The 57,671-nt window shown below is 63.7% G+C and carries 48 protein-coding genes (1 of these 48 only partly in view); 28 read left to right on the top strand and 20 right to left on the bottom strand.

Translation table 11 applies throughout. From position 1 onward, the window contains the following. Positions 1-7: 7 nt before the first annotated feature. Positions 8-1,015, bottom strand: a complete 1,008-nt coding sequence (locus FVW59_RS13850) for an N-acetylmuramidase domain-containing protein (protein WP_148064948.1) — start codon at positions 1,013-1,015, stop codon at positions 8-10. A 284-nt stretch (positions 1,016-1,299) separates the two neighbouring features. Between FVW59_RS13850 and FVW59_RS13845 the strand changes: the two genes are divergently transcribed. From FVW59_RS13845 to FVW59_RS13805, 9 genes are all read left to right on the top strand, one after another. Next, positions 1,300-4,209, top strand: a complete 2,910-nt coding sequence (locus tag FVW59_RS13845; RefSeq protein WP_148064947.1) for a peroxidase family protein — start codon at positions 1,300-1,302, stop codon at positions 4,207-4,209. Then, entirely contained in the window at positions 4,206-5,255 is a 1,050-nt protein-coding gene (locus tag FVW59_RS13840) for a catalase family protein (protein WP_148064946.1), read from the top strand. Before FVW59_RS13845 ends, FVW59_RS13840 begins: the two co-directional genes overlap by 4 nt. Continuing rightward, entirely contained in the window at positions 5,252-5,707 is a 456-nt protein-coding gene (locus tag FVW59_RS13835) for a hypothetical protein (protein WP_148064945.1), read from the top strand. Before FVW59_RS13840 ends, FVW59_RS13835 begins: the two co-directional genes overlap by 4 nt. After that, complete coding sequence (locus tag FVW59_RS13830; RefSeq protein WP_148064944.1) at positions 5,707-7,005, top strand: hypothetical protein; 1,299 nt, start codon at positions 5,707-5,709, stop codon at positions 7,003-7,005. The genes FVW59_RS13835 and FVW59_RS13830 overlap by 1 nt, the downstream gene beginning before the upstream one ends. A 10-nt stretch (positions 7,006-7,015) precedes the next feature. Continuing rightward, on the top strand, positions 7,016-8,503 hold the full coding sequence (locus tag FVW59_RS13825) for a Dyp-type peroxidase (protein ID WP_222711519.1): 1,488 nt from the start codon (positions 7,016-7,018) through the stop codon (positions 8,501-8,503). After that, positions 8,503-9,681 (top strand): catalase family protein, encoded by a 1,179-nt coding sequence (locus tag FVW59_RS13820; protein ID WP_148064943.1) that lies wholly within the window; start codon positions 8,503-8,505, stop codon positions 9,679-9,681. The genes FVW59_RS13825 and FVW59_RS13820 overlap by 1 nt, the downstream gene beginning before the upstream one ends. 235 nt (positions 9,682-9,916) lie before the next feature. Further along, positions 9,917-10,192 carry a DUF4212 domain-containing protein gene (locus tag FVW59_RS13815; RefSeq protein WP_148064942.1) on the top strand — a complete coding sequence of 92 codons (276 nt, stop codon included), beginning with the start codon at positions 9,917-9,919 and terminating at the stop codon, positions 10,190-10,192. Position 10,193: 1 nt separating this feature from the next. Then, complete coding sequence (locus FVW59_RS13810) at positions 10,194-11,924, top strand: sodium:solute symporter family protein (protein WP_148064941.1); 1,731 nt, start codon at positions 10,194-10,196, stop codon at positions 11,922-11,924. A 25-nt stretch (positions 11,925-11,949) separates the two neighbouring features. Beyond that, entirely contained in the window at positions 11,950-12,432 is a 483-nt protein-coding gene (locus tag FVW59_RS13805; protein WP_148064940.1) for a hypothetical protein, read from the top strand. Positions 12,433-12,515: 83 nt separating this feature from the next. Here the strand turns inward: FVW59_RS13805 and FVW59_RS13800 are convergent, their stop codons facing one another. From FVW59_RS13800 to FVW59_RS13770, 7 genes are all read right to left on the bottom strand, one after another. Next, on the bottom strand, positions 12,516-14,609 hold the full coding sequence (locus tag FVW59_RS13800; RefSeq protein ID WP_148064939.1) for an alpha/beta hydrolase family protein: 2,094 nt from the start codon (positions 14,607-14,609) through the stop codon (positions 12,516-12,518). After that, the gene (locus FVW59_RS13795) at positions 14,606-15,034 is read right to left on the bottom strand and encodes a hypothetical protein (RefSeq protein WP_148064938.1); all 429 of its coding nucleotides are present in this window, start codon (positions 15,032-15,034) and stop codon (positions 14,606-14,608) included. The genes FVW59_RS13800 and FVW59_RS13795 overlap by 4 nt, the downstream gene beginning before the upstream one ends. Positions 15,035-15,439: 405 nt before the next feature. Further along, on the bottom strand, positions 15,440-15,631 hold the full coding sequence (locus tag FVW59_RS13790) for a hypothetical protein (RefSeq protein WP_148064937.1): 192 nt from the start codon (positions 15,629-15,631) through the stop codon (positions 15,440-15,442). Between the two features lie 99 nt (positions 15,632-15,730). Beyond that, positions 15,731-17,011: a ribonucleotide-diphosphate reductase subunit beta gene (locus tag FVW59_RS13785; RefSeq protein WP_148064936.1), complete on the bottom strand. Its 1,281-nt coding sequence runs from the start codon at positions 17,009-17,011 to the stop codon at positions 15,731-15,733. Positions 17,012-17,083: 72 nt separating this feature from the next. Then, entirely contained in the window at positions 17,084-19,966 is a 2,883-nt protein-coding gene (locus FVW59_RS13780; protein ID WP_148064935.1) for a ribonucleoside-diphosphate reductase subunit alpha, read from the bottom strand. Positions 19,967-20,748: 782 nt separating this feature from the next. After that, the gene (argF, locus tag FVW59_RS13775; protein WP_148064934.1) at positions 20,749-21,663 is read right to left on the bottom strand and encodes an ornithine carbamoyltransferase; all 915 of its coding nucleotides are present in this window, start codon (positions 21,661-21,663) and stop codon (positions 20,749-20,751) included. A 49-nt stretch (positions 21,664-21,712) separates the two neighbouring features. Continuing rightward, the gene (locus FVW59_RS13770; RefSeq protein WP_148065171.1) at positions 21,713-22,867 is read right to left on the bottom strand and encodes an aspartate aminotransferase family protein; all 1,155 of its coding nucleotides are present in this window, start codon (positions 22,865-22,867) and stop codon (positions 21,713-21,715) included. A gap of 220 nt (positions 22,868-23,087) precedes the next feature. Between FVW59_RS13770 and FVW59_RS13765 the strand changes: the two genes are divergently transcribed. The 6 genes from FVW59_RS13765 (at position 23,088) to FVW59_RS13740 (ending at position 28,994) form a co-directional block, all read left to right on the top strand. After that, entirely contained in the window at positions 23,088-24,317 is a 1,230-nt protein-coding gene (locus FVW59_RS13765) for an MFS transporter (RefSeq protein ID WP_246139741.1), read from the top strand. Continuing rightward, entirely contained in the window at positions 24,314-25,726 is a 1,413-nt protein-coding gene (locus FVW59_RS13760) for an NAD(P)/FAD-dependent oxidoreductase (protein WP_222711518.1), read from the top strand. Before FVW59_RS13765 ends, FVW59_RS13760 begins: the two co-directional genes overlap by 4 nt. A 114-nt stretch (positions 25,727-25,840) precedes the next feature. Beyond that, the gene (gene ssb / locus FVW59_RS13755; RefSeq protein WP_148064933.1) at positions 25,841-26,356 is read left to right on the top strand and encodes a single-stranded DNA-binding protein; all 516 of its coding nucleotides are present in this window, start codon (positions 25,841-25,843) and stop codon (positions 26,354-26,356) included. A 37-nt stretch (positions 26,357-26,393) separates the two neighbouring features. Further along, positions 26,394-27,266 carry a sugar nucleotide-binding protein gene (locus FVW59_RS13750; protein WP_187275887.1) on the top strand — a complete coding sequence of 291 codons (873 nt, stop codon included), beginning with the start codon at positions 26,394-26,396 and terminating at the stop codon, positions 27,264-27,266. A gap of 1 nt (position 27,267) precedes the next feature. Beyond that, on the top strand, positions 27,268-27,792 hold the full coding sequence (gene moaB, locus FVW59_RS13745; RefSeq protein ID WP_148064931.1) for a molybdenum cofactor biosynthesis protein B: 525 nt from the start codon (positions 27,268-27,270) through the stop codon (positions 27,790-27,792). Further along, positions 27,789-28,994: a molybdopterin molybdotransferase MoeA gene (locus FVW59_RS13740; RefSeq protein WP_148064930.1), complete on the top strand. Its 1,206-nt coding sequence runs from the start codon at positions 27,789-27,791 to the stop codon at positions 28,992-28,994. The genes moaB and FVW59_RS13740 overlap by 4 nt, the downstream gene beginning before the upstream one ends. A gap of 199 nt (positions 28,995-29,193) precedes the next feature. Here FVW59_RS13740 and fabB read toward each other — a convergent pair whose 3' ends face one another. Further along, positions 29,194-30,420: a beta-ketoacyl-ACP synthase I gene (fabB, locus tag FVW59_RS13735; protein WP_148064929.1), complete on the bottom strand. Its 1,227-nt coding sequence runs from the start codon at positions 30,418-30,420 to the stop codon at positions 29,194-29,196. A 4-nt stretch (positions 30,421-30,424) separates the two neighbouring features. Beyond that, positions 30,425-30,940, bottom strand: a complete 516-nt coding sequence (gene fabA, locus FVW59_RS13730; protein ID WP_148064928.1) for a 3-hydroxyacyl-[acyl-carrier-protein] dehydratase FabA — start codon at positions 30,938-30,940, stop codon at positions 30,425-30,427. Between the two features lie 261 nt (positions 30,941-31,201). Between fabA and FVW59_RS13725 the strand changes: the two genes are divergently transcribed. From FVW59_RS13725 to FVW59_RS13715, 3 genes are read left to right on the top strand one after another with little or no spacing between them, the layout of a single operon-like run. After that, entirely contained in the window at positions 31,202-32,644 is a 1,443-nt protein-coding gene (locus FVW59_RS13725) for a mannose-1-phosphate guanylyltransferase/mannose-6-phosphate isomerase (RefSeq protein WP_281290179.1), read from the top strand. Then, positions 32,641-33,471, top strand: coding sequence for a UTP--glucose-1-phosphate uridylyltransferase GalU (gene galU / locus FVW59_RS13720; RefSeq protein ID WP_148064926.1), 831 nt, complete (start codon positions 32,641-32,643; stop codon positions 33,469-33,471). Before FVW59_RS13725 ends, galU begins: the two co-directional genes overlap by 4 nt. A 7-nt stretch (positions 33,472-33,478) precedes the next feature. Continuing rightward, positions 33,479-34,828 carry a phosphohexomutase domain-containing protein gene (locus tag FVW59_RS13715; protein WP_148064925.1) on the top strand — a complete coding sequence of 450 codons (1,350 nt, stop codon included), beginning with the start codon at positions 33,479-33,481 and terminating at the stop codon, positions 34,826-34,828. 68 nt (positions 34,829-34,896) lie between these two features. On the opposite strand, the gene FVW59_RS13710 is transcribed toward FVW59_RS13715, so the two are convergent. Then, positions 34,897-35,829, bottom strand: coding sequence for a hypothetical protein (locus FVW59_RS13710; protein WP_148064924.1), 933 nt, complete (start codon positions 35,827-35,829; stop codon positions 34,897-34,899). A 25-nt stretch (positions 35,830-35,854) separates the two neighbouring features. Further along, positions 35,855-37,429 carry a SulP family inorganic anion transporter gene (locus FVW59_RS13705; RefSeq protein WP_148064923.1) on the bottom strand — a complete coding sequence of 525 codons (1,575 nt, stop codon included), beginning with the start codon at positions 37,427-37,429 and terminating at the stop codon, positions 35,855-35,857. A gap of 157 nt (positions 37,430-37,586) precedes the next feature. Here FVW59_RS13705 and FVW59_RS13700 point away from each other — a divergent pair, with 157 nt between their 5' ends. Continuing rightward, positions 37,587-38,255, top strand: a complete 669-nt coding sequence (locus tag FVW59_RS13700) for a response regulator (RefSeq protein WP_148064922.1) — start codon at positions 37,587-37,589, stop codon at positions 38,253-38,255. After that, the gene (locus FVW59_RS13695; protein ID WP_148064921.1) at positions 38,255-39,634 is read left to right on the top strand and encodes a sensor histidine kinase; all 1,380 of its coding nucleotides are present in this window, start codon (positions 38,255-38,257) and stop codon (positions 39,632-39,634) included. The genes FVW59_RS13700 and FVW59_RS13695 overlap by 1 nt, the downstream gene beginning before the upstream one ends. A 16-nt stretch (positions 39,635-39,650) precedes the next feature. On the opposite strand, the gene pgi is transcribed toward FVW59_RS13695, so the two are convergent. Beyond that, the gene (gene pgi / locus FVW59_RS13690) at positions 39,651-41,288 is read right to left on the bottom strand and encodes a glucose-6-phosphate isomerase (RefSeq protein WP_148064920.1); all 1,638 of its coding nucleotides are present in this window, start codon (positions 41,286-41,288) and stop codon (positions 39,651-39,653) included. Positions 41,289-41,386: 98 nt separating this feature from the next. Beyond that, positions 41,387-42,349 carry a polyprenyl synthetase family protein gene (locus tag FVW59_RS13685; RefSeq protein WP_148064919.1) on the bottom strand — a complete coding sequence of 321 codons (963 nt, stop codon included), beginning with the start codon at positions 42,347-42,349 and terminating at the stop codon, positions 41,387-41,389. Between the two features lie 266 nt (positions 42,350-42,615). Here FVW59_RS13685 and rplU point away from each other — a divergent pair, with 266 nt between their 5' ends. From rplU to proB, 4 genes are all read left to right on the top strand, one after another. Further along, the gene (rplU, locus tag FVW59_RS13680) at positions 42,616-42,924 is read left to right on the top strand and encodes a 50S ribosomal protein L21 (RefSeq protein WP_148064918.1); all 309 of its coding nucleotides are present in this window, start codon (positions 42,616-42,618) and stop codon (positions 42,922-42,924) included. 15 nt (positions 42,925-42,939) lie between these two features. Continuing rightward, on the top strand, positions 42,940-43,197 hold the full coding sequence (rpmA, locus tag FVW59_RS13675; protein ID WP_148064917.1) for a 50S ribosomal protein L27: 258 nt from the start codon (positions 42,940-42,942) through the stop codon (positions 43,195-43,197). Between the two features lie 545 nt (positions 43,198-43,742). After that, positions 43,743-44,927 (top strand): Obg family GTPase CgtA, encoded by a 1,185-nt coding sequence (gene cgtA / locus FVW59_RS13670; protein WP_148064916.1) that lies wholly within the window; start codon positions 43,743-43,745, stop codon positions 44,925-44,927. Positions 44,928-44,994: 67 nt separating this feature from the next. Then, the gene (gene proB, locus FVW59_RS13665; RefSeq protein WP_222711517.1) at positions 44,995-46,116 is read left to right on the top strand and encodes a glutamate 5-kinase; all 1,122 of its coding nucleotides are present in this window, start codon (positions 44,995-44,997) and stop codon (positions 46,114-46,116) included. A gap of 1 nt (position 46,117) precedes the next feature. Here the strand turns inward: proB and FVW59_RS13660 are convergent, their stop codons facing one another. Beyond that, positions 46,118-47,659 (bottom strand): aldehyde dehydrogenase family protein, encoded by a 1,542-nt coding sequence (locus FVW59_RS13660; RefSeq protein WP_148064915.1) that lies wholly within the window; start codon positions 47,657-47,659, stop codon positions 46,118-46,120. A gap of 163 nt (positions 47,660-47,822) precedes the next feature. Here FVW59_RS13660 and FVW59_RS13655 point away from each other — a divergent pair, with 163 nt between their 5' ends. Beyond that, the gene (locus FVW59_RS13655; protein ID WP_148064914.1) at positions 47,823-48,671 is read left to right on the top strand and encodes a ZIP family metal transporter; all 849 of its coding nucleotides are present in this window, start codon (positions 47,823-47,825) and stop codon (positions 48,669-48,671) included. 12 nt (positions 48,672-48,683) lie between these two features. Further along, the gene (locus FVW59_RS13650; RefSeq protein WP_148064913.1) at positions 48,684-49,133 is read left to right on the top strand and encodes a methyltransferase family protein; all 450 of its coding nucleotides are present in this window, start codon (positions 48,684-48,686) and stop codon (positions 49,131-49,133) included. Here FVW59_RS13650 and FVW59_RS13645 read toward each other — a convergent pair. The 5 genes from FVW59_RS13645 to hemH all read right to left on the bottom strand — a co-directional run bounded on the left by FVW59_RS13645 (position 49,130) and on the right by hemH (position 56,117). Further along, a complete protein-coding gene (locus tag FVW59_RS13645) occupies positions 49,130-52,243 on the bottom strand; it encodes an efflux RND transporter permease subunit (RefSeq protein ID WP_148064912.1) in 3,114 nt (1,037 codons plus the stop codon). The two genes, FVW59_RS13650 and FVW59_RS13645, sit on opposite strands and share 4 nt — an antisense overlap. Positions 52,244-52,254: 11 nt before the next feature. Further along, positions 52,255-53,262, bottom strand: coding sequence for an efflux RND transporter periplasmic adaptor subunit (locus FVW59_RS13640; protein WP_148064911.1), 1,008 nt, complete (start codon positions 53,260-53,262; stop codon positions 52,255-52,257). Continuing rightward, a complete protein-coding gene (locus FVW59_RS13635) occupies positions 53,259-54,572 on the bottom strand; it encodes a TolC family protein (protein WP_148064910.1) in 1,314 nt (437 codons plus the stop codon). Before FVW59_RS13635 ends, FVW59_RS13640 begins: the two co-directional genes overlap by 4 nt. Before the next feature lie 62 nt (positions 54,573-54,634). Then, the gene (locus FVW59_RS13630) at positions 54,635-54,964 is read right to left on the bottom strand and encodes a hypothetical protein (protein WP_148064909.1); all 330 of its coding nucleotides are present in this window, start codon (positions 54,962-54,964) and stop codon (positions 54,635-54,637) included. A 106-nt stretch (positions 54,965-55,070) separates the two neighbouring features. Next, a complete protein-coding gene (gene hemH / locus FVW59_RS13625; RefSeq protein WP_148064908.1) occupies positions 55,071-56,117 on the bottom strand; it encodes a ferrochelatase in 1,047 nt (348 codons plus the stop codon). 248 nt (positions 56,118-56,365) lie between these two features. On the opposite strand from hemH, the gene FVW59_RS13620 reads away from it, so the two are divergent. Both FVW59_RS13620 and FVW59_RS13615 read left to right on the top strand, forming a co-directional pair. Continuing rightward, positions 56,366-56,713, top strand: coding sequence for a UrcA family protein (locus FVW59_RS13620; protein WP_148064907.1), 348 nt, complete (start codon positions 56,366-56,368; stop codon positions 56,711-56,713). Positions 56,714-56,943: 230 nt separating this feature from the next. Continuing rightward, on the top strand, positions 56,944-57,671 hold the 5' portion of the coding sequence (locus tag FVW59_RS13615) for an amidohydrolase (RefSeq protein WP_148064906.1). It continues 706 nt past the right edge of the window; only the first 728 of its 1,434 coding nucleotides appear in the window; its start codon is at positions 56,944-56,946; its stop codon lies off the right edge, out of view.

The following is a 57,671-nucleotide window of genomic DNA, read 5'->3' as shown; positions in this document are numbered from 1 at the left end:
GCAGTGGCTATGCCGCGTCCGCTGTTGCCGGGTGCAGGAGCAGGCGGAACTCGCGGAACCAGCGCGCCAGCTGTTCGTGGTAGCGGTGGGCTTCGTAGCCCGGGCCGTTGTAATAGCGGGCAACCCGGCGGAAGTCGGCTTCGCCGGGCACGGCGCAGGTAACGCTGTCGGCCCTGCCACGCAGAAAGCGCGCGACAAAGGCGACCTGTTCCGCCACCGGTGCAGTGAACAGGGCGCTGGCGCTGGCAGCGCCAACCCGCTGGAAGTTCTCCCCCATGATTTGCCCCAGCCCCAGGCTCATGGAACGCATGCGCAGTTCCTGCAGGGATTCTCGCGGGTGCTGCTCATTCAGTCGTGACAGATAGTGCTGTTCGAAACGCGGGCGGATAACGCCCGCGGTTTCCTGGCGGATGATGGACAGCACCCACTCGGGTTGCACGGCAATACCGTCGTCGCGGGCAATGGCGAGACAGGCGTGTCGGGCGAGTTCACCATAGCGTGCGAGAATGCCGCGGCAATCCAGGTAGTTCCGCTTGTGCAGTGCATTCAGGTGGAAAATGGCATCGTCGAAGTTGCCGGTCATGATGTCGCAGCGCTCCGTGCGCTCGATGGCCACCTCGGCCATGCGTTCCAGGGTCGCGACCGACAGCGTGCAATCGGGAATGGCGGTGATCAGGCGGCTGGCGGTATTCCAGCGGCAGGGATAGCACAGGGCTTTGCGGCTGACAGTCCGTGTCAGGCCGTGCTCGACCTGGAACTGAGCGACGCCGCGGTTGGTGCCGCGCCCGAAGTCGCCGTCTATAAGGAAGGCGCCGGATGCGGCGGTGGAGTAGCCTAGGAAGACCATCAGGCGTTGCACGGCACAGATGGCCGCCTCGCCCGCCGAGGCGCGGGTCAGTTGCGGATCGCCGTCGAGGAAGCGCGCCAGATCGGATTGCCAGATCCGGTTGTCGTCTTCGGGGTGGGTAATGATGCGACGAATCCGCGCATCCTGGAGGTGCAGTTCCAGTGCCATGCGCGGCCTCCTTTTTCGCAGGTCATTGCCGTTTCCGGTTGCGGGTTTGCCACGGCGCAGTGTTGAGTGTAGACCCGGTGCTAACGCCTCTCCAGCGCCAGGTGACAAGCGCAGGTGCCTTTTGCAATCCATCGCCCTTGAACTACCTTTAGTGATCAGCAGTCGCGTGGTTTTGCACCCAGGCTTCTCCGGGCTGCGTTGATGTAGTGGCCACAGCACCTGCGATAACACGCCTGGCAACCGCTCACAGCGAGGCGCCGGGGTTTGCGTTGAGGGGGGTGTGTATGAGAGTCATTGTCCCGCGTTGTCTTGTTCCGGTCGTACTGGCCGGTGCGTTGAGCGCCTGTTCCGAGTCACAGGACAGTGACAAAACCGGTGAGCAGGCCAAGTCCGATACCTCCGCCTGTGTCTCACTGCTGCGGGCGGGGTTCCGGGATTTCCCCGACGATCGCTCCCGGCGTTTCCTGGGCAAGGTGGGAGAGGACGCTGCGCGCTGTCGCGGCGGTCAGCGCGCGATGGACTACCGCCATACTCCCTGGGTCGATTGGGCCAACTACTGGGCCGCCGGCGATATGACAAGCCGGGAGGACCCGGATGGCCCGCTGACCCTGATTGGCGAACATATCAAGCCCGATGGCCGCGGCGTTGACGGCGCGCTGATGGATCTTGAGTACCAGCGTATCGAGCTGATCAAGTTCAACCTGTTCGACAATGACACCTACGAAACCTATGTGAAGGGGCGCGGCACCGACGACGACCGGGTCAGCGGGCCCAATGTCAAAGTGTGGCCGGAGATGCGCCTGACGCCGTCGGATCCGGCATTTGCCGCGGTAGGCGGCGAGGGCGAGCAGCGCTGCAGCGGCGAACTGGTGCGCTACCGCACCCTGACCGGTATTTGCAACGATGTATTCAACCCCAGGATCGGCGCGACTGGCACGCCCTTTGCGCGCAACGTTTCCTTTGATGCCACCTTTCCGCGCCTGCAGCTGAACGAGCTGGCGGTGAATCGCCACCGGGACGAAGAGCACGGCCTGCGCATCGGATTGCTGAAGCCCGATCCCCAGCGCATCAGTCGCGAACTGTTTACCCGCCAGCAGAGCAGCCCCGGGGACTGCGACCTCGGCAGGGGCAGCGCCTGCGACTATCTGCCGGCGCCGTTTTTCAATGTGCTGGCCGCCTACTGGATCCAGTTCATGACCCACGACTGGTTTTCCCACACCCGGGAAGGCCGCAACCGACCGGGGCTGGAAGCGGTGGGCTGCGATGATCCCGAGGCCACCGGGTGCCGGCCGGGCGACCGCGCCGAGCGTATTATTACCGCCGCCACAGGGCCGGCGCCGACCTTCGAGCACGGGGGCGCCAGCTACCAGAAGCGGGCGCACACCACCACGCCGAACCTGGTCACTGCCTGGTGGGATGCTTCGCAGATATACGGCTTCGATGACGTCTCTGCCCGGCGTGTCCTGCGCGATCCGGACGACCCGGCAAAGCTGTTGCAACCGGAGGGTTACCTGCCGCTGTTTTCCAGCTGCCTTCCGGACTGTCCGATGCAAAGCCAGTGGTCGGGCCAGGAAGTGGCGGCCTTCCCGGCCAACTGGAGCATTGGCATGAGTTTCTACCACAACCTGTTTGTGCGTGAGCACAATCACTTTGTGGATGCCTTCCGCAACCAGCAGCGGGAGCGGCCGGATCTCGACTCGGGCCTGCGCAATCCCGCGCGGCCCAACGACGTGATCCGCTACGCGCAGGTCAGCGACGAGGAGATTTTCCAGGCGGCGCGCCTGGTGGTGGCGGCCGAGATCGCCAAGATCCACACCATCGAGTGGACCACGCAGTTGCTGTACGACGAGCCCCTGTTCCTGGCGATGAATTCCAACTGGTTCGGCCTGTTCAACGTGGGCGAGGCAAACCCGGTTTCCCGTGTGCTGGACCGGATACTCGATCGCCAGCGCAACCTGCCGAGCAAGGTGTCGGCGAAGGCGGCGGACAAGCTTGGCAGGGAGGGCGGCGGCGACAAGGACAACGCCATCTACTCGGTGTTTGCCTCTGGGGCCGGCATTTTCGGGCTCAACAATCGCATGGGGCGCGACTGGGATATCACTGACCCGGCGGACCTCAACCGCGGGGTCAATCACTTTGGCGCACCCTTCAATTTTCCCGAGGAGTTCACCACCGTCTATCGCCTGCACCCCTTGCTGCCGGACATTATCGAAATGCGCGATACGGAGCAGCCGAATCGCATCGGCGGCTCCGTTCCCGTAGTGGCGACAGTGAGAGGCGCGGCGAGTGGGTTGATGCGCGAGCACGGCCTGGCGGACTGGGCCCTCAGCATGGGGCGGCAGCGGCTGGGACTGCTGCACCTGCAGAACCATCCGCTGTTCCTGCAGAACCTGGAGATGCCCCACCTGGAATCACCCAGCGGCCAACTCGATATCGTTGCGCTGGATGTACTGCGCGACCGCGAACGCGGCGTGCCGCGCTTCAACGAATTCCGCCGCCAGATCGGGCTGAAGTCGCTGTCCGGCTTTGATGATTTTATCGACCAGCGCCTGGCGCCGGATGACCCGGCCCGCAAACAGCAGCAGGCCGTGATCGACAAGCTGCGGGCGCTGTATGGCACCCACACCTGCGATGCCTCGAAGATCATCAGCACCGCCCAGCGCGACGACGAAGGGCAGTTTATAAATGACTGCCTCGGGCATCCGGACGGCAGCGTGGTCGACAACATCGAAGACGTGGATACGGTGGTCGGCTGGCTGGCGGAATACACCCGCCCCCACGGATTCGCCATCTCCGAAACGCAGTTTCACATTTTCATTCTCAACGCGTCGCGGCGGCTGTTCAGCGACCGCTTCTTTACTTCTAGTTTCCGTCCCGAATTCTATTCCCAGCTCGGTTATGACTGGGTGCTGTACAACGGCTCCCTGGAGGGTTGCCCCTATCCGCCCGAGGATCGGGAGGGGCGCGGTAAAAACTGCTACGAACCGGAGCAATCCAACGGCCATCACACGCTGGTATCGCCGCTGAAGCGGCTGCTGCTGCGCAATGTGCCGGAGCTGGCGTCGGAGCTGCGCCATGTGGTCAATGTGTTTGACCCCTGGGCCAGGGATCGCGGGGAGTACTACGACCTCAGCTGGAAGCCGCGACAGGACGCCATCGACGACCCGGCCTTTGGCGGCGCCGGGCAGCCATGAAGCGCTGGCTCCGGTTGCCGGCCGGCGCGCTGCTGGGCCTGTTGACCGTCGCCTGCAGCCCGCGGGTGGAGCCGCTGGCGCCGGGCGCGGAAAAGGTGTCCGGTGAAGAGGCCCGCATCGCCGCGGCGATGATAGAGGCGACCCGCGATATCAGCCTGCAACGCGATCCCGAGGGCCTGCTGCATCGCTTCAACCAGGTCAAGACGCTGGGCTGCGTGCGCGGTGAATTCAGGGTGCTCGACGACCTGCCTGACCCCCTCGCGGCAGGACTGTTCGCTGCGCCGGGTGCGCGCTACCCGGCCACGCTGCGCTATGCCAATGCCACCACCCACGACGACCGGGACAAGGACTTCCGCGGCCTGTCGATCAAGCTGGGCGGCGTTAGCGGCGAGCCGCTGTGGGGCAAAGCGGGTACCCAGGACTTTCTGCTGAACTCCTATCCCCGCCTGTTTGCCGCTACCCCGGAGGATTTTCTGTCCTTCATCGAGGCGACCCGCGACGGCCAGGTGTGGCGTTACTTCCTCAACCCGGCGCACTGGTACTCATTGCCGGTGGTGTTGCGCGGACGCACTGAAACGGATGATCCCTTTGCCCTGCGCTACTACAGCACCACCCCGTTCCGGCTGGGCGGGGAGGGCACGGCAGTGAAGTACAGCGTGCGGGAGTGTCCGGGTACCGGACGGGAGGTGACGGTCGACAAGAGCGGAGACTTTCTCAGTGCGGCGATGGCGGCGCGTCTCGCGGCGCAACCGGTGTGCCTGGAGTTCTTGGTGCAGCGGCAGGGGGATCCACTTGCCATGCCGGTGGAAAACGCGGCGGTTATCTGGGACGAGGAGCTGTCTCCCTTTGTACCGGTGGCCCGCATCACCGTGCCCGACCAGGATTTCCGGGCGCGCTCCCGGGACTGCGAGGCCATGAGCTTCAACCCCTGGCAGTCGCTGGCGGCCCATCGCCCGCTGGGGGGGATCAACCGGGTACGGATTGCTGTTTACGCCGAGCTGGCCGAGTTCCGGCAGGCTGAAAACCGGCGCAGGGGGAAACCATGAGCGCACAGGAACGGGTGGAGAAATGGCTGTCGATGGACCGGGAGTCACTGGACGAGGTCTACCGACAGGCTTCGGCCGGGGCCATTCCCGAGGGCGACACCCGGGGTACTGCCATTGTCGCCGGCGCCTTGCTGGCGCGCTGGTACGCGCGGCTGGCGCGCCTGTTTGCCTGGCAGGGCAAGGTGTTTGACCTTTACGGGCCGGGCAAGGAAGTGGGCATTCTGGTGAACAAGATCCTGCCACTTGGGCTGACCTTTATCGTCGCCAAGGTCTACCGCGATGCCAGCTGGATGGACGGTCGCGAAACCATTGTCATCGACTACGGCACCACCTCCTTCCTGGCCCGCAACATCCGCGACGAAATCCGCGAAGTGGAGCCCGGTGTGTACCTGGGCAAGGTGTGGTGGGGGAAAACCCGGATTCTCGACTTCGCCCTGACCCGGAGCGACTGATGACCCCCCAGTCCACCCTCATGATTGCGGCGCCTGTCTCCAGCGGTCGTGAGAACGCGCTGGGCGCATTGCTGGCGACGCTGAACCGGCGCCCCGGTGAGGCGGACCCCGACAATCCGCTGGTGCCCTTTGGCCAGTTCGGCCAGCTGCACATGGCGCGCTTTACGCTGCTGTATGCCCGTACCAACGACGATATCCGCGCACACGGCGTGCGCCCCCGGCCCTGGCCCCCGACCCTGGTATTTATCGCTGACGTCGATGGCGATACCGACCGGTTCCTGGCGGAACTCTGTCTGCGCGCCGGTGACGGCCTGCGGCAGATTTTTTCCCACTGTCGGGACTTCGACGCCGGGTACGATGACCTGCTGCCGTGGATGCGCCGGCGCAACCGTCGCCCCGCCGCCAGCTATGTGAACTGGCGCGGTCGCAGCGTGCAACAGGTGCGCGAGGAGGAAGCCCTGGCATGCTTTGTACGCCGCCACCTGGCCGCGACGCAGGGTGAATCCGATGACGCGCGCGCAGTCCACGGGCGCCTGCGCGAAGCGGTGCTGGAGGAAGTGGCTGAACTGCGTCTGCGGCTGTCGCCTGCAGCGCCGACGCCAGCCGGCTGGTGGCTGGGCAATCTGGTCCACCTGCTGGCCATCCCGCTGGCGGGCCTGTTGCTGCTGCCCCTGCTGTTGTTGCTTGCACCGCTTTACCTGTGGCGTCTGCGCCAGCTGGAGCGATCGGACCCGGAAAACACCCGGCCGCCGGAACCGCAGCACCTGCAGGCCCTGCTGGCGGTGGAGGACTTTGATGTCACCAATCACTTCAACGTGTTCGGCCAGGTGAAACCGGGCCTGCTGCGGCTGCTGACGATCAAGGCGGGCCTGCTGTTGCTGGATTACACCTCACGCCATATCTACCGGCGCGGCTATCTCACCCGCATCAGGACGATTCACTTCGCCCACTGGGTATTGCTGGACGGCAACGCCAGGGTCTACTTTGCCAGCAATTACGACGGCAGCGCCGAAAGCTACATGGACGACTTCATCAACAAGGTGGCCTGGGGGCTGAACCTGGTGTTCAGCAATGGCATCGGCTATCCGCGCACGCGCTTCCTGCTCAAGGGGGGCGCCGAACACGAGGGCAATTACAAGGCCACGCTGCGCCGCAACCAGCTGCCGTCTGAAAGCTGGTACAAGGCCTACCCGGGGCTGACGGCGGTGGACCTGGCGCGCAATCACCAGATTCGCGCCGTGCTCGAGGAAGCCCGCCCCGGCGAACAGGTGCTCCGTGACTGGGTCGGCCTGCTGTGAGGTGACCGCTGTGACATCGCCAGGCAGTGCAGTGGCCTTCGACGACGTGCAGGGGCTGGTGCGTTTTGGTCACGGGCACCTTTCCCGCAGCGTGTTCCACCTGTTGTGGATCGTTGACGTGGAGGCCGCCCGGGCCTGGCTGCAGCAGGCGCCGGTCACCAGCGCCGCCGCCGGGGGTGAGCGGCCCGCGCAGGTACTGCAGCTGGCCTTCTCCGCAGCGGGCCTGTGTGCGCTGGGTATAGACCGGGAGATCGTCAGCGACTTTTCGGCGGAGTTCAATGCCGGTATGGCCGGGGACAGCAATCGCAGCCGGCGCCTTGGCGACATCGGTGCCAACGACCCCGGCCGGTGGCGCTGGGGGGGCGCCGGCGCCAGTGCGCCCCATGTCCTGTTGCTGCTGTACGCGGACGATTCCCGTATCGAGGATTGGCAGTCGGAACTGTTCGACGCCGCCTTTGAGCAGGCCTTCGAGCGCCGCATTGCATTGCCGGGCGAGTTGGGGGCGGGGCGCGAGCATTTCGGCTTTGTGGACGGCATCAGCCAGCCGGAGATCGACTGGCAGGGTGATCGGTCTGTCGACAGCCACCGGCGCAGTACCTACAGCAATCGCCTGGCGCCGGGTGAAATTCTGCTGGGATACCCCAACGAGTACGGGCTCTACACCCGGCGGCCCCTGCTGGATCCCGCGCGCTGCCCGGCGGCAGCGGTATTGCCCGAGGCCACTGAACAGCCGCAGCTGAAGGACCTGGGCCGCAACGGCAGCTATCTCGTGCTGCGCCAGCTGAGTCAGGATGTCCCCGCATTCTGGCAGTTCCTTGACAGAGTGGCGCAGGGCGATGAAACCCGGCGCGAGCAACTCGCCCAGGCGATGGTCGGGCGCAAGCGCGACGGTGAGCCACTGCTGGAGGCCAGGGGTCTCAACGCGTTTGACTACGACGACGATCCAGCCGGGCAGCGCTGCCCCCTCGGCGCCCACGTGCGCCGGGCGAACCCGCGGACCGGGGATTTTCCGCCCCACAGCAGCGGCATCTTGAAGCGGTTGTTGCGCACACTGGGTTTCGGGTCGCAGTCGGGACGGGATGACCTCGTTGCCGCAACCCGCTTCCACCGGCTGCTGCGTCGGGGGCGTATTTACGGCGGCGCCCTGGGCGTGGCGGAGGCACTCGCGACGGAAGCCGGCGGTGTGGCGTCCGAGGAAGAGCGCGGCCTGCTCTTTGTCTGCCTGGGCGCCAGCATTTCCCGCCAGTTCGAGTTTGTGCAGAACGCCTGGCTGGACAGTGCGAAGTTTGCCGGCTTGCGGGACGAGTCAGACCCTCTGCTGGGGCATCGCCAACCCATGCCGGGCGGACTTGCCACCGACCACTTCAGTATTCCCCGGGCCGGTAGGCCCGCGGACCGGGTGGAGGGTCTGCCGCAGTTCGTCCAGGTGCGCGGCGGCGAGTACTTCTTCCTACCGGGCCTGCGGGCCCTGCGTTTTATCGCCGGGGGCGGGCAGTAATGCTGCGGCCACTGCATCGCCTGCTGGTGAAACTGCTGGAGGTGGAGCGGCGCCTGGAACCGTTTTTCCGCCCCCAGGTGAATCACTTGCTGCGGGAACCGGCAGCGGTAGTGCTGCAGTGGCTGATCAACGCCCGCCGCGAGGACGAGTGCCTGCAAATCGCCGAAGAGCGAATTTATGAATGGGAGGAGCAGGCGCTGGACGACATCATCCAGCTGATGTCACAGCAGATGCGGGGCCGCTTTGCGCCGGGAAAATTCGAGCGTGGCGGTAACACCAAGACCCACGGCCTGGTGCGGGGCACGGTTGTCATCCGCGATGACCTGCCGGCCCGGATGCGGGTGGGTCTGTTTGCCACAGCGCGCAGTTACCCGGCCTGGATCCGCTTTTCCGGCCCCGGCCCGGATGTACCCAGGGACATCCAGGATGTCGGCTTTGGCAGCATGGCCCTGAAAATCATGGATGTGCCGGGGCCAAAGATCATGGACGACGAGCGCTTCACCCAGGACATGATGGGTGTGGTAACGCCGACCTTTGTTACCCGCAACGCGAGGGACAACGCAAAGCTGCAGGACTGGAGCCTGCGCAATATGCCCATCTACTACTTTCTCAACCCCTTCGACTCCCACCTTCTCGATTTCCTGATGCAGGGCCTGTGGAACGAGACCCAGTACAACCCCCTCGGGCAGCGCTACTACAGCTGCGTGCCCTACCTGCTGGGAGAGGGCCAGGCGATGCAGTATTCCTTTGTGCCGCTGACGCCGGTGGTCCGCGACATTCCGGGCGTGCCCTTCGGCCGGGTGCCGGACAACTACCTGCGGGACAACATGGTCAGGACGCTGGACGCCGGAGGGGTTGAGTTCGACCTGATGTTGCAGTTGCAGACCGACGCCCATCGCATGCCGATCGAGAATGCGGGGGTGCGCTGGCCGGAGAAGCTTTCGCCCTTTATCTCTGCCGCCACCATTCGCATTCCGCGGCAGACTTTCAATACCCCGGCCCAGTTCGATTTCACCCGCCAGCTGACCATCAATCCCTGGCACTGCCTGCACGAGCATCGGCCGCTGGGCAACCAGGGGCGCGCGCGACGGCGGATGTACTACGAACTGTCGCGGCTGCGCATTGCCGAAAACCGCACCGAGCACCGCGAGCCGACTGGAGACGAGGTCTTTGAGTAGAGCTTGAGAGATAGCGCAACACACCCGGCGCCGGTTTCGGCGCACCTCACCTGACGCCTGATTTTTTCTACACCTGATCAACGCGGTGGCTGTATTGCCCGCGAGCATTGCCGATGGCTGCTGGCCGTCAAATAGGCCTTTCAGGGTCGGCCCCGGGCAAAGCCGAATCGTGGGAAAGGTCCACGATGTTATAGTGCTGCACTCTCGTCATAACAAAGCTAAAGGAGACGCACTTATGCCCAGGCTGACAGAACAACAGGCCGCGGCCTACTGGAAGCGCAATCTTGCGCTGATGGCCAAACTCCTGGTGATCTGGTTTGTCGTCAGCTTCGGCTGCGGCATCCTGTTTGTGGATGCGCTGAACCAGATACAGATCGGTGGCTACAAGCTGGGCTTCTGGTTCGCCCAGCAGGGATCGATCTACGTATTCGTCGCCCTTATTTTCTATTACACCCGGCGCATGACCGCCCTGGATCGCGAGTTCGGGGTCGACGAAGACCAGGGTGCCTGAGATGGATCTGCGCACACTCAGCTACATTGTGGTCGGTTCGACCTTTGCCCTGTACATCGGCATTGCCATCTGGTCGCGGGCCGGCTCCACCAAAGACTTCTACGTCGCCGGTGGCGGCGTGCACCCGGTGGCCAACGGTATGGCCACCGCTGCAGACTGGATGTCGGCAGCCTCTTTCATCTCCATGGCGGGAATGATCGCCTTCATGGGCTACGGCGGTTCTGTATTCCTGATGGGCTGGACCGGCGGCTTTGTGATTCTCGCCATGTTGCTGGCGCCCTACCTGCGCAAGTACGGCAAGTTTACCGTACCGGAGTTTATCGGCGATCGTTTCTACTCGCGCTCGGCGCGGGCGGTGGCGGTCATCTGCCTGATCATCTGCTCGGTCACCTATGTCATCGGCCAGATGAAGGGCGTGGGGGTGGCCTTTTCCCGCTTCCTGGAGGTGGAGTACGACACCGGTCTCTATGTCGGCATGATCATCGTATTCTTCTACGCAGTGCTCGGCGGCATGAAGGGCATCACCTACACCCAGATTGCCCAGTACTGCGTGCTGATTCTCGCCTACACCATTCCGGCGGTTTTCATCAGTCTGCAGCTGACCGGTAATCCGATCCCGCAGTTGGGCCTGGGCAGCGCCATGGCGGGTACCGACACCTACCTGCTGGACCGGCTCGACCAGGTGGTGACCGAACTCGGCTTCGACCGGTACACAACGCACGAGAGACTATCGACACTGAACATGTTCGCCTACACCGCCTCGCTGATGATCGGCACCGCGGGTCTGCCCCATGTCATCATCCGCTTCTTTACAGTGCCGAAAGTGAAAGATGCGCGCTCGTCCGCGGGCTGGGCTCTGGTGTTCATCGCTATTCTTTACACCACAGCCCCCGCCGTGGCCGGCATGGCACGACTGAACCTGATGCAGACCATTGAGCCGCAGCCGGGCAATTACCTGGCCTACGAAGAGCGGCCACAGTGGTTCAGTAACTGGGAGAAAACCGGCTTGCTGGCCTTTGAGGACAAGAACGCCGACGGCCTGATCCAGTACAGTGCGAATGCCGGGACCAACGAAATGGTCACCGTCGACAACGACATCATCGTACTGGCCAACCCGGAGATTGCCCGCTTGCCGAACTGGGTCATCGCCCTGGTGGCGGCCGGCGGTCTGGCGGCGGCCCTGTCCACTGCGGCGGGTCTGTTACTGGCGATTTCATCGTCCATTTCCCACGACCTGCTCAAGGGCATGATCGCGCCGGATATCAGTGAAAAGGCCGAACTGATGGCCAGCCGGATTGCCATGGCGGTGGCTATCGTCGGTGCCGGCTATCTCGGCCTCCATCCGCCGGGCTTTGCCGCCGGTACTGTGGCGCTGGCCTTCGGGCTGGCCGCGTCCTCCATCTTCCCGGCTCTGATGATGGGTATCTTTTCGAAGGCCGTGACCAGAGAGGGCGCCATCGCCGGCATGGTGGCGGGGATCGGTGTGACCCTGCTCTACGTGTTCCAGCACAAGGGCATCATGTTCATGCCTGGCACCGCTTTCCTCGGCGATTCACCGGAGAACTGGTTCCTGGGCATCGAGCCCAATGCCTTTGGTGTGGTTGGCGCTATCGTCAACTTCACGGTGGCCTTCGCTGTATCGAGGGTGACTGCGCAGCCGCCGGCGTCAGTGCGGGAACTGGTCGAGAACATCCGCGTGCCGGCTGGCGCCAGTGCGGCGCGGGACCATTAAAGCGCCGGGCGGGAGTGCAACTCGCATGCTGACCAACAAGCACGTTGTCATCGCCCTGCTGGTTGCGCCGTTGCTCTCACTGCTGGCCTGGTTCGGTGTCGGCCAGCTGGCAGGTGAACAGCCCCGGGCTGCGGTGGCGGGGCAGGTCTATCCGCTACTGGAGAAAAGCAATTGCCGCTACGCGAGCGGTACCTGTGAACTGGTGAATGGCAACGTCAGTCTGCAACTGCAGGTTGTGCGCGCAGACGACGCACCGCTGCTGGTGCTGACCTCCAGTGTCAGCCTGCAGGGGGTTGCGGTCGCCGTCGTTCCCGCGGGTGCGGCCGATGGTATTGCCCCGAGTACGATGCACAGCAGCAACGACGATACCACCCGTTGGCAGTTGCCGCTGGCGGCGCCACTGGCCGAGGGAGATCGCCTGCGCCTGGTCGCGGCGACAGCGCAGAACCGCTTTACTGCGGAGCTATCCACCCGCTTCAGTCGCGCGGAAGTTCGGGTAAGCCGGTAGCCCGGAGGTGGTCTATCACCGCAGTGGGGAACGAGGGGTGGCGTATGGTGCCCTGCACTGCATACCGCGCCTGAAAAGTTCCCCTATTCTTCACCTTCAGAAGTGGCATCTGAATAATCAAGCCCCAACTTCTCCCTGGCCTCAAAGCTTCCTGCGCGGGCCGCCTTGCTATAGAAGTACTGCGCGCGCTGGGCATCGGGATAATAGCCATCATCATCAAAGGACTGCGCCAGCCGCAGGCTTTCATCCGCTACAATCGCTGAGAATGTCCCACTGGTGAAATCATCCAGGCCGAGCTTGCGGCGGATAAAGTCGTCTATCAGTGCAAACTGATGCTGATCGCCATAGTAGGTGGATTGACCGTGGCCTTCGCCAGGGTAGAAGTGGTATTCGAATTCCTTGCCCAGTGCCTGCAGCGTGTATTTCATGCGATTGCTGTGCTCAAAATCCGCGATTTCGTCCTCGGTACCAGCAATCAATAAAATCGGGCGCTCCAGGCGATGAGCCAGATACAGCGGAGAGCGGGCTTTCAATTCGTCCAGGTCATCGCCCATTATTTCAGACATGGTCTTGCGAAAGGACTCGCTCGCCTTGAACTTGCTTGCACTGAAGATCAATGGCAGGTCATAGACGCCATACATCGCAACCGCGCATTGGTAAAAGTCCGGGTCAGCCAGCGTGAGCATCACCGATGAATAGCCACCATAGCTGAGACCGATGGCACAGGCCTGGCGGTAACCAAAGCGTTCCCGGACTGCGTCTACAACCGTCCCGATATCGCGCTCAATCAATTCGCCGAACTGTGTTTTCCCTGCATCGGCGAAGGTTCGGCCATATCCCGCGGAGCCACGAAAATTGACCCGCAGGACGGAGTACCCGCGACTGGCAAAGTACTGCACTTCAGGGTTGAAGTCGTTGTAGTCGCGCATACCGATCGGACCACCGTGGGGCATAACCAGCAGTACGCCATTGTTCCCGGATTGCGGTTTGGTTAGAAAGCCTTCTAGTGCAATACCATCTTCCGCAACCACCGAGATCACTTCGGTCCTGGCCAGCTTGGTATCGACCAGAGCCGGATTGATGTACTCAATGAGCTCGGCGCGCCGGGTCGCGGGGTCAAACAGGTAAATGGTGCCGGGGTCATCATCCGCAAATACACCAACGACCCTTTGATGACTTAACTTATCTACCGAGAGAGTCAGGATCTGCTTGCCCGGAAAAGCCTGTTGCAGCAGGTGTAAGTCCCGGGATGAGTCGCTGAACAGGTACTTGGTGCTGTAGCGGCCATGGTCGAAAAATGACACCGAGACCACATCGCCGGTCGAGCGGTCAATTTCTGCATCGACCAGGTCGTAACGATCATGCAGATAGAGCGGCTGCCCAAATTCGCCGGTGCGCGCATCGTAGTGGTAAATGGCGATACGATCCGAGGCGACATTCGTCAGCACCGCAAACTGCTGGTTGCCCAGGTTGGCGAGCCATTTGAAATGCAGATCGCGGTCAGCGCTACTGAAAAGCTGTTTCCAGGTGTTCTGGTTGTGCTCCAGGTACCATACGCTGGAGGTCTCCTTCTCTTCGTCCCAGTGATATGAAAAGTATGTCGAAGAATCAGGGTCATAACTGTAACGCAAAGCCCCCTCATGCGGATGCTTGAAAGCAGTCTCTTTAGTGAATTTTCCAATACGCATGTTGCTGACTGATGCGGTAACGATTTCGTTCTCGCCATCTTCATCTGTCCGCACATAGAGTATCTGGTCGCTTTGATGCCGCAGTGGATCAAGAAGATATCCCGGCTCCTGGATTCGATGTCCGAGCGACTTCTTACCGAGATTGGATGGGGTGAGATCAATTATCTCCTGCGTAAAAAAGCGCTCGAAAACCATGTAATTCGCGTAGAGAGTGTCTTCATCGACCCAGGTAAATCCCAGCAGTCGGTTGTTCCGGTCAAAATTCAGCAGTGGGTAGTATTTTCCAGTTGCCACATCGACGATGAATATGCCACGTTCATCCCCTTCGTTCAGGTAGGCCGCCAGGTATTTTCCGCCGGGGCTGAGTTCGGGCAGCGATATTCTGTTGGGCTTGAACAGATCTTCACCAGTAATAGGCTGCGCCAGCGTCCCGGCAGAGCAAAAGCCAAAGCTTGCACTAAGCAAAAGCACAAACAGTAATTGCTTCATTGCCCTTCTCCGGTGGCCTCTGCGCCGAGGGACTGCGCAAATCTAAAGAAGTCATCCGTTCCGGGGCCGGCATAGGTGAGCGGCATGGTCGACATCACCTGGGGAAAGTTCTCTTCCATGAACTCCAGCGCCAGTGAAGATTGGTTTATGAGAGAGAAGCTGGCTGGGCCGCCAAACCAATTCGCGTTTTGAATCCTGAAATCGCCAACGTAATTCACTGTCCCGGGGCTTACCCGGAAAGAGAACCCTGCGCCATGAACACTGTAGTAATGGGTGCTGGTGAGTGAAATCCGCGAAAACTTGTAGTCCCCGGCCTGCAATTCCACCAGAAGATAACGATCTCCCTGTTGTAACTCCTCCCAGGGCAGGAAAATATTCTCTTCGCCAACGACCGTCAGCTTGAGCAGATCAATATTGGTTTCCACCCCTATCAGAACAAGTCCCTCGCCGGGTGCAAGGGAGTAGTGCCCATCCTGTTTGATACTGTTTGCTTTGAAAGAGCATGCAGAAACTAACGACAACAAAACTACGGTTAACAGCCGAACCACGAGCTATCCTTGTCCATTCTTTATTTTTCCTGCGTACGATTAGAGCAGTCGATGGAGAAGTGGTCAACGTCGATGTCCCGGTAAAGGAATATTGTGGAAGCCCGGGTACGCAGGTTGCCTTGTCGTCAGGAAGTGCAGCAAAAGAATGCAGTATGCCGCACTCACCAATGTGGGCAGTCTGGCGCAGTGTGCGAATTCATGAGAGAGATGGGCTGACAGCCCCCGGATGGCGGGGGCTGTTAAGCGGCGCCGGGGGACGGCGCCAGCGAGCGGAGTCGGCGGTCAGTGCAGTACGCGATCCGGCCGCATCTCTTCCTGCAGGCTGGGTTGCTTGCCGGCACTGGCGGCCTCTTCCTGCACGTAGGTACGCAGGCGGCCGACCACACTGGTCATCACATCAATGGTCTGGCTGATCTGATCCAGCGCCATCAGTACCGTTTCGCTATCCTTGGGCGTTTTGTCGCGGTCATCCATTGCTGGTCCCTCGTTGCTGCCTGTTATTGGATACGGCTGTTTCACTCTGGTGTAGCGCCCGGCGCGCAGGGCGCCGGGCCGGTTGCCTGGCAGGCCCCATTAATCCCAACTCAGGGCGCCGCCAGTCTGGTACTCGATGACCCGGGTCTCGAAGAAGTTCTTCTCCTTGCGCAGGTCCATGATCTCGCTCATCCACGGGAAGGGATTGGCCGCGCCGGGGAACTGCTCGGGCAGGCCCAACTGCGACAGGCGGCGGTTGGCGATGAAGTGCAGGTACTCCTCCATCATGGCCGCGTTCATGCCCAGTACGCCCCGCGGCATGGTGTCGCGCGCGTATTCGATTTCCAGCTGGGTGCCCTCCAGGATCATCTGGATCACTTCCTGCTTGAAGGCATCGGTCCACAGGTGGGGGTTTTCCAGCTTGATCTGGTTGATCACGTCGATGCCGAAGTTCAGGTGCATGGACTCGTCGCGCAGGATGTACTGGAACTGTTCCGCCACGCCGGTCATCTTGTTGCGGCGACCCATTGACAGGATCTGGGTAAAGCCGCAGTAGAAGAAGATACCCTCGGTCACGGCGTAGAAGCCGATCAGGTTGCGCAGCAGGGTCTGGTCGTCTTCCACCGTACCGGTTTTGAAGGTCGGGTCCGACAAATGGTGGGTGTGGGACAGGCTCCAGGTCGCTTTCTTGGCAACCGAGGGCACTTCCCGGTACATGTTGAAGACCTCGCCCTCGTCCATGCCCAGCGACTCGATGCAGTACTGGTAGGCGTGGGTGTGGATGGCTTCCTCGAAGGCCTGGCGCAGCAGGTACTGGCGGCATTCGGGGTTGGTGATCAGGCGGTAGATGCCCAGCACCAGGTTGTTGGCCACCAGCGAGTCGGCGGTGGAGAAATAGCCCAGGCTGCGCTTGACGATACGGCGCTCGTCCTCGGACAGCCCTTCCGGGCTCTTCCAGGTGGCCACGTCGGCAGTCATGTTGATTTCCTGGGGCATCCAGTGGTTGGCGCAGCCGTCCAGGTATTTCTGCCAGGCCCAGTCGTATTTGAAGGGCACCAGCTGGTTGAGGTCGGCGCGGCAGTTGATCATCGCCTTTTCGTCGACGGAGACCCGGGCGGCACCCATTTCCAGCTCTTCCAGGCCGGGGGCTACATCCAGGCTTTCCACCGCGCGAGCGGCTGCGGCGATATTGTCAGCCGCCACTTCCGGCGGCACAGCTTCACCCCTGCTGGCAGGCGCTTTGAGCGCGGCTTCCGCCTGCGGTGCAGCGGCGGGCTCAGCCTTCGCCGGGGCCGGTTCGGCCGCGGCCTTCTGTACCGGCGGTGCCGTCCGCTTGGTGTTGGTGCTCTCTTCCTTGTGGTAGTCGTCCCAGTTCAGCATTGTGTTTCTGTCTCCTGAATTCTCTGTCTTGTTCTGTCCGTGTCGGCTTTTGTCCGTGGGGCAGGGCCCGCCTTACTGGCAGGCCTCGCAGTCGGGATCGTCCAGCGAGCAGGCCGCGGGCACGGGGGCCGGGCCGCCGCTCTGTTCAGCGGAGACGGCGTTCAGGTTGCCGGTGCTGATGGTGGACTTCTCGGTGCCGGTCGCCGCCAGTGAGCGCAGGTAGTAGGTGGTCTTGAGGCCGCTGAACCACGCCATGCGGTAGGTGATGTCGAGTTTCTTGCCGTTGGCGTTGTTGATGTACAGGTTCAGTGACTGGGCCTGGTCGATCCACTTCTGGCGCCGCGCCGCGGCGTCCACCAGCCAGCGCGGCTCCACCTCGAAGGCGGTGGCGTAGATAGCCTTCAGGTCCGCCGGTACGCGGTCAACGCTCTGCACGCTGCCGTCGTAGTACTTGAGGTCGTTGACCATCACCCCGTCCCACAGTTTGCGCGCCTTGAGGTCGCGCACCAGGTAGGGGTTGACCACGGTAAACTCGCCGGACAGGTTCGATTTCACGTACAGGTTCTGGTACGTGGGCTCGATGGACTGCGACACCCCGGTGATGTTGGCAATGGTCGCGGTGGGCGCGATCGCCATCACATTGGAGTTGCGCATGCCCTGGGCCTTCACGGTGGCGCGCAGGCTGTCCCAGTCCAGGGTCGCATCGCGGTTGATGCTGATGTAGTCGGCGCCGCGCTGCTTCTCCAGGATGTCCAGGGAATCGATGGGGAAGATGCCCTGGCTCCACAGGGAGCCCTCGTAGCTGGAGTAGCTGCCGCGTTCGGCGGCCAGCTGGCTGGAGGCCTCGATGGCAAAGTAGCTGATAGCTTCCATGGAGCGGTCGGCGAAGGTCACCGCATCGTCGGAACCGTAGGCAATGTGCTGCTTGTACAGGGCGTCCTGGAAGCCCATCAGGCCGAGGCCCACCGGGCGGTGCTTGAAGTTGGAGTTCTGCGCGGTGTCGACGGAGTAGTAGTTGATGTCGATCACGTTATCCAGCATGCGTACCGCGGTGCGCACGGTTTTCTCCAGCTTCTCCAGGTTGAGGCCATTCTCGTCGATGTGCTGGGGCAGGTTGACCGAGCCCAGGTTGCACACGGCGATCTCTTCGTTGGCCTTGGTGTTGAGGGTGATCTCGGTGCACAGGTTGGAGGAGTGCACCACGCCCACGTGCTGCTGCGGGCTGCGCAGGTTGCAGGGGTCCTTGAAGGTCATCCAGGGGTGGCCGGTCTCGAACAGCATGCCGAGCATCTTGCGCCACAGGTTCTGGGCGCGCACGGTCTTGTGCAGCTTCAGCTTGCCGGCGCGGGCCTGCTCTTCGTAGTGGGTGTAGCGCTCTTCGAAGGCGGTGCCGTAGAGGTCGTGCAGGTCGGGCACGTCGTTGGGCGAGAACAGGGTCCACTCGCCGTCGTCGAATACCCGCTTCATGAACAGGTCGGGAATCCAGTTGGCGGTGTTCATGTCGTGGGTGCGGCGGCGGTCGTCGCCGGTGTTCTTGCGCAGCTCGACAAATTCCTCGATGTCCATGTGCCAGGTTTCGAGGTAGGCGCAGACCGCGCCCTTGCGCTTGCCGCCCTGGTTCACGGCCACGGCGGTGTCGTTGACCACTTTCAGGAAGGGCACCACGCCCTGGGACTTGCCGTTGGTGCCCTTGATGTAGGAGCCGAGGCCGCGCACCGGCGTCCAGTCGTTGCCCAGGCCGCCGGCGAATTTGCTCAGCATGGCGTTGTCCTGGATGGCGCCGTAGATGCCGCGCAGGTCGTCCGGCACCGTGGTCAGGTAGCAGGAGGACAGCTGCGGGCGCAGGGTGCCGGCATTGAACAGGGTCGGGGTGGAGCTCATGTAGTCGAAGGACGACAGCAGCTCGTAGAACTCGATGGCGCGGGCGTTCTTGTCGTCTTCTTCCACCGCCAGGCCCATGGCCACACGCATGAAGAAGATCTGCGGCAGCTCAATGCGGGTCTCTTCGCTGTGGATGAAGTAGCGGTCGTAGAGGGTCTGCAGGCCGAGGTAGGTGAACTGCAGGTCGCGCTCGGGCAGCAGGGCCTGGCCCAGGCGCTCCAGGTCGAAGTCGGCCAGCTGCGGGGAGACCAGTTCCAGTTCCACACCGCGCTGTACATAGGCGGGCAGGGCCTCGGCGTAGAAGCGATCCATGTCTGCCTGGGTGGCAGATTCGGCCACGCCCAGGAAGTTCAGGGCCTCGGCGCGCAGGTTGTCGCAGAGCAGACGGGCGGCGACGTAGCTGTAGTTGGGCTCCTGCTCGATCAGGGTGCGGGCGGTGATGACCAGGGACGTGGACAGCTCGGTGGCGGTCACCCCGTCGTAGAGGTTTTTCAGGGCTTCATCGAGGATGCGGGTCTCGCTGACATCGGACAGGTCGGCGCAGGCCTCGGAGACGATGGTGTGCAGGCGCTCGATGTCCAGCGGGGCGCGGCTGCCGTCGGGCTGGATCACGGTAATGCCGCCGGCGGCCTTCTGGGTGGCCGGGGACAGGGCCTGGCGGGCGGCGCGCTTGCGCGACTGCTCTTCCCGGTAGATCACGTAGTCGCGGGCGATCTTGTGCTCGCCGGCGCGCATCAGGGCCAGTTCCACCTGATCCTGGATATCTTCGATGTGCACGGTGCCGCCGGAGGGCATGCGGCGCAGGAAGGTGCCGGCGACCTGCTCGGTCAGCTTGGCTACCGTCTCGTGAATGCGGCTGGAGGCGGCTGCAGTACCGCCCTCCACCGCCAGGAAGGCCTTGGTGATGGCCACCGAGATCTTGCTCGCCTCGAAGGACACCACGGTGCCGTTGCGCTTGATGACGCGCAGCTGGCCGGGGGCAGTGGCCGCGATATTGGCGCTGACGCCGCTGTCTTCGCGCGGGGTGACGGGGGAGTCGGCCTTGCGACCGCTGGGGCTGGTTTCTGTCTGCATAATTGCTCCGATGTGGATGGCCTGCGCCTGTGTCTGACCTGTATGTCTGGACCGTGAACGCAACTCGTTGTTTCCGGTCGCCCGCTGCCGGTCGCCCGTTGACTGTTTGTTGTTGTCGGCTTACCGCTGCCTTGTCTGTCGTCGGTTTACCGCTTTCGCCCTGTGCGGGGAACCACTGGCTGCCGATGCCCCTGGAGGGGCGCCGCGGCCAGGATTGTCGGGAGGAGGGAGGTGTTGGTCTGACGGCGGCGCCCCGGGCGCCGACCCGCGTTGGCGGCACGCCTGATGGCCGCCGGCCTTCCCCTGATTGTGCCCGCCGGTCTGCTCCGGCGTTGCGCTCCCTACGTTCTCTCCGTGTCCGGTGTCCGGCCCGACGTTATCTTCTGGCCTGGCACAATGCCGCGGCCGGTGGCGTCGGGTCCGGTGGGGTGTCGGGCTGCTTGCCAGCCTGCACGCCCTGCACCGCGGCGGCGCTCTTCGAACTGCTCGGGAGGCCGATGTGGTGCAAATTTCAACAGTGGCACCCTATATCTTGGGGTTTAGTGCTGAGTTGCCTACAAGATAATGCGAGTGGCGGGGTAGTTCAAGGGTACGAGCGTGGGTTTATTCTGTGGATAACTTGTGGGTAGTGCAGAGGTCTGTGCCCACTTACCTGTCAGCCCGCCAATTACGCGGGGCGAGGGCCGGGGCAGGGGGGTTGCGACGGATTGTTTCCGTTGTATTTATTTTTCATTAAAAGGAGATTGTATAGACGGGCTGGTTATTTACTGGCCGGCCGCTGTTCAGCGGCTGGCCTTGAGCAGGAACTCCATCAGCGCCTTCTGGGCGTGCAGGCGGTTTTCCGCCTCGTCCCAGATGACGGAGTCGGGGGCGTCCATCAGCTCGGCGCTGATTTCCTCGCCGCGGTGGGCGGGCAGGCAGTGCATATAGAGGGCATCGGGCGCGGCCAGGTCCATCAGCTCGCGGTTCACCTGGTAGGGGGCGAAGCGGGCGGCGCGCTCACGCTGCTCGTCCTCCTGGCCCATGGAGGCCCACACGTCGGTGACCAGCAGGTCGGCGCCCGCAGCGGCCTCGCGTGGGTCGTGCACGACCACAGCGCGGTCCGCGTGCCGGGCCAGCAGTGCCGCATCCGGTTCGTAGCCGGCCGGGCAGGCGATGCGCAGCTGGAAGTCAAAGCGCTCGGCGGCATTGATGTAGGACTGGCACATATTGTTGCCATCCCCCACCCAGCACACGGTCTTGCCGGCGATGCTGCCGCGGTGTTCGAGGTAAGTCTGCATGTCCGCCAGCAGCTGGCAGGGGTGGAAGTCGTCGGTGAGGGCATTGATTACCGGCACGCTGGAGTGGGCGGCAAAGCGCTCGACAATGTCGTGGCCGAAGGTGCGGATCATCACGATGTCCACCATCGAGGAGATCACCCGGGCGCTGTCCTCCACCGGTTCGCCGCGGCCCAGCTGGGTGTCGCTGGGCGACAGGAACATGGCGTGGCCGCCGAGCTGGGCCATGCCGGCCTCGAAGGAGACCCGGGTGCGGGTGGAGGACTTGGCAAAGATCATGGCCAGCACGCTGCCCGGGAACTGGCGCTGGTCGCGACCCTCGCGGTGTTCCTTTTTCATCTCGATGGCGCGCTCCAGCACTGAATGCAGCTCACTCGGGCTGAAGTCCTGGAGGGTGAGGAAGTGGCGTACCTGGGCCATGGCGAATCTCTTTACTTGTCTCGTTGCGTGTCGTGTTGGGTGCCCGGGGTCAGGCGTAGGCGCGCAGCAGCTTGCCGATGGCGGCAGCCAGTTCGTCGACCTGGGTTTCACTGATGATCAGCGGCGGCAGCAGGCGCAGGACGTTGCCGGCGGTGACGTTGATCAGCAGACCCTCCTGCAGGGCCAGGCCGACCAGCGCGCCACAGTCCCGGTTCAGTTCCACGCCCACCATCAGGCCGCGGCCGCGAATGTCCACCACCCGGTCGTCGTCGGCCAGTTCCCGCGCCAGCGCGGCGCGCAGTTGCTCGCCGCGCTGTGCCGCCTGCTGCGCCAGTCCTTCATTCACAATGGTGTTCACCACCGTGTTGGCGGCGGCGCATACCAGCGGATTGCCGCCGTAGGTGGAGCCGTGGTGGCCGGCGCAGAAGATACGGGCGGCTTCGCCCCGGGCCAGGCAGGCGCCGATGGGCAGGCCGTTGCCGAGCCCCTTGGCGGTGGTGACCACATCCGGGGTGAAACCCAGCTGCTGGTAGGCGAAGTAGCTGCCGGTACGACCGTTGCCGGTCTGCACCTCGTCCAGCATCAGCAGCCACTGCTGGTTGTCGCACAGTGCGCGCACGGCCTGCAGGTAGTCGGTGTCGGCCGGGTGCAGGCCGCCCTCTCCCTGGATGGGCTCCAGCAGTACCGCCACCACATCGGGGTTGTTGGTGGCGATCTGGCGCAGGGCCTGGATGTCGTTCATGGGGGCGCGCACAAAGCCGCTCACCAGCGGTTCGAAGCCGGCCTGGATCTTGCGGTTGCCGGTGGCGCTGAGGGTGGCCAGGGTGCGGCCGTGGAAAGAGCGCTCCATGACGATGATGGCGGGCTTGTCCACGCCGCGCTGGTGGCCGTAGAGTCGCGCCAGTTTTATGGCGGCTTCGTTGGCCTCGGCGCCGGAGTTGCCGAAAAAGCAGCTCTCCATGCCCGCCACGCCGGTCAGGTTGGCGGCCAGCGCCTCCTGTTCGTTGATGTGGTAGAGGTTTGAGGTGTGAATCAGCTTGGCCGCCTGTTCCTGCACCGCAGCGACCAGCGCCGGGTGGGCGTGACCGAGGGCGTTGACCCCGATGCCGGCGATGGCATCCATGTAGCGTCGGCCCTCGCTGTCGAACAGGTAGATGCCTTCGCCGCGCACGAAGCTCACGGGCAGTCTGGCGTAGGTGGGCATCAGGGCTGATACCGCTTCGACGGCGGGTGCGGGGGCTGGCACGGCCACAGCTGGTTCCTCTGTTGTGTGAATGTAGAAGGCGTATAAAAGCAAAAAAGGCAGCGGTTGGCTGCCTCGAAACGATCAACTATAGACTCAAAGGCCGGGGCTGGCAATTGGGTGGATGTGCCCTCCTGGCATAGCTGCTACCATAACCGCGCCTAAAGGAAAGACGTTGTCCGTGATTACCCGCCAACCGATGAATGCCCTTGAGCGGCGCACTGTTTCCGCGCTCGCTCTGCTCTACAGTTTCCGCATGCTGGGCCTGTTTATGGTCCTGCCACTGCTGGCCGTCTATGCCACCGATCTGCGCGGTGCGACCCCCGCGCTGATCGGCCTGGCCCTCGGTATCTACGGCCTCAGCCAGGCCCTGTTGCAGATTCCCCTGGGCTGGCTGTCGGACCGCATCGGCCGCCGCCCGGTAATAGTTGGCGGCCTGCTGCTGTTTGCCCTGGGCAGCCTGGTAGCTGCTATGGCGGAGTCCCTGTCGGGTGTGATCCTCGGCCGCGCCCTGCAGGGTGCCGGCGCCATCGCCGGCACCGTGATGGCCCTGGTGGCGGACCAGACCCGCGACGAGCAGCGCACCAAGGCCATGGCCGTCGTCGGTGCCAGCATTGGCCTGGCTTTTACCCTCGCCCTGGTGATCGGACCGCTGGTGGCGGCCTGGGGCGGTTTGTCGGCGGTGTTCTACCTCACCGTAGCCCTGGCCCTGTGCGGTATCGCTGTTGTGCTGTTTGTCGTGCCGGCGTCGGCGCCGGCGCGGGAGCACGATGCTGTCGGCGCCCGCGGCAACCTCATCCTGCGCAGTCTTGCCGATGCTGAACTGCTGCGTCTCAACGCCGGCGTATTCATTCTGCATTTCACCCTGATGGCGGCCTTCCTGGTCATTCCCGGGATGTTGCAAGAGGTGCTGTCGTTGGCGCGTGAAAGCCACTGGCAGGTCTACCTTGCGGTGGTGTTGCTGTCCCTGCTGGGAGTGGTGCCGCTGATGCGCTGGGCCGAGCGTGGTGGCCGCCCGCGGGCGGCCTTTGCGATGGGCCTGATGCTGTTGTCGCTGGCACTGTCGCTGTTGGTGGCGCCGCCACAAAGCCTCTTGGTCTGGCTCGGCCTGTGGCTGTTTTTTATCGGCTTTAACTACCTGGAGGCAACTCTGCCTTCGCTGGTGAGCAAATCCGTTGCCCCCCGCGGCCGCGGTACCGCACTCGGTCTCTACGCCACCTGCCAGTTTCTCGGCGCCTTTGCCGGCGGTGCGCTGGGAGGCATCCTGCTGCAGTGGTGGGGCGCACACGCCCTGTTGCTGCTGTGTCTCGCCCTGGTGCTGGGCTGGCTGCTGCTGGCGCTGCCGCGCATGGCCTGTGCCGGTGGCGGCGACGCTGTGGAGAGCGCCAAGGGGGAAATGCCACACCCGTGAGCAGCGCCGCGCCACAGTTTCCTGATATCAGCCTGTGGATGGCGGAACTGGGCCCGCTGACCCCGCGCCCGGCTTTGCTTGGCGAGCGCGATTACGACGTCGCCATTGCCGGCGGTGGCTATACCGGCCTGTGGACGGCCTATTATCTGAAACGCCTGCAACCGTCTCTCCGTATTTGTGTGCTGGAGCGCGATATCTGTGGTTTCGGCGCCTCCGGCCGTAACGGCGGCTGGATGATGGCGGCGGTGGAGGGGGAGGCCAGGTTGCTGGCCGGTCTCGACGAGGAGGCCCGCCAGCTCGCCCGCGAGGCCATCCTCGGGATTCTGCCGGAAGTGGAAGCGGTACTGGCCCGGGAGAGCATCGATTGCGACTACCGGCGCGGTGGCGGCCTGTTTGCCGCGGCCCGCTATCCTGAACAGCTCGCCACACAGCGCGCCCATCTCGAGCACTATCGCGCCCTTGGCTACAGTGAAGCCGACTACCGCTGGCTGGACGGCGAGGAACTGGCAGGGCGTCTGCGTCTGAACAATCCTCTCGGCGCCATTTATACCCCGCACATCGCCCGTATTCATCCGGCCAGGCTGGCCCGGGGCCTGGCGGACAGCGTGAGCGCCCTGGGGGTGGATATCTTTGAACACAGCCCGGTGACGGGCCTGGCCGCAGGGTGGCTGCAGAGCGAGCAGGGCGCGGTGCGCGCCCCGGTGCGCTTGATGGCGGTGGAGGGCTTCAGCTGGAACCTGCCGGCCCAGCGACACCACGTGCTGCCCGTGCAGAGCCGGGTGCTGGCCACCGAGCCCTTGAGCGAGGCCCAGTGGACGGACATCGGGCTGGCCCGCTACGAGGTGTTCTCCGATGCCAGTCCGCTGATCACCTATGCCCAGCGGCGAGCGGACAATCGCCTGGTGTTCGGCTCCCGCGGCAGCTACCGCTTTGGTGGGGAACCGCGGGCGGATTTCAGCGCCGATGGCGAGGCCTTTACCGGTATAGCTCGCCTGATGCGCGCCTGTCTGCCGCAACTGGAGGATGTGGCTGTGAGCCACTGCTGGGGGGGTACCCTCGGTATTCCCCGGCGCGCATGCCCCCACGCCGTGTTTGATACCGCCAGCGGTTTCGGTACCGCTGGCGGCTATCTCGGTGAGGGGGTTGGCGCCTCTAACCTCATGGCGCGCACCCTCGCGGACCTGGTGCTGGGGCGCGACAGTGAGCTGGCCGGCATGCCCTGGGCCCACCGCGGCCTGCCGGCCGCAGCACTGCGGCACTGGGAGCCGGAACCGCTGCGCTGGCTGGTGTACAAGGCCACCGACAAAGTCCTGGGCTGGGAGGAGTCGGCCTGCGCCGGCGGCGCCCCGCGCTGGCGCCGCCAGTTGTGGCGCAGTGGCTCCGCGGCGCTGGCTGCATTGCGGGGCTGAAAGGCCGCATTGGAAGGCGTATGACCGCCTTTGCCTGTCGCAATCGGCGGGTGTGATTGTTATAGTCTCCGGCTCGATTACCGTTACTCATCTGCTCTTCACAGGGGAAGCAACATGGCCTCACGCGGCGTGAACAAAGTCATTCTGGTGGGCAATCTCGGCCAGGATCCCGAGACCCGCTACATGCCCTCCGGCGGCGCAGTGACCAATGTCAACCTGGCGACTTCCGAAAGCTGGAAAGACAAGCAGACAGGCCAGCCCCAGGAGCGCACCGAGTGGCACCGGGTGGTGTTCTTCAACCGCCTGGCGGAGATTGCCGGCGAATACCTGCGCAAGGGCTCCAAGGTCTATGTGGAGGGCTCTCTGCGCACCCGCAAGTGGCAGGGCCAGGATGGTCAGGATCGCTACACCACCGAAATTGTCGCCAGTGAAATGCAGATGCTGGACAGCCGCGGCGCCGGCCAGGGCGAATACAGCGAGCCCCCGGGTGGCAGTTATGGCGGCGGAGCGCCCCAGCAGGCCTCGCGTCCAGCGCCAGCGCAGCAGCGGGCCCCGCAACAAGCGCCGCAACAGGCACCCCAGAGTGCACCCAACGATTTTGCCGATTACGACGACGACATTCCCTTCTGATCAAGCCTGCCGTTGCCAGTACCGGGGATAGCTGCGGGTGCGCATACTTCTGATCGGCTCCGATACCTCCTTTGGCTATGCGCTGGAACAACAGCTCAGCCGCTGGGGGCGCCATGAATTCGAGTCCATCGGTTTCGCCGCCAGCCGCTGGCGCAGCGAGCGCCATGCCAAGAAAGCGGTGCGGCGAACCCGCCCCGATGTGGTGGTGGACGCCCGCCTGCAGGGGGCGGTAGACAGCGGCGAGCAGCTCTTTGACCCCGATGTGGAGCGCTGCCACTGGCTGGCCAAGGCCTGCCAGCGCAGTGGCGCCATCTACCTGATGCTGTCCAGCGCGCGGGTGTTCGCCGGCGAACAGGAGCGACCCTACACCGAGCAGGATGTGCCCGACAACAGCGAGACCATCGGCCGGCTGCTGCAGCGCGGCGAGGAACTGGTCGCCCAGACCTGCGAACGCCACCTGCTGCTGCGCCTCGGGCCGGTATTCTCCCACCGCGGGCGCAACGTGATGACCCACATGCTGGGACAATTGATGCAGGGGGGTACCCTCACTCTCGACAATAGTCTGCGCGGCTGCCCGGTGCCCTCGCTGGACGCCGCCCGGGTAGTCTCCGGGGTGCTCGACCAGCTGAGTGCCGGGGCGAATAGCTGGGGGGTGTTCCACTACGGCAGTTCCGATGCCACCCATTGCTACGAGTTTGCCGAAGTGCTGTTGGCGGCCGCCTCCCAGTTTTCCGAGTTTGGCCCCCAGGCGGTGACGCTGCGGGAGCAGGAGGCGGGCTACACCCTGAGCCGCAGGCTCGACTGCAATCGCCTGCGCAATACCTTCGCCATCAAGCAGGTGCCCTGGCGGGGGTTTGTCGCCGATGCGGTAAAACTCTATTTTGACAACCTGAAATCCACGGAGTCCTGATATGGCAGCCGCAACGGGATCGGCGTCACTCGGCATCGCAGTGCTTACGGTGTCGGATACACGCACCGGGGAAAACGACACCTCCGGCCAGTACCTGGTGGCGGCCCTTGAGGAGGCTGGCCACCGGGCTGTCGACAAAACCATCGTGCGCGACGACATCTACCAGATTCGCGCTGTGCTCTCCGCCTGGATTGCCGATGAATCGGTGAACGCCGTGCTGGTTACCGGCGGCACCGGCTTTTCCGGCCGCGACTCCACCCCGGAGGCGGTGATGCCCCTGTTCGATAAAAGCATCGATGGTTTCGGTGAGGTGTTCCGGGCCCTGTCCTTCGAGGAAATCGGTTCCTCCACCATTCAGTCGCGTGCGCTGGCGGGTTTTGCCAACGACACTGTGATCTTCTGCATGCCGGGTTCCACCGGCGCCTGTCGCACAGGCTGGGAAGGGCTGATTCGCGAGCAACTCGACGGCACCCACCGACCCTGTAACTTTGTCGGAGTGCTGGGGGTAAGGGGCGCCGCCGAGTGACACCCCTCACGCCGGTGAGTGATGCGCTGGCACAGATGCTGGCGGCCGCGGTGCCGGTAGCGGAGTCCGCGAGCCGTGCGCTGCTGGATGCCCTCGGATGCGTGCTGGTGCAAACCGTCGTGGCGGACGTCGACGTTCCCCCTGACGACAACAGCGCCATGGATGGTTACGCCCTGCGCGCCGCCGATGCCGGCATGTCCCTGCCAGTGAGCCAGCGTATTCCGGCTGGCTCCAATCCACAGCCGCTGTCACCCGGCACCGCAGCGCGTATCTTCACCGGCGCACCCGTGCCGCCCGGTGCCGACACGGTGGTGATGCAGGAAAACTGCAAAGAGACGGATGGCCTGCTGCAAATACAGGAGTCCATTGCGCCCGGCGACAACATCCGCCCGCGCGGCCAGGATATTGCCCGCGGTGCTACCGTGCTCGCGGCGGGTCACCGCCTGAGACCCCAGGATCTGGGCCTGCTCGCCTCCATCGGCGTGGCCGCGGTAGAAGTCTACCGGCCCCTGCGCGTGGCGGTGGCTTCCACCGGTGACGAACTGGTAGAACCCGGCAGTGCCGGCGGCCTGTGCCCCGGCCAGCTCTATAACTCCAACCGCTACCTGCTGTCCGGCCTGTTGCAGCGGCTGGGCATGGAAGTGATCGACGGTGGCATACTGCCCGATGACGGCCCGGCCACAGCGGCGGCGCTTCAGGATTTGGCGGGCCGCTCGGACTGCGTCATTACCTCCGGTGGTGTTTCCGTCGGAGAAGAAGATCACGTCAAAGCCCAGGTGGAGCGCCTGGGCGAACTCAGTCTCTGGCGCCTGGCCATCAAGCCCGGCAAACCCCTGGCTTTTGGCCAGGTTTGCGGCACCCCCTTTATCGGCTTGCCGGGCAACCCCACCTCCAGCTTTGTCACCTTTTGCCTGATCGCGCGCCCCTGGTTGCTGCGGGCGCAGGGGCTTACCGACGTCGAGCCGATTGCGATGACCGCCAGGGCAGGGTTTGCTGTGAGTCGTGCCGGTACACGGCAGGAGTATTTGCGGGTGAGCCTGGAGCGAGAGGGCGGCGAGCTGGTGGCGCGGCGCTATCCGAATCAGAGTTCGGGGGTGTTGAGTTCGGTGTGTTATAGCGATGGGCTGGCGGTGGTGCCGGTGGGGGTGACGGTCGCGGAGGGTGATCCTCTGGACGTTATTCTGTTTGACTCGCTCGTTTAGCTTGGGTTGCCAGGTTCATGGGCAGCTTTGTCCGAGGACCGGCGCCAGTGGCCGGGAACCCCTGCAGGACACCCCGTGAACCCATCCATGGGGGCTTCTCTTCGACATCCATGTCTCAGAGAGTCCTGCAGGGAGCCTCGCTGGCCCGTGTGCCGGGCACTGAGAGAGCGTAGGTTCAGAAAAAGGTGGTATGGAAGACTTAATCCGCCATCTTCTGAAACACCAGCGACGCATTGGTGCCGCCGAAGCCGAAGCTGTTCGACATCACCCGCTGCAGGTCCACATCGTCGTGGCGGGTGGTGGCGATGGGCAGGCCCTCCGCCTCCGGATCCAGATTCTCGATATTGGCAGAAGCGGCGATAAAGCCCGCCTGCTGCATCAGCAGCGAGTAGATCGCTTCCTGCACCCCGGCCGCGCCCAGCGAGTGGCCGGACAGCGACTTGGTGGAGCCGATCACCGGGATGTGATCCCGGTCCTCGTAGGCCGTGCGCACCGCCTTCAATTCCTGGATATCACCCGCCGGCGTCGAGGTGCCGTGGGCATTGATGTAATCGACGGCACCTTCCACCGTGGACAGGGCCTGGCGCATGCAGCGCACCGCGCCTTCGCCGGAGGGCGCGACCATATCGTAGCCGTCGGAGGTGGCGCCGTAGCCCACCAGTTCGGCGTAGATCTTTGCGCCGCGCGCCTTCGCGTGCTCCAGCTCTTCCAGTACCAGCATGCCGCCGCCGCCGGCGATGACGAAGCCGTCGCGGTCGGCGTCGTAGGCGCGTGAGGCGCGCTCCGGGGTGTCGTTGTACTTGGTGGACAGGGCGCCCATGGCGTCAAACAGGCTGGACAGGGTCCAGTGCAGTTCCTCGCCGCCGCCGGCGAAGACGATGTCCTGCTTGCCCATCTGTATTTGCTCCATGGCATTGCCGATGCAATGGGCACTGGTGGAGCAGGCGGAGGAGATGGAGTAGTTGACGCCCTTGATCTTGAAGGGGGTGGCCAGGCAGGCAGAGACGGTGCTGCCCATGGTCTGGGTGACCCGGTAGGGGCCGACCCGACGCAGGCCGCGCTCGCGCAGGATGTCGGCGGCCTCGGTCTGGCTGGCGGAGGAGGCCCCGCCGGAACCGGCGATAATGCCGGTGCGCTCGTGGGAGATTTCTTTCTCTTCCAGCCCGCTGTCGGCAATGGCCTGCTGCATGGAAATGTAGGCGTAGCCGGCGGCGTCTGCCATGAAGCGCAGCTGCTTGCGGTCGATGTGTTCAGACAGGTCGATCGCGGGGGCGCCGGCAATGTGCGAGCGCATGCCGATATCGATCTGTTCCTGGCGCAGGGAGATGCCGGAGCGGCCCTCGCGCAGGGCTGCAGTGACGGTCTGTGCATCGTTACCCAGGCAGGATACGATGCCCAGCCCGGTGACTACTACTCGTCTGGACATAAGCCTAGAAGGACTCCGTGGAACTGAACAGGCCAACCCGCAGGTCGGAAGCATGGTAGATATCTTTGCCATCGACCGCCACAGTACCGTCGGCGATACCCATGATGAGTTTGCGCTCGATGACCCGCTTCATGTGGATGTGGTAAGTCACCTTGCTGGCACTGGGCAGGATCTGGCCGGTAAATTTGACTTCGCCGGAACCCAGCGCGCGGCCGCGGCCCGGGTTGCCGCGCCAGCCGAGGAAGAAACCGACCAGCTGCCACATGGCGTCGAGGCCGAGGCAACCGGGCATCACCGGGTCTCCGGGGAAGTGGCACTGGAAGAACCAGAGGTCCGGATGGATGTCGAGTTCGGCGATGATTTCACCCTTGCCGTACCGCCCGCCTTCTGAGGCGATATGCATAATGCGATCGAGCATCAGCATGTTATCGGTGGGGAGTTGGGCGTTGCCGGGGCCGAATAGCTCGCCGAGTCCGCAGGCGACCAGTTCGTCTTTGGCGTATGCGCTTTTTCCGCTCATAGTGATTCCAGTTGTGCCCTGATTCGCACGGGGGGCGCGCCGGTTTGGGGCGGGTGATGGCCGGTTTGGTGCAGGCCTGTCAGGGTGTTGATGGTTCAAGCGTGCCCATTCTAATGGTTGCGGCCCACAAGTCCAGCACGTCGCCGGCTGGCTCTGCGCGGCGGCAATCGGCTAACATGGTCGCCCCCGGGGAAGTCGGCCTGGCTTTTGCAAGACTTCCCCTAAGCCCGCCGTGTCGGGCCAATGATCGAAAGGAAGAATATGCTAGTCCCGGTATTGCTGTCGGGCGGGGTCGGAAGCCGACTCTGGCCGGTGTCCCGCGAGCTCCATCCCAAGCAACTGCTGCCCCTGGCGGGTGAGTTTTCCATGCTGCAGGCGACGCTGCAGCGCACCGATGGACTGTCCGCGGCGCCGCCGCTGGTGGTGTGCAACGAAGAGCATCGCTTTATGGTGGCGGAGCAGTTGCGCCAGATCGACATCGAGCCGACGGCCCTGATACTGGAGCCGGCCGGGCGCAATACGGCCCCCGCGGTGGCGCTCGCGGCCCTGCACCTGCAGGCACTCGATCCCGAAGCAGTGATGCTGGTCTTGCCCGCGGATCACCTGATTCAGCGGGTGGAGGCGTTCAGCGCCGCGGTGGCTGCGGCACTGCCGCTGGCGGAAAGCGGCCGCCTGATGACCTTCGGCGTGGTGCCCTCCAGTCCGGAAACCGGCTACGGCTATATCCGCCGCGGTGCGGTAATCAGTACCGACGTCTATGACCTCGATCGTTTCGTGGAGAAGCCCGATGTCGTTACCGCTCAGGGCTATCTGGACAGTGGTGAGTACCTGTGGAACAGCGGCATGTTCCTGCTGCGGGCCGATAGCTACCTGAGCCAACTGGAGCAACATGCCCCGGCCATGCTGGCGGCCTGCCGCGAGGCCATGGCGGGCGCCGCCAGTGACCTGGATTTCGTCCGCCCCGACGCCGCGGCCTTCGCCCGCTGCCCCTCCGACAGTATCGACTACGCGGTAATGGAGCACACCGACGCCGGTGGCGTGGTGGCGCTGGATTGCGGCTGGTCCGATATCGGTGCCTGGTCCGCCCTGTGGGAAGTGGGTGAGCGGGATGACCAGGGCAACGTTGCCAGCGGCGACGTGCTGCTGGATAACTGCAGCGACAGTTACTTCCGCAGCGACTCGCGCCTGGTGGCGGCGACCGGGGTACAGAACCTGGTCGTGGTGGAAACCTCCGATGCGGTGCTGGTGGCCGATCGCAACCAGGTGCAGGACGTCAAGCGGCTGGTGAGTGCATTGAAGGCCCAGCAGCGCCCTGAGGCAGAGCTGCACGCCAAGGTGTATCGCCCCTGGGGGTCCTACGAATCACTGGTGGAAGGCGAGCGCTTCCAGGTCAAGCGCATCATCGTCAACCCCGGCCAGAAACTGTCACTGCAGATGCACCACCACCGTGCCGAACACTGGATCGTGGTGCACGGCACCGCCGAAGTCACCTGCGAAGACCGCGTCTTCATGCTGGCCGAGGATGAATCCACCTACATTCCCCTCGGGCACAAGCACCGCCTGGCCAACCCTGGTCGCATCCCGCTGGAGCTGATTGAAGTGCAGTCGGGAACCTATTTGGGTGAAGACGACATTGTGCGTTTTGAAGATGTCTACGGTCGTGGTGCAGAATCATCAGAACCCCCCAAGGAGAAAGATGCATGATCACCAAATGCCTGTTCCCGGTCGCCGGCTACGGCACCCGCTTCCTGCCAGCCACCAAGAGCATGCCCAAGGAAATGCTGCCCATCGTCAACAAGCCGCTGGTGCAGTACGGGGTGGAAGAAGCCATTGAAGCGGGCATGAATACCTGCGCCATGGTTACCGGGCGCGGCAAGCGCGCCATCGCGGATCACTTCGACATCAATTTCGAACTGGAACACCAGATCGCCGGTTCCGGCAAGGAAGCCTACCTGGACAGCATTCGCAACGTGCTCGACAACGGTATCTTTACCATGGTGCGCCAGCGCGAGATGAAGGGCCTGGGCCACGCCATCCTCACCGGGCAGTCACTGATCGGTAACGACCCCTTCGGTGTGATTCTGTCGGACGACCTGTGCATCAACGATGGCCCCGGTGTGCTGGCGCAGATGGTCGAGTTGTTCAAACAGTTCCGCTGCTCCATCGTCGCCATCCAGGAAGTGCCGATGGATGAAGTGCACAAGTACGGAGTGATCGCCGGCGAGCCGCTGAAAGACGGCATCTATCGGGTGGACGAAATGGTGGAGAAGCCGACCCAGGAAGATGCCCCTTCCAATCTCGCCATCATTGGCCGCTATATCCTCACCCCCGATATTTTCGACATCATTCGCGACACCCCGCCGGGCGCCAATGGCGAGGTGCAGCTGACCGATGCCCTGCAGACCCAGGCCAAACAGGGCTGCGTGATGGCCTACAAGTTCAAGGGACGCCGCTTCGACTGCGGCAGTGTGCCGGGCTTTGTCGAGGCCACCAACTACGTTTACGAAAACATCTACAACAAGAAGGGATAGCGCAGCCGTGGACAAGATTACCTGCTTCAAGGCCTACGACGTGCGCGGGCGCATCCCCGACCAGCTCAACGAGGACATTGCCCGCCGCATCGGGCGCGCCTACGCCGAGGTGGTGAAACCGGAGAAGGTGGTGGTGGGCCACGATATCCGTCTCACCAGCGAGGCCATCAAGGCCGCCCTCAGCGAGGGCCTGATGGAGCAGGGAGTCGATGTTTACGACATCGGCCTGAGTGGCACCGAGGAGATTTACTTCGCCACCTCTCACGCTGGTATGGATGGCGGTATCGCAGTGACCGCGAGCCACAACCCCAAGGACTACAACGGCATGAAATTTGTGCGCGAGGAGTCCAAGCCCATTTCCGGTGACACCGGATTGTTCGATATTCGCGATCTGGCAGAGCGCAACGCCTTTACGCCCGCGCAGAAGCGCGGCGAGTTGCACAAGCTTGACACCGATACGGCTTATGTAGATCACCTCCTTGGCTATGTCGACGTGGCCGCACTCAAACCGCTGAAAATTGTGGTGGATGCCGGCAATGGCGGTGCCGGGCGAATCGTTGACCTGCTGGAACCACACCTGCCGTTTGAGTTCATCAAACTGCATCACGAGCCCGACGGCAATTTCCCCAACGGGGTACCCAACCCGCTGCTGGAGGAAAATCGCGCGGCGACGATTGCCGCGGTGCGCGAACACGGTGCCGACCTCGGCATTGCCTGGGACGGTGACTTTGACCGCTGCTTCTTCTTTGACGAGCAGGGCGATTTTATCGAGGGCTATTACCTGGTGGGGCTACTGGCGGAAGCCTTTCTACAGAAGGAGCGCGGTGCCGGCATCGTCCACGATCCGCGCCTGACCTGGAATACCGTCGCCATCACCGAAGCGCATGGCGGCAAGGCCATCCAGAGCAAAACCGGCCACGCCTTCATCAAGGAGCGCATGCGCAAGGAAAATGCGATCTACGGCGGTGAGATGAGCGCCCACCACTACTTCCGTGACTTCGCCTACTGCGACAGCGGCATGATTCCCTGGCTGCTGGTGACCGGCCTGATGGCCCAGCACGGCAAGCCTCTTTCGGCCATGGTAGAGGAGCGCATGGCGGCCTATCCCTGTAGCGGTGAAATCAATCGCACTATCGAGGATCCGGCCGCGGTGCTGGCGGACGTCGAGGGACGCTATGCAGACACTGCCGAGTCAGTCGAGAAAGTCGACGGCCTGAGCATGAGCTTTGCCGACTGGCGCTTTAACCTGCGCATGTCCAATACCGAGCCGGTGGTGCGGCTGAATGTGGAATCGCGTGCCGATAATGCATTGATGCAGGCTAAAACCCGCGAACTGCTCGCCCTGATCGACGCTTGAATCGTTCCGCCGGGGTTTGATTTGCGTCGCTCCCCGGCGGTCCGCTGCGAGCGCTTCCTCGCCGTCTCCTAGTTTACCGGCAGTGGGTACACACCGAGCTCCGCATCCGCGCGGTAGCAGGCACTGGAGGTGCCTTGTTCCCGGGCCTGCAGTAACAGCAGCGAGTGTGGTGCGAGCTGTGGGGGCGTGCGCCTCCACGGGGAGGGTGCAGGCAGTTTGGCCGATCCCCGACAGATTTGCAGGATCAGGGTGTGCCCCTCCAGCGTGGACAGTAGTGATTCCAGCGCGTCGGTTCGATCCTCCAGTATGCTGAAATCGACATCGACCTGCTCTCCCATGCGCGCGGCGAGATCCAGGCACAGTGCACTCAGCTCGCCCTCCAGTTGCGGGTAGGCATCGCGCTGTGCTTCCTGTGCCAGCAGGATGGACGAGGGGCTCACTTCGAGGGCGTTGCTATCGAAAGCCGGTGGCATTTGCATGCAGATTCGGAGCGTCGAGCCCCGCTGCCAGGGCAGGGCAACCAGGCGATCGCAGGGGAAGCTGCCCAGCTCGCGGGCAAGCAGTGGTATCACCACCTGCATTGGCATACCAGCGGTTTCGGGGGCAATGGCAGACGCATTGACCACCTCCAGTGAACAGCGTGTTCGCTTGAACAGCTGGCGCGCAAGCTTGTGAATGCCGACATTGAAACTGCGGCCCTGCCCTTCTGTATCGTGTAGCAGAATGATATTGCTGTGATACTGCAGGGCGCTGGCAACCAGCGATTCAGTGAAGTCGCCAGTCATCAGGTGGACGCGCACTGAGCGCACTCTGTAAGTGAGGATAAAATCGCGGGCGATCTCGTCCAGAACCTGCCCCTGATCGCCGGTTGTGGCAGTCGGCGCCTGAGGGGTGACCATAAGGACATCGAGGTCGATTTTCGCTGTATCGAAGCGCAGCGCGAAGTAGGGCCCCAGCCGCTGCAGGTCGGTGTCAGGACAGATGGGCAAAAGTACTCTCATGACGGTCTCCAGCGCTCGCCGCCGATCAGGCTGCTACCAGCATGTCTGAGCGCGGCTGTGCCCTGGTTTCAGGTTCCGGCTCAAGAATGTCGACGGCAATCCCGCGGGTTTCCGCGGTGCTGATAAAGTCCGCCAGCGCTTCCTCGACATCGTAGTTGATATAGACGCTGCCGCGCTTGTCGATCACGACATGGGCGTGGTCCGGGATTTCGCTCAGCTCCTTGCGGATGGCGCCCTTGTTGAGGAAGGTCACCTCTTCCGCCAGGCGCAGGGTAACCAGCAGCCGGTTGTTCTGTTCGGTGCTCTCGCGCCGGTGCAGGAAGTGTGAATTGCGGTAGTTGCGCTGTAGCAGCGCCAGGATGGCGATCGCCATGCCCAGGCCGACCCCGGTCAGCAGATCGGTCAGAACCACGGCGCTGACGGTCACAATAAAGGGCAGGAATTGCTCCAGGCCGCAGTCCCACATTTTGCGGAACAGGGCCGGTTTGGCCAGCTTGTAGCCGGTCACCAGCAGGACGGCCGCCAGCACGCCCAGAGGAATGACGTTCAGCCAGTGCGGGAGAGTGGCAACGCAGACCAGCAGCAGGCCGCCGTGGATCATGGTGGATGCCTTGGACTGGGCGCCGGTTTGCAGGTTGACCGAACTGCGCACAATCACCTGGGTGACCGGCAGACCGCCAATCAGGCCGGAGACGCTGTTGCCCACGCCCTGCGCCACCAGTTCGCGGTTGGTCGGGGTGGTGCGTTTCTGCGGATCCATCTTGTCGATGGCTTCGACGCTCAGCAGCGTTTCCAGGCTGGCCACCACGGCGATGGTTATGGCAACGGTCCACACTGCGGAGTTGGTGATCTGGGAAAAGTCGGGCAGCGTGAAGAGGCTGACGAATTCACCGAAACCGGAGGCAACAGGCACGCTGACCAGCTGCGATTGCAACAGTGCCAGGCTGTCGGATCCGGCGAAAGCAAAATGCAGCAGTACGGCGACGGATACGGCGACAACCGGCCCCGGCAGCATGCCCAGCCAGCGGTTCTGTTTGATTGCTCTGCTTTCCCAGCCAATCAGGATGGCGAGAGAAATCAGTGAAATCAGCAGTACCCCGGGGTGAACCATGGCGAATAGCCCTGACAGCGACGTGGCGGCAGCGGCGCCTCCCGACTCCATCATCGCGATGTCGCCAGTGGCATTGTCGCCGAGGCCAAAAGCATAGGGAATCTGTTTCAGGATAATGATCAGGCCGATGCCGGTCAGCATGCCGTTGATCACCGAGGTGGGAAAGAAGTAACCGAGCACGCCGGCGCGCAAGGCGCCGAGCACGACCTGCAGGATGCCGCCGAGTACGACGGCAAGCAGGAAGGTTTCGTAGGCCCCGAGGCTTTCGATGGCGCTGAGTACGATGACGGTGAGGCCCGCTGCCGGGCCCGAAACACCAAGTGCGGAGCGGCTGATACCGCCCACCACGATGCCGCCGACAATGCCGGCAATCAGGCCGGAAAACAGCGGCGCGCCGGATGCGAGAGCGACGCCCAGACACAGGGGCAGGGCGACGAAAAAGACGACAATACTGGCCGGGATGTCTTTCTTCAGGTGTTGCAGGCTCATTGCTGCGAGGTCCTCTGGAACTGGATGGGCTGCCTAGCCTAGAGAGCAAAGCTTTCAACAACCTTTCAAGCGCCGCATTTTCTTTGTTTTTTCTCCGGCACAGAACTTTGCCTGTTCTGCAGGGTCACATCCTCCTTATCAATTTTCTGGTATGCCTATGAATATCCTGCTGGTGGAAGACGATCCGCTTATCGCTGAAGGCCTGCTGAAAGCGTTTCGCCAGGCGGGGCACAGCGCTACCCATGTTACGCACGGCGCCCGTGCTGACGGGATGTTGTGCGCCTATGATATGGATCTGGTGATTCTGGACCTGGGGCTGCCCGACATGGATGGCGTGGACGTGCTGCGCAGATTGCGCTCGCGGCGGGATCGCACGCCGGTGCTGGTGCTGACAGCGAGGGACGGGATCGAGCAGCAGGTGATTGCCCTGGACGCCGGTGCAGATGACTATCTTGAAAAGCCCTTCGATCTGCGCGAGTTCGAGGCGCGGGTCAGGGCGCTGCTGCGTCGCAGCAATGCACAGGCTACGGATGAAGTCGCTGTCGGTATATTGAGCGTCTCCCCTTTTCACCGCTCAGCTTCGTTGGGAACTGTACGCCTCGAACTGCCCTCCCGTGAATACGAAGTGCTCGAGGCGCTGGCCCTGAACAGTCCGCGTGTCGTGACCAAGGCGCGCCTTGCGCAGCGTCTGGTGACCCAGGGAGAAGAAGTCGGTGACAATGCGGTAGAAGTCTATGTCCATCGCTTGCGTCGCAGGCTGAAAGACTCCGGGCTGACAATCCGCACGATGCGCGGTGTTGGCTACCTGCTGGAGGAAGAGGGCTGATGCCCAGGCTCGGCCTGCGGGCCCAGCTGCTGCTACTGGTCGGTGGTCCGCTGTTTCTGCTGCTGCTGGTGGAAACGCTTGTTTCCTATGCCATCGGCCTGCACACGGCAAACCAGATATTTGATCGCTGGTTGCTGGATTCCGCCTACTCTCTTGCCCACGAAGTACAGCGTGACGACGGTGAAATCCGTTTCAGGGCAGAGCCTACCGCCATCGAGATGTTCGAATGGGACGAGTTCGACAGTGTTTACTTCCATGTCGCCAGGCTCAATGGCGAATACCTGGCCGGCCGGCCGCAGGCCTGGCTGGCGCTGGATAATGAACAACTGCGCGCTGGTCCGTTCTTCACCGATACCCATATCGACGGCAGTCGGGTGAGAAGTGTCAGCGTGCTGACTGATCTTGGCGCGGGCGAAGCGGCGATCATTAGCGTTGCTGAAACCCTCAACAAGCGTACGCCCCTGGTGGAAACTCTGCTGGCAGAGGTGCTGGGTTCCAAGCTGCTGTTTTTCATCGCCGCTCTGTTTGTGGTGGGCGTGGCCGTCCAGCGCGGCATTCGTCCTCTGCTGGTGTTGAGGCGGGAACTGGCCCGACGCTCTTCCCGCGACCTGACACCGATAGAGGTGCATGCGGCTCCCGAGGAAGTGGAATTGATCGTCGAGAATACCAACCTGCTGCTGCGACAACTGGAGGCGGCGATCGATTCCCGCGAACAGTTCGTTGGCAATATATCCCACCAGATGAAAACACCGCTGGCAGGTATCAAGCTACAGGCGCAACTCGCCCTGCGGGAAGACGACCTGGCGTCTGTTCACTCGGCCCTGGACGCCACCTCGCGGGCCGCTGACCGGATGGCCCATGTCAATGCCCAGTTGATGAAGCTTGCCCGCGCCGAGGCGGCGGTCGGGCGTGGCTTGCAGGTGGAGCCAGTGGACCTTACAGAAGTGGTCAACGACGTAGTTGAAAACCTGCACAGTCTGTTGCTGAGTCGGGATGTCAGGGTCGAACTGGAACTGCCGCCGCAGGTGGTTGAAGTGCTGGGGGAGTATATGCTCCTGCGCGAGATGTGCTGGAACCTGTTCGAGAACGCCGCGCGCTATGTGCACATTGGCGGTACGGTCTGGGTGACACTGGAAATCGTCGGCAGCGAAGTGATTCTGATCGTCGAGGATAACGGGCCGGGCATTGCGCAGAGGCACTGGCCGCGACTGTTTGAGCGCTTCTATCGCTGCGATGCCACAAACCCGGAGGGCTGTGGCCTGGGACTGCCGATTGTGCGCGAGATTGCCCTGGCGCACGGCGCCGCGGTCGATGTTGTGGCGCCCGTGCGCGCTACCGGCGCGCGGCTGGTAGTGGTCTTTCCGGCGATGGCCAGCTGAGTCGGGGCAGGCCAGCTCAGTCCCGGTATTGGCGCCACTGGGCAAGGAGTGCCTCGGTGGCCGGATCCAGCGGCGCGGTGCGCGCTTCGCCAGCCATGCGCTGGAAAATATCCACGCCGATTTCCTTGCCCAGCTCCACGCCCCACTGGTCGAAGGAATTGATGCCCCACAGCTGGCCGCTGCAGAAAGTGCGGTGCTCGTACAGTGCGATCAGTGCGCCGAGGCTGTGGGGGGTGACGGCCGCGAAACTGATGACACTGTTGGGGCGGTTGCCGGGCATGGCCAGATGCGGTGCGAGGCGTTCTGCCTCTGCCGCATCCAGTCCGCGCGCCAGCAGGGATTCCCGGGCTTCGTCCGGCGTGCGGCCGACCAGCAGGGCGCGGCTCTGGGCCAGGCCATTGGCCACCAGGCGCTGGTGCTGTTCAGCCATGCCGGTGTGGGTGGTCAGCGGCAGGATAAAGTCCACCGGGCACAGGCGGGTACCCTGGTGCAATAGCTGGTGGAAGGAGTGCTGGCCCATGGTGCCGGCGCTGCCCCACAGCACCGGGCCGGTGTCGTAGTCCAGGGCGCTGCCGTCGGCGGCCACGCGCTTGCCGTTGCTTTCCATGGTGAGCTGCTGCAGGAAGTCCGGCAGCCTGGCCAGGCCCTGGTCGTAGGGCAGTACCACGTGGTTGCCGGCGCCGAAGCCGTTGCAATACCACACTTCCAGCAGACTCATCAGCATGGGCAGGTTGTCTGCCACCGGCGCGCTGGCAAAGTGGGCGTCCATGGCGGCAGCGCCGTCGAGGAACTGTTCGAAGTGCTCCCAACCCAGGGCGATGGCGCAGGACAGGCCCACTGCCGACCACACCGAGTAGCGCCCCCCCACCCAGTCCCACATCGGCAGGCAGTTGTCGCCGGAAACGCCGAATTCGGCCGCGGCCGCCAGGTTGCTGGTAATGGCGAGGAAGTGCTTGTCGAGATCGGAGACCTCCGCGCCGGCATTGATCAGCCAGGCGCGGGCCGCCAGGCCGTTGGTCAGGGTTTCTTCGGTGCGGAAGGACTTGGAGCAGATGATAAAAAGGGTCGTGGCCGGGTCGAGGTCCAGCAGCGTGTCCTGTAGGTCGGCCGGATCCACATTGGCTACATAGTGGCAGTTGATGTCGCCCTGAAAGGGCTTGAGCGCGTCGGTTACCAGGCGCGGCCCGAGATCTGAACCGCCGATGCCGATATTCACCACATCGGTAATGGCCGCACCGGAAAAGCCCCGCTGCTCGCCGCTGTTGATGCGTCCGGCCCAGTGGCGCATTTGCGCGCGGGCTTCCACCACCTCGGCGAACTTGTCTTCCAGCCCCGGTGCGCTGCTGGCGCGCAGCAGGCTGTGCAACGCCGGGCGGCCCTCGGTGTTGTTGACCTCGGCGCCGCCGAGCAGGGCCTGGGCTTTGCGGGGCAGCTGCGCCTGCTCGCCCAGTTCCAGTAACCTGGCCCGGGCTGCCCCGTCCAGCAAGTGCTTGGAGTAGTCCAGTCGCAGGCCGGCGGCCTGGGCGACAAAGGCTTCGGCGCGGTTCCCTTCCCGCTCGAACAGGGCCTGGATGCTGGTGGACTTCAGGTCGGACGCGAGCGCCTGCAGTTCGCCGAAGGCGGGCAGGTCGGTCAAGAGAGGTGAGGATGTCATGGGCTTTCCCGGGCTGGAGAAAGCCCGTGAGTATAGAAAGCCGTGCTGCTATCTGTAAAGAGACAACGTTGTCACCGTCGCCTGCGAAGGCAGGTGAGTCAGTGGTCCCGCTGGATTGACAGGGCGGTTATCGCCAGCAGGGCTTCCCGTGCCGGTCCCGATGGAATGCCCTGCAGGCAGCCCAGCGCCTGGTCGTGGTAGCGCCGGGCCTGTTCCCGGGTGAAGTCACAGCTGCCGCAGCGCTGCACGGCGGCAACGACGTCTGCCAGCCGCCCCGCGGACTTGCTGGCGATGGCCTCCCGCACCAGTGTGCGCTCTTCCTGAGTCCCGTTTTCCATGACGTGGATCAACGGCAGGGTCACCTTGCCCTCGGTAAGATCGTCGCCGACATTCTTGCCCATGGTCGCCGGGTCGCCCTCGTAGTCCAGCACATCGTCGATCATCTGGAAGGCGATGCCCAGGTTCAGGCCGTAATCCGCCAGCCGCTGGCGCTCCTGTTCCGGCTGCCCGGAGAGGGCGGCGGCGCCGTAACAGGCCGCGGCGAACAGGATGGCCGTCTTGCGGGTAATAACTTCGAGGTAATCCGCCTCCGTGGTATCCGGGTTGCCGGCACGCACCAGTTGCAGCACCTCGCCTTCGGCGATGGTATTGGTGGTGTCGGCCATGTGGCGCAGGATGTCCATGTCCTCCAGCGTCACCATCAACTGGAAGGCGCGGGTATAGAGGAAGTCGCCCACCAGCACGCTGGGGGCATTGCCGAATTCGGCGTTGGCGGTGGGACGCCCCCGGCGCAGGGTGGAAATATCCACCACATCGTCGTGCAGCAGCGTGGCGGTGTGAATGAATTCGATTATCGCGGCGAAGGCGATGTGGCGCTCAGTGCAGCCTCCCAGTGCCGCGCCGCACAGCAGGGCCAGCAGCGGGCGCAGGCGCTTGCCGCCAGCGTCGACGATATAGTGGCCAACGTTTTCCACCATATCGACGTCGGAGTGAAGCTGTTCGACGATCAGGCGATTCACCGCCTCGAATTCATCGGCAACGCTGGCGCGGATTTGCTGCATGGAAGGGTGCCCTGGAAAATGCCGGATGCTAGGGTGCCCCCCTGGGGCTGTCAAGGCGGTGGCCGGGGCAGGCAAGCCGCAGTGCGACTAAGGTAAACAGTCCTTGCCCAGTGGGGGTGTTTTCAGTAGAATCGCCGCCCTCTGCACCTGTCCCGGGCCCTTGTGGCCGTTCCGGGTGTTATTTCAACTGTTTGTGCCTGGCTCTGCCCCCTTGATTTACAAGGGTTTTTTGCAACCGCGAGCAGGCTAATTGAACGGAGCGCGCAATGTACGCAGTAATTGAAAGCGGTGGCAAGCAGCACCGCGTAGTTGAGGGCGAGACCCTCAAACTCGAGAAACTGGAAGTGGCCACGGGTGAAGCCGTGGAATTCGACCGGGTTCTGATGATCGGCGGCGACGATGTGAAAATCGGCACCCCGCTGGTGGCGGGCGGCAAGGTCACTGCCGAAGTGGTCAGCCACGGCCGTCACGACAAGGTGAAGATCGTCAAATTCAACCGTCGCAAGCACCATCGGAAGGAAACTGGCCACCGCCAGTGGTACACCGAGGTGAAGATCACCGGTATTAACGGCTAAAGGAGCTTATCGACTATGGCACACAAGAAAGCTGGCGGTAGTACGCGTAACGGCCGCGATTCGGAAAGTAAACGCCTTGGCGTGAAGCGTTTTGGCGGTGAAGTGGTAAAAGCGGGCAACATTATCGTGCGTCAGCGCGGTACGCGCTTCCACGCGGGCGACAATGTTCGCATCGGCAAGGACCACACTCTGTTTGCGACTTCCGAGGGCAGGGTCGAGTTTGTGGTCAAGGGCCCGAAAAATCGCAAGTTTGTTCAGGTGGTGAGCGCCTGAGCGACGGTTCGCAAGAACTGAACGAAAGCCTCGTCAGATGACGGGGCTTTTTTTTGCCTGCTTTTGAGCCTTGGCTGGCCAGGCTTAGTGGTACGGGGACTTCGCCGCCCGGCCACCAACCGTAGGTAGGCCTCCTCGGACACGCTACAAGCACATCCATGTGCGCTCGACAGCGGCCGTCCATGGCCGCTGACGGTCCGCGGAGGCCTACCTACGGCTGGCGGCCTGATTGGGTAGTATTCGAAAACTTGGGCATTACTCCTGTCTTCGAAGTCGGCTGTATGAGTGTCCCCATAAAGAGCGGGTGGAGTGCGGGTGAAGCTATTCGGGACCGTCAGCGGCCTGGACGGCCGCTGCCGAGCCCCCATGGACGGGTTCACGGCGTGTCCCGAATAGCTTCACCCGCACTCCACCCGCGTGTTCAGGGCTCCGGTGATTGTGGCGGAGAGCGCACCGGCAACCCGATCGCGAGTGAAGTACACTTAATCCTCATTGAGGTTTACGCAGAGCAGGCCGGAGAATCTGGTCGCAAGAGACCGAGAGCCATGAAATTCGTAGATGAAGCAACAATCAAAGTGTTCGCCGGCAAGGGGGGCAACGGCTGCCTGAGTTTCCGGCGGGAAAAATACATCGAGAAAGGCGGCCCCGACGGCGGTGACGGCGGTGACGGCGGCAGCGTCTTCATGGAGGCCGACGAAAACCTCAACACCATGGTCGACTACCGCTTCCAGCGCAGCTACCGCGCCGAGAGCGGCGAGGCCGGGCGCGGTCGCAACTGCACCGGCAAGAGCGGCCTGGACCTCGTGCTGAAAGTGCCGGTGGGCACCACCATCATCGACGAGGATAGCGGCGAGATCCTCGGCGACCTGTCCGCCCACGGCGAACAGCTCAAAGTGGCCCAGGGCGGCTTCCACGGCCTCGGCAACACGCGCTTCAAATCCAGCACCAACCGCGCTCCCCGGCAGACCACCCCGGGCAGTGAGGGCGAGGCGCGCAACCTCAAGCTGGAGCTGAAAGTGCTGGCCGATGTGGGGCTGCTGGGATTGCCCAATGCCGGTAAATCCACCTTTATCCGCGCCGTATCGGCGGCCACGCCGAAGGTCGCCAACTACCCCTTCACCACCCTGGTGCCGAACCTCGGCGTGGTCAAGGTGGACGGCCACCGCTCCTTCGTGGTGGCGGATATTCCCGGGCTGATCGAGGGCGCTTCAGAGGGCGCGGGTCTGGGGGTTCGCTTTCTCAAGCACCTCACCCGCAACCGCATTTTGCTGCACATTGTGGACATGGCGCCCTGGGACGAGATAACGCCCGCCGAGGCGGCCCTGTCCATCGTGCGTGAGCTGGAGCGCTTCAGTCCAACGCTGGCCGGGCGCCCGCGCTGGCTGGTGCTGAACAAGGCGGATCTGCTGGACGAGGAAACGTTTGCCGAGCGCCGTCAGGAACTGCTGGATACGCTGGGCTGGGAAGGGCCGGTGTATGAAATTTCCGCCATCAGCGCCACCGGCACAGAGCGCATCTGCCAGGACCTGATGATCCACCTGGAGGAGCAGCGCGAGCGGGAGGCGGCGGATCCTGAGGTGCTGGCGGAAGAGCAGGCCACCCAGTCGCGCATGCAGGAGGAGGCGCGGGAGCGTATCGCCGCCCTGCGCGCCAGCCGTCGTCAGGCGGCGGAGGATGACGATGACTCCGATGATGACGATCTCGACGTGGAAGTGGAGTACGTCCACTAGGCAGGATGGCCGCGCCGGAACAGCAAACGACAACAATGACAATGGCAACAACGACAGGGACAGGGGCGTGAGTGAGCGCAGTGAAGTCGCCGGGGCGCGGCGCTGGGTAGTAAAGGTGGGCAGCGCCCTGCTCACCAATGACGGCCGCGGGCTGGACCAGGAGGTGATCGGCTCGCTGGTGGATCAGCTCGCCGCCCTGCGCCAGCGCGGTTGCGAGGTGGTGCTGGTATCCAGCGGCGCGGTGGCCGCCGGCATTGTGCGCCTGGGCTGGTCGAGTCGCCCCTCCGCCCTGCACGATCTGCAGGCCGCCGCCGCGGTGGGCCAGTCGGTGCTGGTGCAGAGCTATGAAAACGCCTTTAACCGCTATGGCATTGCCACCGCCCAGATCCTGCTGGGGCACGACGACGTGATCGCCCGCGACCGCTACCTGAACGCCCGCGGCACCCTGACCACCCTGCTGCAACTGGGTGTGATGCCCATCGTCAACGAGAACGATACCGTGGTCACCGACGAAATCCGCTTTGGTGACAACGACACCCTGGCGGCGCTGGTGGCCAACCTGATCGATGCCGACGCCCTGTTGCTGCTCACTGACCAGCAGGGATTATTCAACGCCGACCCCCGCCACAACCCCGCCGCCGAGCTGGTGCGCCAGTGCGACGTGCACGCACCGGAACTGGACGGTATGGCAGGAGAGGGCGGTGTGCTGGGGCGTGGCGGCATGGTCACCAAGCTACGGGCCGCGCGCCTGGCCGCCCGTTCCGGCAGTGAAACCCTCATTGCATCGGGTCGCGAGCCCGACATTGTCCAGCGCGCGACCAGCGGCGAGGATGTCGGCACCTGGCTGCGCACCGGCAAGCAGCCCCAGAATGCGCGCAAGCAGTGGCTCGCGGGCATGGTGCGGGTGCCGGGCAGCGTCGAACTGGACGACGGCGCTGTGCGGGTCCTGCGTGAATCCGGCCGCAGCCTGCTGCCGGTGGGGGTGGTCGCGGTGCAGGGCAATTTCCAGCGCGGCGACATGGTGGCCTGCCGCGACCGCCAGGGGCGGGAAGTGGCGCGCGGGCTGGTGAATTACAATGCCGAAGAGGCGCGCCGCCTGCAGGGCAAGCCGTCCAGCGCGATTGCGGACATTCTCGGCTATCGCGGTGACGAGGAACTGATTCACCGCGACAACCTGGTATTGCTCTAGCTCAGCTCAGCCAGCGTCCCAGCGGTGTCTTGCGCCACATGAAGTCCATTAGTTTGCGCATGCCCTCCGCGCTCTTGGCACTGTTGGGGTAGGCGTTCTGCATCTTGCCGCCGAAGCGGTCGATGACGATCGGCATCTCATGGCAGTAGCCGCGCAGGCCCTTTTTGCCGTTCACCTGCCCCACGCCCGACTGCTTGCGCCCGCCGAAGGGGGCGGCGGGAATGCCGTAGCTCACCGCCATGTCGTTGACGCTGCAACTGCCGGTATCGATAGCCTGGGCCAGGCGGTAGCCCTTTTCCTTGTCTTTGGTCCACACGTTGCCGTTGAGGCCGAATTCGGAGTCGTTGGCCAGTTGCAGGGCCTCCTCTTCCGAGGCGACCTTCTGGATGCAGAGAATGGGGCCAAAGGTCTCCAGGTTCATGATGTCCATGCTGTGATCGACATCGGTCATCACGGTGGGTTCGTAGTAGAGCCCGGGCAGGTCCGGATTGCGGCGCCCGCCCTGGTGAATGGTGGCGCCCTTGGCGCGGGCGTCCTCTACGTGGGCCTCGATGATGGCCATTTGCCGGTCCCAGAACACCGCGCCCACGTCTTCTTCCCAGCCGTACTGGCTGCCCTGTTTGACCTGCTTCCCCTTCTCCAGTACCCGACGCAGAAACTCGTCGTAGACCGAGGCCACCACGTAGATGCGCTCGGTGCCGCAGCAGTAGTGGCCGGTGTTCATGCAGGAGCCCAGCCAGGCGCCGTCGGCGGCGCGCTCGAGGTCGGCGTCGGCGCACACGATCATGGCGTCGTTGCCACCCAGCTCCAGGGAGCAGGGAATCAACTGGCTGGCGCAGGCCTCGGCCACTTTGCGGCCAGTGGCGACGCTGCCGGTGAAGGAGACCTTGTCGACCCCGCCGCGGACGATGGCGGCGCCGGTCTCGCCGTCCCCCAGCAGTACCTGTAGCACACCTTCCGGCAGCCCGGCATCGCGCAGGATGGTCTCGGCCAGTTTGGCGGAATAGGGAGTGACTTCAGAGCCCTTGGCTACCACCGTGTTGCCGGCCAGCAGGGCCTGCACCGCCTGGTTCATCACCAGCACGAAGGGCCCGTTCCAGGGCGTGATCAGGCCCACCACGCCGAGGGGCTTGTAGACAATCCGCAGCTGTTTGGCGATGCCGATAATGCCGTGCACCTTGCGCTTGCGGGGCTTGAGGAATTTTTCCGCGTTTTTGGCGTAGTAGCACAGCGAGTCCGCCACCGAGAAAATCTCCATGCTCATGGCATCGGTGCGGGCCTTGCCGGTCTCCGCCACCACGGTGTCGATGATTTCATCCTGCCGTTCCAGCACCAATTGCAGGGCGCGCTCGGCGATTCTGGCCCGCTCGCGAATCGGGGTGGCGGCCCAGGCCGGCTGCACCTTGCGCGCCAGGGCAATGGCCTCGGCCACGTCCTCGCTGTTGGCGCACACCAGCTCGCCGGTCGGCTCCAGGGTGACGGGGCTGCGCAACTGCAGGTGGCGGCGGGAATCGCTGGATTCGATGGGCTCGTAGATGGCCATGGTGTGGCTCCGATTGGGTATTATTCGTCCAAACTAATGACCGTTAGTCTGGCTGTCAATGGCATCTCGGCTCAGCCTGCTGGCCGCCGCGGTCATGTCTGCATTACAGGCGGGCGGCAAATATGGAATAATCGCGCGCTTGCCCCAACGCTGCGGAAACCTCATGTCGGTGTCACCCACACTGCTGCTCAGTCTGTACTGTCTCGCCATCGCCGGCTTTTCCCTGCTGGGCGGCCTGCTGCCCAACTGGGTGCGCATGACCCATACCCGCACCCAGCTCATCATGAGTTTTGTTTCCGGCTTGATGCTGGGGGTCGCCTTCTACCACCTGCTGCCCCACAGCATGGCGCTGCTGGGCGGGGCCCACGCGGCCGATGTGTCGGTGTGGTGGGTGATGATCGGCCTGATCACCATGCTGCTGCTGCTGCGCATGTTCCACTTCCACCAGCACGATTTCAGCCACGAGGAGCACGTTCACCACGAGCACCACCACGAGCACGCCCACGGCACCGTGCACAGCCTCAGCTGGGTGGGTATCGCCCTTGGCCTGGGGGTCCACACACTGATCGACGGCGTGGCGCTGGGAGCGGTGTTGCAGGGCATGGTGGGTGGCCACGGCATGGCCGGCCTGCTGGGCGTCGGAGTGTTTCTGGCCATCCTGCTGCACAAGCCGCTGGACGCCATGTCCATTGTCACGGTGATGGAGGCAGGCGGCTGGAGTGCCGCTGCCCGGCGCCGGGCCAATGTCCTGTTCGCGCTGATGTGCCCGCTGGGCGCCTTGCTGTTCTATTTCGGTGTGGACGTGCTGGGTGAGGCGCGTCACCACGGCGTCGCCATTGCCCTGGCCTTTTCCGCCGGGGCCTTCATTTGTATCGCCCTGAGCGACCTGTTGCCGGAAGTCCACTTTCACAGCCATGACCGGCTCAAGCTGACCCTGGCCTTTATCGCCGGGATTGCACTGGCCTACGGCATCGGTAGCCTGGAGCCGGCCGGGGCCCACCTGGCCCACTGAGGAGGGAAGACTGTGGTCAAACGCGTGATTTATCCGCCCATGTGGCTGGTGATCGGGGTGATCGCCATTTTCGCTCTCAACGAGTTCCTGCCCGGGCCGCGCTTTACCGGCTCCCTGAGCTGGCTGGCCGGTGGTGTGCTGCTGGTGGCCGGGCTGGCGATACTGGTGATCGCAGGCGGACTGTTCCAGCGTGCAGGCACCGATATGATTCCCTTCCGCAATGTTTCCGCCCTGGTGACGACAGGCGTCTATGCCTTCAGTCGCAACCCTATGTACCTGGGCATGGCCCTGGTGCTTGCCGGTACCGCGGTGACGGTGGGCGCCAGCACTGCACTGCTGGTGCCGCCCCTGTTCATGGCGATCATTGAGTGGCGCTATATCCGCCCGGAAGAAGTCCTCCTGCGGGACTTGTTCCCGCAGGAGTACCCCGCCTACTGTGCGCGGGTGCGGCGCTGGCTCTAGCGGGCCGGTTCCCGGCGATGTAGCCACTGGTACAGCACCGGCAGCACTACCAGGGTCAACAGGGTGGAGGAGATGATGCCGCCGATGACCACCGTTGCCAGCGGCCGCTGGACCTCCGCCCCGGTGCCTGTGTTGAGCGCCATGGGCACGAAACCAAGGCTGGCCACCAGCGCCGTCATCAAAACCGGGCGCAGACGCGTCAGTGCCCCTTCGATCACCGCCTCCTGCAAGGGTTTGCCGCCTTGCCACAGGTCGCGGATAAAACTCACCATCACCAGCCCGTTCAGCACCGCCACGCCAGACAGTGCGATAAAGCCGACGCCCGCCGATATCGACAGTGGCATATCCCGCAGCCACAGGGCCAGGACACCACCGGTCAGCGCCAGTGGCACCCCGGTGAAAATCACCAGGGCGTCCCGCACTGAACTGAGTGCCATGATCAGCAGGCCAATAATAATGGCCAGGGTCAATGGCACGACCAGCGTCAGGCGCGCCGTGGCGGATTCCAGCTGTTCGAAGGTACCGCCGTACTCGAGCCAGTAGCCCGGCGGCACGGCCACCTCGCTCGCGATGCGTTGGCGTACGTCCGCCACGAAACCGCCGAGGTCGCGCTCCCTGACGTTGGCGGTGACCACAATCCGGCGTTTGCCGTTTTCGCGGCTGATCTGGGCCGGGGCAGGGGCGAGGCTGAGATCGGCGACTTCGCTGAGGGGCACATAGTCGCCGCCCGGCAGCGACACCGGCAGGAAGGCGAGATTGTCGATATCGCGACGGTCCGCTTCCGGCAGCCGGACCATCAGCTTGAAACGCCGGTCGCCCTCGTAGATCAGCCCGGCCTCTTCGCCACCGATACCCGCCGCCACCAGGCTCTGGAGGTCGTCCAGGCTGAGGCCGTAGCGGGCCAGTGTGGTGCGCCGCGGGATGACCGACAATACCGGCAGGCCGGACACCTGCTCCACCCGGGCGTCGGCCGCCCCCGGCACTGCATTGACTACCGCGAGGATGTCGTTTGCCGTGCGTTCCAGCACGGCCAGGTCATCGCCGAAGACCTTGATCCCGAGGTCGGCCCGCACCCCGGAGATCAGTTCGTTGAAGCGCATCTCGATCGGCTGGGTGAACTCGTAGTTGTTACCCGGCAGTTCGCGCAGCGAGGCCTCCATCGCCTGCAGCAGGTCGGCCTTGCTGCGATCGGGGTCGGGCCAGGCGCTGCGGGGCTTTAGCATCACGAAGTTGTCGGCCACGTTGGGTGGCATCGGGTCTGTGGCGACCTCCGGGGTGCCGATTTTGGCGAAGACCTTGTCGACCTCGGCAAAGCTGGCCAGGCGCTTTTCCACCTGCTCCTGCATCGCCACCGACTGCTCCAGGCCGGTGCCGGGTATGCGCATGGCGTGCAGCGCGATATCGCCCTCGTCCAGTTGCGGGATGAATTCCGATCCCAGGGTTGTGAGCAGCAGAGCGCAGCCGAGCACCAGCGCCGAAGCGGTGCCCATCACCGCCCAGCGCAGGCGCAGGGCCAGCCGCAGCAGCGGCGCGTACAGCGCCTTGCTGGCGCTGATCAGCGGGCTTTCTTTTTCCTTGACTCGCCCCGACATAAACAGCGCCACGGCGGCGGGCACCAGGGTCAGCGCCAGCACCATGGCGGCGATCAGCGCCATCACTACGGTGGCGGCCATGGGGTGAAACATCTTCCCCTCAACCCCGGTGAGGGCGAATATCGGGATGTACACCACGGTGATGATGGCAACACCAAACATGCTGGGGCGAATCACTTCCGTGGTGGCGCTGAACACCACATCCAGTCGTTGACGCAGCGGCAGGCGTGCATTGTTCGCGGGCTGCTCCTGGGCCAGACGCCGGATACAGTTCTCGACGATGATGACCGCGCCGTCCACGATCAGGCCAAAATCCAGTGCACCCAGGCTCATCAGGTTGGCCGACACGCCGGTGCGCACCATGCCGGTGATGGTGGCGAGCATGGAGAGCGGAATCACGGCGGCGGTGATCAAGGCCGCGCGCAGATTGCCCAGCAGCAGGAACAGCACCGCGATGACCAGCAGTGCCCCCTCGAGCAGGTTTTTCTGCACGGTGGCGATGGTCTTGTCCACCAGGGTGGTGCGGTCGTAGACCGTCTCCACCACCACGCCGGGGGGCAGGCTCAGGCGGACTTGCTCCAGGCGCTCCGCGATATCACTGGCCACCCGGCGCGAGTTCTCGCCCATCAGCATCATGGCGGTACCCAGCACGGTTTCCCTGCCGTCGCGGGTCGCGGCCCCGGTGCGCAGCTCCCGGCCTATACCGACCTCGGCGATATCGGCAACGGTGACCGGCACAGTGCCGTAGCGTCCGACCACCACGCGCTGGATATCCTCGATGGCAGCGAGTTGCCCCGGGGAGCGCACCAGCAACTGCTGGCCGTTGCGTTCGATATAGCCGGCGCCGATATTGTTGTTATTGCTGCGCAGGGCATCCAGCACCTGCTGCAGGCTGATACCGAATTCCAGCAGTTTCATCGGCTGGGGCTGCACGTGATACTGCTTGTCGTAGCCGCCGATGGTGTTGATTTCCACCACGCCCGGCACCTGGGCCAGTTGCGGCTTGATGATCCAGTCCTGGATCTCTCGCAGGTCCATGGCGGTGTAGCGATCGCCGGCGCCGGTCAGGGCACCGTCAGTGGCCGCAACGGTATAGCTGAAGATCTCCCCGAGTCCGGTGGCGATAGGCCCCATTTCGGGCTCCAGGCCCGCGGGCAGCGCGCTTTTGATGGTCGAGAGCCGCTCATCGATCAGATTGCGCGCGTGGTAGATGTCGGTGCCTTCATTGAACACCACGGTGACCTGGGACAGCCCGTAGCGCGACAGCGAGCGGGTGTAGGCCAGGTTGGGCAGGCCGTAGAGTGCCGTTTCCACCGGGAAGGTAATCCGTTGCTCGGCTTCCAGCGGGGAATAGCCGGGGGCCTCGGTATTGATCTGCACCTGTACGTTGGTGATGTCGGGCACCGCATCAATGGGCAGTTTCTGGAAATGCCAGTAGCCTGCCGCCATCAGCAAGAACATCAGGCACAGCACCAGGTGGCGCCTCTCGATGGAGGCGCGGACGATGGCTTCAATCATTGTTCCGCTCCCTAGTGTGCGTGCTCTGCGCCGGATTTCAGTAACTCGGCCTTGAGCAGATAGCTGTTTTCCACCACATAGTTTTCGCCCTGCGCCAGGCCGGCGGTAATTTCGGTGAACCGTCCATCGGAGCGGCCCGCATCGACCTCCCGCGCGGTGAAGACATCACCGTCCTGCACGAACACCACCTGCCGGTCCTCCAGCGTCTGCAGGGCGGCGGATTCGACCACCAGGGCGACACTCACCTTCTCCGCATCGATCTGGGCGCTGACCATGTCACCGGGCGCCATGTCGCCAAGGCTATTGGTGAGCTTGACCCTGGCCAGCACGTAGGGTTGTCCCTCAGTGGCAGGGGTCACGCTGGCGATGGTGCTGTCGTGGATGTGGCCGGTGTGGTTGACGTGAACATCCTGCCCGGGGGCCACTTCGAAGCGCTGGCTGGGAAATATCTTCAGCTCGGCCCAGAGCTTGCTGCTGTCGACCAGGGTGAACAGCGGGGCATCGCCGGTCAGTTCGCCGATGCTGCCGTTGCGCGCCTGGACCACCGCAGCGATCGGCGCGCGCAGTTCATAGCTGTTCAGGCTCTCGTTGGACTCGATCACCGCCAGCAACTGGTTGCGCTCGACGGCGTCGCCGACATTGACCCGGATATCCCTGATCAGGCCCGGGAAACGGGCGCGGGTCTGGGCTACCTGGTCGGGCGGTGTCACCAGCCGCCCGTAGACGCTGATATGCCGTTCGATACTACCGGGGCCGGCGATGCGGATGGCAATACCCGACTCGCGGACGATGTCCGGTGTCAGCGAGACCGAATCCCCGTCGCTATGTGCCTCGACGTCGTGGTCGTCCTGATCGTGGCCGCGGGATGGCGAGTCGTCGGCATGGCTGTCCGGCGCGGTCTGCCGGTTGTCTGCGTGGCTGTGCCCCCCCTCGCCGTGCGAATGCTGAGCCTGCACAAGGAGCGGGCACAGCAGGGAAAGGCAGAGGATGATACAAGGCAGTGTGTGTTGGCTTTTCATGGTGTCGTCCCGGATTGTTTGGTGTCGGCGGCGCCGGTGGCGCTGGCGATGGAGACGCCGCTCAGTTGTTCGATCACAGCCAGGCTGAGCAGGGCCTCGCTGGCGGTTTCGATGATTGCCACGTGGGTCTGGATCAGCTCCTGTCGGGCATCCAGCCAGTCGAGGTAGCGGTAGGCGCCGCGCTCATAGGCGTCGCGGGTAGCGGCGAGGGCCTGTTCCAGCAGAGGCACCACTTCGCGCTGCAGTTGCATGGCGGTAGAGCTGTTCTGGCGGTAGTTCTGCCAGGCCGTGTAGAGCGTGGCGCGCAGTTCCAGCAGGCTGGCCTGCTTGCGGTATTCCACCTCGGAGCGTTGCGCCAGCGCTGTTTGCAGGTTGCCCTGCTGGCGGCTGGCGGTGAACAGCGGCAGGGAGAGGGCGGCGACCATGGCCGTATCGTCGCTTGCGGCAAACTGGCGCACGCCGAGACTCCAGCCGATATCCAGGCGCGAGCGGGCCCGCTCCAGGTCAACCGCCGCCTGGCGCAGGCGTTGTTCCGCGCTGAACAGGCGGATAGCGGGGCTTTCGGCAACCCGTTGAAACAACTCCTCAAAACTGCCGGGATCCGCAAATGTCAGCAGGTCGCCTTCAAGGTGGTCAAACTCGATACTCTCGGCGCCCCACAGACTCGCCAACGCCATCTTGCTGCTCTGCAGCTCGCTCAGCATTGTTGCATGCTGCAGTTTCGCCCTGGCGAGGTCTGCCTGGGCGCGCAGGCCTTCCGCCTGCGGCGTGGCGCCGCTGGCAACACGCCTGCTCACCAGTTCATAGGCGTTCTCGGCCAGTGCTTGTGCCTGTGCGCTCAGCGCGACTTTTTCCTGCAGTACCTGTGCGCTCAGGTAGCGGCGGGTTACCTCGCCCAGCAGGTCCAGAGCCTCTGCCTGGCGCGCAGCCTCGGTCTGGGCCATGCGCGCATCGACGACCGCCAGGCGAGCCGTCGGTTTGCCCCCCAGTTCGATCACCGACGACAGGGAAAGGGTCAGCTCGGCGCTTTGTGCGCCTCGCAGTTCGTTGCTGCCGAGCAGGTTCTCGGCGTCGAAAGTGACGCTGGTGGCCGGTCGCAGGGCGGCGTTCTGGCGCTCCCCTTCGAGGGCCGCGACGCGCCAGTCAAAGACCGCCAGGCGGGGATGCCGGGCTATCGTCAGCCGGCTGGCATCGGCGAGGGACAGCGGTGGTTCCGGTGCACCCGAGGCGTCCGCGACAATGGTCATGGCAAGCGCCATGATGCGCAGGCACGCGAGGGCACGCCGGCGTATTCCGGTAGTGTTTTGCATGATCTGTATCCTGTGTTTTTGCGATTCCCCAGCGGGGAACTAGTGTGCTTGCTGGAACAGGATCAGGCGCTTATTGGGGGGCGGTACAGGGAGGAGGGCAGCAGGCTGAGCTGCTGGGGTGGTTCGGGGATGATCTGTGTTTTGCGTGCGAGCAGCACCGGCCCGCGGGCGCCACCGGCAGCCGCGAAGTGGGTGCACTGGCCGTGGCACTGGCAGCAGTGATCGCAGTTGTCATCGCCATCGGCGGTGGCGGCGGCCTGGTGCGCGTCATCGGCGTGGCCGTTTGCGCTGTCCGCGCTGGCGTGATGGCCGGCGCTATCCATGGCAGAGCTGACCTGCATCCCGGATTCCAGCGCCATGAACAGACTCTGCACCAGCATGATGGCAAGCATCAGCCTGATAACGGGGACTGTATGGGAGCGAAGGTGTCGCACGGTGTGATGGGTCAGCCGGTTCGGGAATAGCCCGAGGATAGCATGGCTGTAAATCGGCTTGCCACTAGTTCGCCCGCCGGAGCCAGCCTGCGAGATTTTCCTCAACGATCTGTCGCAGTGCGGCGATATGTCTGTCCCCGGCATTGAGGCAGGGGATGTATTCGTAGCGCTCGCCCCCGGCGTCCATGAAGGTGTCGCGATTCTCCATGCCGATTTCCTCGATCGTCTCCAGGCAGTCGGCGGAAAAGCCGGGGCAGATGACCTGCACCGACGTCACGCCTTCCGCCGGCAGTGCTTTCAGTGTCTCGTCGGCATAGGGCTGCAGCCAGGGTTCGCGACCAAAGCGGGACTGGAAACAGAAGCTCCACTCATCGGCACCCAACGCCAGTGCCTGGGCGAGGAGTTCACTGCTGCGCCTGCACTGCTGGTAATAGGGATCACCCCGGTCCACATAGCGCTGCGGTTCACCGTGGTAGGAGAGCAGCAGGCGCTGGGCTTTGGGATGTGATTGCCAGTGCTGGCGCACGCTGTTGGCCAGGGCACTGATATAGGCGGGATGGTCGTGGTAGTCGCTGACAAAGCGCAGTGGCGGCACCCAGCGTCGCTGGCGAAAGGCCGCGCCGATGGCGTCGAAGGTGGAGGCGCTGGCCGGGCCGCTGTACTGGGGGTAGAGGGGCAGCACCAGAAAGCGTCTGGCACCGCGCTGCCACAGCGACTCGATGCCCGCGTCGATGGACGGGTTGCCATAGCGCATGGCGAATTCCACCAGCACGCTGTCACCGTGGTTTGCGCTCATCGCCGCCTGCAGATGATGCGCCTGGTCGCGGGTGTGAAATAGCAGCGGCGAGCCATCTTCCGTCCAGATCTTGCGGTAGGCCGCCGCTGAGCGGGAAGGGCGAACGTTGAGGATGATGCCATTGAGCACCAGCCACCACAGCCAGCGCGGCGCTTCCACCACCCGCGGGTCCCACAGGAACTCCTTCAGGTAGCGGCGCAGGGCGCCCCGGGTCGGGGCGTCGGGGGTGCCGAGGTTGGTGATCAGGATGCCAACAGGGCCTTCGCCGCTGTTCCCGCTGCCCACCGAAGTGGGGTGTTGTGCTGCCTTGCTCATGCTGTCTCGGCTACTGGAAATAACGGTTCAATATACGGTTGCCAGCGCAGGAAGCCAAATCGGTCCGCGTCTTTCTGCACGGCCTGTCTCTGAATTCTGTCGCCCTGTCGCTCGCCGCCTTCACTTGGTCGAAGTGCTGTTTCGCCCGCTTTGGCCTTTACCTATTGTTCTCCTCAAGGGCGGCACAACAACAGCGCGCCCGCAGCGGGACAGGCCCGCTACACACCAAACAGGTAGGGAGAAAACACATGAACATGGCGCGTATCGGCAAACACTGGGCAATGGCTTCTGCAGCGGCGCTGGCTTTGCTGGCGGGGCAGGCCCAGGCGGAAAACTACAGTGAAACGCTGGTGAAATCCCCCGCGGTTCGCACCCAGGCAGTCAGCTACGATGATCTGGATATCAGCTCCAGCGAAGGCATGCAGACCCTCCATTATCGCATCAGCGCCGCCGCCCGGGACGTTTGCGGCAGCAATGACCACCGCATTACCGGGCATCTGTCGGCCGCTGTGGACAACCAGGCTTGCTACGAGCGGGCCGTCAACGAGGCTCTCAGCCAGATCAATGCCGGCCAGGTGGCCTCCACCGCCGAGTGACGCCGGGCAACAGCTTCAGCCTGCAACCCCTGGCGGGCTGAAGAGGGCGGGCCCGCTCCGCCCCTTCGCCGGGTCCCCCCCCGGCACTCCGTTCGGGCCGGTGGCTTTGCATGCGCCACCGGCCCGACCCTCGTCGCTATCCGACACCCATTGTGGGTCTTCACACCGTCTGTGCCGCAACCGGCCGGCAGTGGTAAGGTGTGCCTCTGACCTGACGCCAGAGGATCACCATGTCACGTTTTAGCGCCATCGCCGCCGGGCTGTTGCTCTGCACTTCTGCCGCCGTCCACGCGGAAACTGTCCCCGCTGACAGCATGCTGGATTATCTGAACCAGCACGCCGGCCAGTACGCCAGCCTCGCCGACACCATCTGGGACAAGGCCGAGGTGGGCTACCAGGAGACGGAGAGCTCCGCCCTGCTGCAGAACACCCTGAAAGCCGAAGGCTTTTCGATTACCACCGGTGTGGCCAATATTCCCACGGCCTTCGTCGCCAGCTACGGCAAAGGCGGTCCGGTGATCGGCCTGCTGGCGGAGTTTGATGCCCTGCCGGGTATTTCCCAGTCCGCCAGCCCCGAGCGCGAAGAAGTCGAAGGCAAGCACGCCGGGCACGCCTGTGGCCACCACCTGTTCGGTGCCGGCTCTACCGCTGCTGCGGTTGCGATCAAGCGCTGGCTTGAGACCAATGACATTCCCGGCACCGTACGCCTGTACGGCACCCCGGCGGAAGAGGGCGGCAGCGGCAAGGTGTATATGGTGCGCGCCGGCCTGTTCGACGATGTGGACGCGGTGCTGGTCTGGCATCCGGCGGACCGCAACGCCGCCGACCCGGCCACCAGCCTCGCCAACAAATCCGCCAAGTTTCGTTTCCATGGCCAGTCCTCCCACGCAGCGGTGGCGCCGGAACGCGGCCGCTCTGCCCTGGACGGGGTGGAGGCGATGAATTTCATGGTCAACAT

The sequence above is a fragment of the Parahaliea aestuarii genome, assembly GCF_008064635.1.
Lineage (GTDB): Bacteria > Pseudomonadota > Gammaproteobacteria > Pseudomonadales > Halieaceae > Parahaliea > Parahaliea aestuarii.
This window is presented reverse-complemented; position numbering and strand designations above follow the sequence as displayed.

Excerpts from the sequence above, each read along its gene's own strand:
- FVW59_RS13850 (WP_148064948.1), bottom strand. The coding sequence starts at position 1,015 with ATGGCACTGGAACTGCACCTCCAGGATGCGCGGATTCGTCGCATCATT.
- FVW59_RS13845 (WP_148064947.1), top strand. The coding sequence starts at position 1,300 with ATGAGAGTCATTGTCCCGCGTTGTCTTGTTCCGGTCGTACTGGCCGGT.
- FVW59_RS13840 (WP_148064946.1), top strand. The coding sequence starts at position 4,206 with ATGAAGCGCTGGCTCCGGTTGCCGGCCGGCGCGCTGCTGGGCCTGTTG.
- FVW59_RS13835 (WP_148064945.1), top strand. The coding sequence starts at position 5,252 with ATGAGCGCACAGGAACGGGTGGAGAAATGGCTGTCGATGGACCGGGAG.
- FVW59_RS13830 (WP_148064944.1), top strand. The coding sequence starts at position 5,707 with ATGACCCCCCAGTCCACCCTCATGATTGCGGCGCCTGTCTCCAGCGGT.
- FVW59_RS13820 (WP_148064943.1), top strand. The coding sequence starts at position 8,503 with ATGCTGCGGCCACTGCATCGCCTGCTGGTGAAACTGCTGGAGGTGGAG.
- FVW59_RS13815 (WP_148064942.1), top strand. The coding sequence starts at position 9,917 with ATGCCCAGGCTGACAGAACAACAGGCCGCGGCCTACTGGAAGCGCAAT.
- FVW59_RS13810 (WP_148064941.1), top strand. The coding sequence starts at position 10,194 with ATGGATCTGCGCACACTCAGCTACATTGTGGTCGGTTCGACCTTTGCC.
- FVW59_RS13805 (WP_148064940.1), top strand. The coding sequence starts at position 11,950 with ATGCTGACCAACAAGCACGTTGTCATCGCCCTGCTGGTTGCGCCGTTG.
- FVW59_RS13800 (WP_148064939.1), bottom strand. The coding sequence starts at position 14,609 with ATGAAGCAATTACTGTTTGTGCTTTTGCTTAGTGCAAGCTTTGGCTTT.
- FVW59_RS13790 (WP_148064937.1), bottom strand. The coding sequence starts at position 15,631 with ATGGATGACCGCGACAAAACGCCCAAGGATAGCGAAACGGTACTGATG.
- FVW59_RS13785 (WP_148064936.1), bottom strand. The coding sequence starts at position 17,011 with ATGCTGAACTGGGACGACTACCACAAGGAAGAGAGCACCAACACCAAG.
- FVW59_RS13780 (WP_148064935.1), bottom strand. The coding sequence starts at position 19,966 with ATGCAGACAGAAACCAGCCCCAGCGGTCGCAAGGCCGACTCCCCCGTC.
- argF (WP_148064934.1), bottom strand. The coding sequence starts at position 21,663 with ATGGCCCAGGTACGCCACTTCCTCACCCTCCAGGACTTCAGCCCGAGT.
- FVW59_RS13770 (WP_148065171.1), bottom strand. The coding sequence starts at position 22,867 with ATGCCCACCTACGCCAGACTGCCCGTGAGCTTCGTGCGCGGCGAAGGC.
- ssb (WP_148064933.1), top strand. The coding sequence starts at position 25,841 with ATGGCCTCACGCGGCGTGAACAAAGTCATTCTGGTGGGCAATCTCGGC.
- moaB (WP_148064931.1), top strand. The coding sequence starts at position 27,268 with ATGGCAGCCGCAACGGGATCGGCGTCACTCGGCATCGCAGTGCTTACG.
- fabB (WP_148064929.1), bottom strand. The coding sequence starts at position 30,420 with ATGTCCAGACGAGTAGTAGTCACCGGGCTGGGCATCGTATCCTGCCTG.
- fabA (WP_148064928.1), bottom strand. The coding sequence starts at position 30,940 with ATGAGCGGAAAAAGCGCATACGCCAAAGACGAACTGGTCGCCTGCGGA.
- FVW59_RS13725 (WP_281290179.1), top strand. The coding sequence starts at position 31,202 with ATGCTAGTCCCGGTATTGCTGTCGGGCGGGGTCGGAAGCCGACTCTGG.
- galU (WP_148064926.1), top strand. The coding sequence starts at position 32,641 with ATGATCACCAAATGCCTGTTCCCGGTCGCCGGCTACGGCACCCGCTTC.
- FVW59_RS13710 (WP_148064924.1), bottom strand. The coding sequence starts at position 35,829 with ATGAGAGTACTTTTGCCCATCTGTCCTGACACCGACCTGCAGCGGCTG.
- FVW59_RS13705 (WP_148064923.1), bottom strand. The coding sequence starts at position 37,429 with ATGAGCCTGCAACACCTGAAGAAAGACATCCCGGCCAGTATTGTCGTC.
- FVW59_RS13700 (WP_148064922.1), top strand. The coding sequence starts at position 37,587 with ATGAATATCCTGCTGGTGGAAGACGATCCGCTTATCGCTGAAGGCCTG.
- FVW59_RS13695 (WP_148064921.1), top strand. The coding sequence starts at position 38,255 with ATGCCCAGGCTCGGCCTGCGGGCCCAGCTGCTGCTACTGGTCGGTGGT.
- pgi (WP_148064920.1), bottom strand. The coding sequence starts at position 41,288 with ATGACATCCTCACCTCTCTTGACCGACCTGCCCGCCTTCGGCGAACTG.
- FVW59_RS13685 (WP_148064919.1), bottom strand. The coding sequence starts at position 42,349 with ATGCAGCAAATCCGCGCCAGCGTTGCCGATGAATTCGAGGCGGTGAAT.
- rplU (WP_148064918.1), top strand. The coding sequence starts at position 42,616 with ATGTACGCAGTAATTGAAAGCGGTGGCAAGCAGCACCGCGTAGTTGAG.
- rpmA (WP_148064917.1), top strand. The coding sequence starts at position 42,940 with ATGGCACACAAGAAAGCTGGCGGTAGTACGCGTAACGGCCGCGATTCG.
- cgtA (WP_148064916.1), top strand. The coding sequence starts at position 43,743 with ATGAAATTCGTAGATGAAGCAACAATCAAAGTGTTCGCCGGCAAGGGG.
- FVW59_RS13660 (WP_148064915.1), bottom strand. The coding sequence starts at position 47,659 with ATGGCCATCTACGAGCCCATCGAATCCAGCGATTCCCGCCGCCACCTG.
- FVW59_RS13655 (WP_148064914.1), top strand. The coding sequence starts at position 47,823 with ATGTCGGTGTCACCCACACTGCTGCTCAGTCTGTACTGTCTCGCCATC.
- FVW59_RS13645 (WP_148064912.1), bottom strand. The coding sequence starts at position 52,243 with ATGATTGAAGCCATCGTCCGCGCCTCCATCGAGAGGCGCCACCTGGTG.
- FVW59_RS13640 (WP_148064911.1), bottom strand. The coding sequence starts at position 53,262 with ATGAAAAGCCAACACACACTGCCTTGTATCATCCTCTGCCTTTCCCTG.
- FVW59_RS13635 (WP_148064910.1), bottom strand. The coding sequence starts at position 54,572 with ATGCAAAACACTACCGGAATACGCCGGCGTGCCCTCGCGTGCCTGCGC.
- FVW59_RS13630 (WP_148064909.1), bottom strand. The coding sequence starts at position 54,964 with ATGCTTGCCATCATGCTGGTGCAGAGTCTGTTCATGGCGCTGGAATCC.
- hemH (WP_148064908.1), bottom strand. The coding sequence starts at position 56,117 with ATGAGCAAGGCAGCACAACACCCCACTTCGGTGGGCAGCGGGAACAGC.
- FVW59_RS13620 (WP_148064907.1), top strand. The coding sequence starts at position 56,366 with ATGAACATGGCGCGTATCGGCAAACACTGGGCAATGGCTTCTGCAGCG.